Source organism: Dorea longicatena (assembly GCF_024168045.1).
GTDB lineage: Bacteria > Bacillota > Clostridia > Lachnospirales > Lachnospiraceae > Dorea_A.
This window is the reverse complement of sequence record NZ_CP100126.1, coordinates 17,501-75,171: the sequence shown is the minus strand read 5'-3', so window position 1 is coordinate 75,171 and position 57,671 is coordinate 17,501. Positions and strand designations below refer to the sequence as shown.

42 protein-coding genes, 7 tRNA genes, 1 rRNA gene and 1 pseudogene (2 of these 51 running past the window's edge) are annotated in these 57,671 nt (G+C 43.3%); 11 read left to right on the top strand and 40 right to left on the bottom strand.

The genetic code is table 11. The features are described 5' to 3' along the window. Window positions 1-541, top strand: partial view of a ribose-phosphate pyrophosphokinase gene (locus NKF87_RS00340; protein ID WP_028088352.1) — the end only. The gene continues 644 nt to the left of window position 1, outside the view; the window shows 541 of its 1,185 coding nt (coding positions 645-1,185); the start codon falls outside the window, past its left edge; it ends in the stop codon at window positions 539-541. Between the two features lie 69 nt (window positions 542-610). Here NKF87_RS00340 and NKF87_RS00335 read toward each other — a convergent pair whose 3' ends face one another. From NKF87_RS00335 to asnS, 5 genes are all read right to left on the bottom strand, one after another. Then, complete coding sequence (locus NKF87_RS00335) at window positions 611-2,179, bottom strand: ATP-binding protein (protein WP_138376044.1); 1,569 nt, start codon at window positions 2,177-2,179, stop codon at window positions 611-613. Window positions 2,180-2,188: 9 nt separating this feature from the next. Beyond that, window positions 2,189-3,244: a metallophosphoesterase family protein gene (locus NKF87_RS00330; RefSeq protein ID WP_253583772.1), complete on the bottom strand. Its 1,056-nt coding sequence runs from the start codon at window positions 3,242-3,244 to the stop codon at window positions 2,189-2,191. Then, window positions 3,171-4,394, bottom strand: a complete 1,224-nt coding sequence (locus NKF87_RS00325) for a sensor histidine kinase (RefSeq protein ID WP_028088355.1) — start codon at window positions 4,392-4,394, stop codon at window positions 3,171-3,173. The genes NKF87_RS00330 and NKF87_RS00325 overlap by 74 nt, the downstream gene beginning before the upstream one ends. After that, window positions 4,384-5,073 (bottom strand): VanR-ABDEGLN family response regulator transcription factor, encoded by a 690-nt coding sequence (gene vanR / locus NKF87_RS00320; protein ID WP_118225347.1) that lies wholly within the window; start codon window positions 5,071-5,073, stop codon window positions 4,384-4,386. The genes NKF87_RS00325 and vanR overlap by 11 nt, the downstream gene beginning before the upstream one ends. Before the next feature lie 96 nt (window positions 5,074-5,169). Beyond that, entirely contained in the window at window positions 5,170-6,561 is a 1,392-nt protein-coding gene (gene asnS / locus NKF87_RS00315) for an asparagine--tRNA ligase (RefSeq protein ID WP_117598270.1), read from the bottom strand. A gap of 109 nt (window positions 6,562-6,670) precedes the next feature. Between asnS and NKF87_RS00310 the strand changes: the two genes are divergently transcribed. Together NKF87_RS00310 and NKF87_RS00305 are read left to right on the top strand one after the other, a co-directional pair. Then, the gene (locus NKF87_RS00310) at window positions 6,671-7,894 is read left to right on the top strand and encodes a 6-phosphofructokinase (RefSeq protein ID WP_253583771.1); all 1,224 of its coding nucleotides are present in this window, start codon (window positions 6,671-6,673) and stop codon (window positions 7,892-7,894) included. 1,178 nt (window positions 7,895-9,072) lie between these two features. Then, entirely contained in the window at window positions 9,073-9,561 is a 489-nt protein-coding gene (locus tag NKF87_RS00305; RefSeq protein ID WP_055284543.1) for a QueT transporter family protein, read from the top strand. An 88-nt stretch (window positions 9,562-9,649) separates the two neighbouring features. On the opposite strand, the gene NKF87_RS00300 is transcribed toward NKF87_RS00305, so the two are convergent. From NKF87_RS00300 to NKF87_RS00285, 4 genes are all read right to left on the bottom strand, one after another. Then, on the bottom strand, window positions 9,650-12,097 hold the full coding sequence (locus tag NKF87_RS00300; RefSeq protein WP_253583769.1) for a hypothetical protein: 2,448 nt from the start codon (window positions 12,095-12,097) through the stop codon (window positions 9,650-9,652). Window positions 12,098-12,110: 13 nt separating this feature from the next. Then, window positions 12,111-13,292, bottom strand: a complete 1,182-nt coding sequence (locus NKF87_RS00295; protein ID WP_253583767.1) for a class I SAM-dependent methyltransferase — start codon at window positions 13,290-13,292, stop codon at window positions 12,111-12,113. A 120-nt stretch (window positions 13,293-13,412) separates the two neighbouring features. Then, entirely contained in the window at window positions 13,413-16,007 is a 2,595-nt protein-coding gene (locus NKF87_RS00290) for a sensor histidine kinase (RefSeq protein WP_253583765.1), read from the bottom strand. 12 nt (window positions 16,008-16,019) lie between these two features. After that, window positions 16,020-16,715 (bottom strand): response regulator transcription factor, encoded by a 696-nt coding sequence (locus tag NKF87_RS00285; protein ID WP_055284552.1) that lies wholly within the window; start codon window positions 16,713-16,715, stop codon window positions 16,020-16,022. A 287-nt stretch (window positions 16,716-17,002) separates the two neighbouring features. On the opposite strand from NKF87_RS00285, the gene NKF87_RS00280 reads away from it, so the two are divergent. Then, a complete protein-coding gene (locus tag NKF87_RS00280; RefSeq protein ID WP_118224872.1) occupies window positions 17,003-17,362 on the top strand; it encodes a sporulation initiation factor Spo0A C-terminal domain-containing protein in 360 nt (119 codons plus the stop codon). Window positions 17,363-17,751: 389 nt separating this feature from the next. Here NKF87_RS00280 and NKF87_RS00275 read toward each other — a convergent pair whose 3' ends face one another. The 11 genes from NKF87_RS00275 to NKF87_RS00225 all read right to left on the bottom strand — a co-directional run bounded on the left by NKF87_RS00275 (window position 17,752) and on the right by NKF87_RS00225 (window position 30,574). After that, window positions 17,752-18,696 carry an alpha/beta fold hydrolase gene (locus tag NKF87_RS00275; protein ID WP_253583763.1) on the bottom strand — a complete coding sequence of 315 codons (945 nt, stop codon included), beginning with the start codon at window positions 18,694-18,696 and terminating at the stop codon, window positions 17,752-17,754. Further along, entirely contained in the window at window positions 18,693-20,072 is a 1,380-nt protein-coding gene (locus NKF87_RS00270) for a citrate/2-methylcitrate synthase (RefSeq protein ID WP_006427523.1), read from the bottom strand. The genes NKF87_RS00275 and NKF87_RS00270 overlap by 4 nt, the downstream gene beginning before the upstream one ends. Further along, window positions 20,069-20,947 carry a 16S rRNA (adenine(1518)-N(6)/adenine(1519)-N(6))-dimethyltransferase RsmA gene (rsmA, locus tag NKF87_RS00265; RefSeq protein WP_118224870.1) on the bottom strand — a complete coding sequence of 293 codons (879 nt, stop codon included), beginning with the start codon at window positions 20,945-20,947 and terminating at the stop codon, window positions 20,069-20,071. The genes NKF87_RS00270 and rsmA overlap by 4 nt, the downstream gene beginning before the upstream one ends. A gap of 124 nt (window positions 20,948-21,071) precedes the next feature. After that, a complete protein-coding gene (locus NKF87_RS00260; RefSeq protein WP_118224869.1) occupies window positions 21,072-21,524 on the bottom strand; it encodes an MFS transporter in 453 nt (150 codons plus the stop codon). A gap of 78 nt (window positions 21,525-21,602) precedes the next feature. Beyond that, entirely contained in the window at window positions 21,603-22,508 is a 906-nt protein-coding gene (locus NKF87_RS00255) for an Rpn family recombination-promoting nuclease/putative transposase (protein ID WP_118224868.1), read from the bottom strand. 392 nt (window positions 22,509-22,900) lie between these two features. Further along, window positions 22,901-23,662, bottom strand: a complete 762-nt coding sequence (locus NKF87_RS00250; protein WP_118378370.1) for a TatD family hydrolase — start codon at window positions 23,660-23,662, stop codon at window positions 22,901-22,903. Between the two features lie 341 nt (window positions 23,663-24,003). Next, window positions 24,004-25,944: a methionine--tRNA ligase gene (metG, locus tag NKF87_RS00245; protein WP_118224866.1), complete on the bottom strand. Its 1,941-nt coding sequence runs from the start codon at window positions 25,942-25,944 to the stop codon at window positions 24,004-24,006. 595 nt (window positions 25,945-26,539) lie between these two features. After that, the gene (locus NKF87_RS00240; protein WP_253583761.1) at window positions 26,540-27,856 is read right to left on the bottom strand and encodes an amidohydrolase; all 1,317 of its coding nucleotides are present in this window, start codon (window positions 27,854-27,856) and stop codon (window positions 26,540-26,542) included. Between the two features lie 39 nt (window positions 27,857-27,895). Further along, complete coding sequence (locus NKF87_RS00235; protein WP_182420220.1) at window positions 27,896-28,750, bottom strand: MetQ/NlpA family ABC transporter substrate-binding protein; 855 nt, start codon at window positions 28,748-28,750, stop codon at window positions 27,896-27,898. Window positions 28,751-28,880: 130 nt separating this feature from the next. After that, window positions 28,881-29,549, bottom strand: a complete 669-nt coding sequence (locus NKF87_RS00230; protein ID WP_028088377.1) for a methionine ABC transporter permease — start codon at window positions 29,547-29,549, stop codon at window positions 28,881-28,883. Continuing rightward, on the bottom strand, window positions 29,549-30,574 hold the full coding sequence (locus NKF87_RS00225; RefSeq protein WP_028088378.1) for a methionine ABC transporter ATP-binding protein: 1,026 nt from the start codon (window positions 30,572-30,574) through the stop codon (window positions 29,549-29,551). Before NKF87_RS00225 ends, NKF87_RS00230 begins: the two co-directional genes overlap by 1 nt. Before the next feature lie 291 nt (window positions 30,575-30,865). On the opposite strand from NKF87_RS00225, the gene NKF87_RS00220 reads away from it, so the two are divergent. The 3 genes from NKF87_RS00220 (at window position 30,866) to NKF87_RS00210 (ending at window position 33,828) form a co-directional block, all read left to right on the top strand. Then, entirely contained in the window at window positions 30,866-31,633 is a 768-nt protein-coding gene (locus tag NKF87_RS00220) for an AzlC family ABC transporter permease (RefSeq protein WP_022415264.1), read from the top strand. Further along, window positions 31,623-31,934 carry an AzlD domain-containing protein gene (locus NKF87_RS00215; protein WP_006427531.1) on the top strand — a complete coding sequence of 104 codons (312 nt, stop codon included), beginning with the start codon at window positions 31,623-31,625 and terminating at the stop codon, window positions 31,932-31,934. The genes NKF87_RS00220 and NKF87_RS00215 overlap by 11 nt, the downstream gene beginning before the upstream one ends. Before the next feature lie 112 nt (window positions 31,935-32,046). After that, complete coding sequence (locus NKF87_RS00210) at window positions 32,047-33,828, top strand: DUF885 domain-containing protein (protein ID WP_253583759.1); 1,782 nt, start codon at window positions 32,047-32,049, stop codon at window positions 33,826-33,828. 54 nt (window positions 33,829-33,882) lie between these two features. On the opposite strand, the gene NKF87_RS00205 is transcribed toward NKF87_RS00210, so the two are convergent. From NKF87_RS00205 to NKF87_RS00190, 4 genes and pseudogenes are all read right to left on the bottom strand, one after another. Next, window positions 33,883-35,778: an extracellular solute-binding protein gene (locus NKF87_RS00205; RefSeq protein ID WP_253583758.1), complete on the bottom strand. Its 1,896-nt coding sequence runs from the start codon at window positions 35,776-35,778 to the stop codon at window positions 33,883-33,885. 5 nt (window positions 35,779-35,783) lie between these two features. After that, entirely contained in the window at window positions 35,784-36,620 is an 837-nt protein-coding gene (locus NKF87_RS00200) for an ABC transporter permease (RefSeq protein WP_055284575.1), read from the bottom strand. Between the two features lie 499 nt (window positions 36,621-37,119). Further along, window positions 37,120-38,199, bottom strand: a pseudogene (locus NKF87_RS14230) (ABC transporter ATP-binding protein); the annotation flags it as partial. 60 nt (window positions 38,200-38,259) lie between these two features. Next, complete coding sequence (locus NKF87_RS00190; RefSeq protein ID WP_028088385.1) at window positions 38,260-38,793, bottom strand: helix-turn-helix domain-containing protein; 534 nt, start codon at window positions 38,791-38,793, stop codon at window positions 38,260-38,262. 297 nt (window positions 38,794-39,090) lie between these two features. Here NKF87_RS00190 and NKF87_RS00185 point away from each other — a divergent pair, with 297 nt between their 5' ends. Further along, window positions 39,091-40,050, top strand: a complete 960-nt coding sequence (locus tag NKF87_RS00185) for a hypothetical protein (protein WP_253583756.1) — start codon at window positions 39,091-39,093, stop codon at window positions 40,048-40,050. 121 nt (window positions 40,051-40,171) lie between these two features. Here the strand turns inward: NKF87_RS00185 and NKF87_RS00180 are convergent, their stop codons facing one another. From NKF87_RS00180 to NKF87_RS00170, 3 genes are all read right to left on the bottom strand, one after another. Then, window positions 40,172-40,972, bottom strand: coding sequence for an MBL fold metallo-hydrolase (locus tag NKF87_RS00180; protein ID WP_006427539.1), 801 nt, complete (start codon window positions 40,970-40,972; stop codon window positions 40,172-40,174). 136 nt (window positions 40,973-41,108) lie between these two features. Further along, window positions 41,109-41,483, bottom strand: a complete 375-nt coding sequence (locus tag NKF87_RS00175; protein WP_253583754.1) for a Uma2 family endonuclease — start codon at window positions 41,481-41,483, stop codon at window positions 41,109-41,111. 169 nt (window positions 41,484-41,652) lie between these two features. Continuing rightward, entirely contained in the window at window positions 41,653-41,850 is a 198-nt protein-coding gene (locus tag NKF87_RS00170) for a hypothetical protein (protein WP_118378359.1), read from the bottom strand. A gap of 153 nt (window positions 41,851-42,003) precedes the next feature. Here NKF87_RS00170 and NKF87_RS00165 point away from each other — a divergent pair, with 153 nt between their 5' ends. Then, window positions 42,004-42,861 (top strand): AraC family transcriptional regulator, encoded by an 858-nt coding sequence (locus tag NKF87_RS00165; RefSeq protein ID WP_253583752.1) that lies wholly within the window; start codon window positions 42,004-42,006, stop codon window positions 42,859-42,861. Window positions 42,862-43,487: 626 nt separating this feature from the next. After that, window positions 43,488-44,762, top strand: coding sequence for an ATP-binding protein (locus tag NKF87_RS00160; RefSeq protein WP_055213109.1), 1,275 nt, complete (start codon window positions 43,488-43,490; stop codon window positions 44,760-44,762). A 222-nt stretch (window positions 44,763-44,984) separates the two neighbouring features. Here NKF87_RS00160 and NKF87_RS00155 read toward each other — a convergent pair whose 3' ends face one another. From NKF87_RS00155 to NKF87_RS00145, 3 genes are read right to left on the bottom strand one after another with little or no spacing between them, the layout of a single operon-like run. Next, on the bottom strand, window positions 44,985-48,329 hold the full coding sequence (locus NKF87_RS00155; protein WP_253583751.1) for an ATP-binding protein: 3,345 nt from the start codon (window positions 48,327-48,329) through the stop codon (window positions 44,985-44,987). Then, window positions 48,280-48,924, bottom strand: a complete 645-nt coding sequence (locus NKF87_RS00150) for a DUF4194 domain-containing protein (protein WP_118224850.1) — start codon at window positions 48,922-48,924, stop codon at window positions 48,280-48,282. The genes NKF87_RS00155 and NKF87_RS00150 overlap by 50 nt, the downstream gene beginning before the upstream one ends. A 25-nt stretch (window positions 48,925-48,949) precedes the next feature. After that, complete coding sequence (locus tag NKF87_RS00145; protein ID WP_253583749.1) at window positions 48,950-50,314, bottom strand: Wadjet anti-phage system protein JetA family protein; 1,365 nt, start codon at window positions 50,312-50,314, stop codon at window positions 48,950-48,952. A gap of 178 nt (window positions 50,315-50,492) precedes the next feature. Here NKF87_RS00145 and NKF87_RS00140 point away from each other — a divergent pair, with 178 nt between their 5' ends. Then, window positions 50,493-51,149, top strand: a complete 657-nt coding sequence (locus tag NKF87_RS00140) for a hypothetical protein (RefSeq protein WP_253583747.1) — start codon at window positions 50,493-50,495, stop codon at window positions 51,147-51,149. Window positions 51,150-51,169: 20 nt separating this feature from the next. Here the strand turns inward: NKF87_RS00140 and NKF87_RS00135 are convergent, their stop codons facing one another. From NKF87_RS00135 to NKF87_RS00090, 10 genes are all read right to left on the bottom strand, one after another. Beyond that, window positions 51,170-52,327 (bottom strand): AI-2E family transporter, encoded by a 1,158-nt coding sequence (locus tag NKF87_RS00135; protein ID WP_253583745.1) that lies wholly within the window; start codon window positions 52,325-52,327, stop codon window positions 51,170-51,172. A gap of 9 nt (window positions 52,328-52,336) precedes the next feature. Then, entirely contained in the window at window positions 52,337-54,889 is a 2,553-nt protein-coding gene (locus NKF87_RS00130) for a cation-translocating P-type ATPase (protein WP_253583743.1), read from the bottom strand. Window positions 54,890-55,197: 308 nt separating this feature from the next. Further along, window positions 55,198-55,270: transfer RNA gene (locus NKF87_RS00125), tRNA-Lys, on the bottom strand. A gap of 22 nt (window positions 55,271-55,292) precedes the next feature. Beyond that, window positions 55,293-55,365: transfer RNA gene (locus NKF87_RS00120), tRNA-Phe, on the bottom strand. 23 nt (window positions 55,366-55,388) lie between these two features. Further along, window positions 55,389-55,462: transfer RNA gene (locus tag NKF87_RS00115), tRNA-Met, on the bottom strand. A gap of 26 nt (window positions 55,463-55,488) precedes the next feature. After that, window positions 55,489-55,561, bottom strand: a tRNA-Thr gene (locus NKF87_RS00110). A 17-nt stretch (window positions 55,562-55,578) separates the two neighbouring features. Beyond that, window positions 55,579-55,660, bottom strand: a tRNA-Tyr gene (locus NKF87_RS00105). A 16-nt stretch (window positions 55,661-55,676) separates the two neighbouring features. Then, a tRNA-Val gene (locus NKF87_RS00100) sits at window positions 55,677-55,749 on the bottom strand. 7 nt (window positions 55,750-55,756) lie between these two features. Next, window positions 55,757-55,830, bottom strand: a tRNA-Asp gene (locus tag NKF87_RS00095). Between the two features lie 74 nt (window positions 55,831-55,904). Further along, a 23S ribosomal RNA gene (locus NKF87_RS00090) occupies window positions 55,905-57,671 on the bottom strand (it continues 1,126 nt past the right edge of the window).

The following is a 57,671-nucleotide window of genomic DNA, read 5'->3' as shown; positions in this document are numbered from 1 at the left end:
ACACATGATGGCGATCAGCCCGGATGAAGGTGCTACAGGACGTGCAATCTATCTTGCCAACGTACTTAATCTTGATATGGGTATGTTCTACAAACGTCGTGACTTCTCGCGTGTGGTAGACGGACGTAACCCAATCGTTGCCCATGAGTTCCTCGGATCGTCCGTAGAAGGAAAAGATGTAATCATTCTGGATGATATGATTTCTTCCGGTGACAGTATGTTAGATGTTGCCCGCCAGTTAAAACAGCGCAAGGCAAAACGTATCTTCTGTGCCGCTACATTCGGTCTGTTCACAAACGGACTGGAGAAATTTGACCAGGCATATGAAGAAGGTATCCTGGATGCTGTTCTGACTACCAACTTAATCTATCAGACACCGGAACTTCTGGAACGTCCATATTATATCAACTGTGACATGAGCAAATATATCGCACTTGTTATTGATACACTGAACCATGACGGTTCTATCAGCAGCATCCTGAATCCGATTGAAAGAATTCAGAATGTTGTTACTAAATATAAAAACGGCGAAGAAGTTTAAGAAACTAAAAATGCTGCCTGGAAATTCCCGGCAGCATTTTTATTTTCTATCTTACTTCAATTCAACACGTTATAGTTCTATTTTATGATAAGCAATTCCCGCTTCCTTCATCACCTGTTCTTCTCTCTTCTGACAGGTAAACAACAATACCTGTTTCTTATGTGCTTTCAGCCACTTAAGTGTCTGCAGCATTCTCTCTTCATCGTAATATGCGAACACATCATCCAGAATCACTGGCATCTCTTCTTCGCACAACAGTTCTCCGACCGCCATACGCAATGCCAGATAGATCTGTTCTACTGTTCCCCGGCTTACCTGTTCAATCTCCACCAGTTTTTCGTCTGTCACAAGCGATACATGAAGTTTTTCATCTGTGACGAGCTTTGTATATTTTCCCCCGGTGATCTCACGGATGATCGCAGAAGCCTTCTCATTCAGATCTCTTTTCAAATATCCGCGCATTGCTCCTGACAGCTGCTCCAGATGCTCTGCTGCCATCTGAACTGCCTGGCGTTTCATTTCGTATTCTCGGGATTGTTCATTGATCTCATCCAATTCTGCCAGCTGCTCTCCAAGATTATCATACTGAATTGTTTTTTCTTTCAGTTCTTCTGTAATATGGGCCTTTTCCCACCGTAACTTCTCGATCGGAACCTTTTCTTCTTCCTGCGTGATCTCTTCCAAAATGATCTCCGGTTCCGTCTTTACCTGTTTCTTTCCGACTTTCATCCGGTTCCATACATACAGGCCAAATGCAAGGAACAGTACAATCGCCACCAGATAATTCCATGGTCTCGAAAGTATGAGCACTGCAGTCACGATAACCAGTGCGAATATCAGTATCTCCATCGGATGGATCCTCCATTTTTCCGGACGTATCTCATCCATGACACCTTTTCCATGTTCTCCTTCCAGCTGCCGTTCCTTCCGTTTTTCTTCCTCTTTTCCGGCTCTGTACTCCAGTTCTTCCTCCACCCGGTCGAGTTCCTCCTCCAGATGATGAACATCACGCCAGATAAACGAGACTTCCTGTTCCAGTTTTTCACGCTTCTGCTGCTTTCTGGACATCTCCATGCGAATCTCATTTTCCAGAACCTTCTTCCTGCCTTTCAGCTGTTCCAACGCCCCATTCAGATCGATCTCTCCATTGCCTGAAGTATAATAATTTGTCGCGTAATTTTTCAATTCCATCGCCATACTTTCGCCCATCTGTGCATTTCTCTGGCTCATGGAAACCGTATTCTCATAACGGTCAACATTCATCTCTCCAAGCAGCATCCGCAGATCCCCGTCCTCTACAGAAAGGACCTCTCCATCCTCTATACAGACAAGCTCTGCCTTTTTGGAATATTTATCAAAATTTCTTTCAATACGGAAATGTTTCCCTCCGCTTGCAAATTTCAGTGTTCCGGAATAATAATTAGGATTGTCCCACGGTTCATAGATGCTGAATGTATCATTCTGCGCCGCTCTGCCTCTTCCCCGTTCGATTCCGAAGAGCATCCCTTTGATAAAGGTATGGATCGTAGATTTTCCCGATTCATTTTCCCCATGGATCAGATTGATCCCTTCTTCCAGATTGATCTGCCGGTCATGAAATTTTCCAAAGTTTTTTAACAATAATTCATTAATCTGCATTTTTCGGTTCTAGCCTCTTCTTGTCTCCATCAACGCCCGTACTCCCTCACAGAGCGCCTGATACTCCAGGCTGTCTGCCGGATACCCCTCCAGGCTTTCAATGTATTGCCCAAGAATATTTCCTTTATTTTCATTTTTTAATTTTGTAAAATCATACGCCGGCTTTGTATGATCCGTAATCTCCACTACATTACCATAAGGATCCATATAATCCAACTCATACCAGATATCCGGATCACGATATCCGGTTAATGTGATCTTATACATATGCTGCATTCCCTGCTCTGCTATCATATCTGTAATTTTCTGCCTCAGTACATGACCGGTTACAAATTTATCCACCTTTACCTCGCAGTTTCTGTATTCCCGCAACGCATGTGGTACAAACCGGATCTGACAGCCTTTTCCGGTAATTCTTCCCTCTATATAGCCATGCCTCCCGATATCTCCTGTATCCGTCGGTTCCAGCGAACCGGCATACGCCATCCTGTTTTCCACCAACAGCTGTGGTTTATGAATATGACCGAATGCCACATAATCATAGCCAAGTGTTATAATCTGATTGCTCTTGATCGGAATGTGTTTCTCATCACCGCCGTGTGCAAGCAATATCTCATATTTCTGCCGTCTTTCCGGGACTGCATGATCATAGACCGGATCATGGATTTCTCTGGAATGATAACTGCATCCATAGACTGCCGTCTGGATCCGGTCAAGTTCCACACAATCGATCTCCTGCGAACAGATCATATGCACATGCGGTGCCCAGGAAAATGTCCTGTAATAAGAATTTTTCTTAATATAGTCATGATTGCCGGCAATCATGACCACCTCCGTATGTTCCAGCATCTCCAGTATGGAATTCATTTCTTTTAATTCTCTTAACAGGGGTTGTCTGTGAAACAGATCTCCGGCAATCAGCAACAGATCTGTCTTCTTCTGGTTACAGATTGTTATGATATCCCGAAAGCTGTCCCAGAGTTCCTGTTCTCTATTTTGACTGTAGGCGTTTCCCGCGTCCGGTTTTGCCCCTAAATGCAAGTCTGCGATGTGTATGAACTTCATCCTTGCTTCCTTCTTTCTGTTCTGTCTTTTCCTTCGATGGCAATGTCACGACAAACTGCGTCTGATTGTCATCACTTTTTGCCAGAATTCTGCCCCCGTGCAGCTCCACAATCTGTTTGGCGATTGCAAGTCCGAGACCTGCGCCGCCGGTTCCCGTTGATCTGGAACCATCCACACGGTAGAATTTTTCGAATATTGTCTGAAGCATATCACCCGGAATCTTATCTCCTGCATTGGTAAATGTGATCTCGATATCCCCGTCCTTTATCTTTGCTTCAATCCGGATCTCCGTATTTGCATAGCAGTAAGCAATTGCGTTTCTTAAGATATTATCAAATACTCTTGCGAGCTTGTCCGGATCTCCATAGATCATCAGATCTTCTTCTACATCCACTTCACAGGTCAGTTTCTTCTCCTGCAGAACTCCGTACAGCTCGTCTGCCAGCTGTTCCAGCATCATCGTGAGATCAATCTCTACCGGTTCCAATTCAATGTTCTGAAGATTATATCTGGTGATGTCAAAGAATTCGTTGATCAGTTCACCCAGCCGGATGGATTTTTCCAGGGCAATATGTGTATATGCTTCTCGTTCTTCTTCCGGCATGTCCGGATGATCTTCCAGCATCGTAAGATATGCCACAATGGAAGTCAGAGGTGTCTTCAGATCATGTGCCAGAAAAAGTACCAGGTCATTTTTCTTCTTTTCACCTTCCGTTGCTTCCAGCTCCTGCCGTTTCAATGTCGCTTTGATCTCATTTAACCGGATCTCGATAGGCTTTAATTCTGTGATCAGGTGGATGGGATCTGTCGATTCCGAGATGATATTTTCAATTCCGTGATCGATCTGATCCAGATATTTAGTCATCTGGGAAAGTGCCACATAAAAGAAAAGCGCAAAAAGAATCAGATAACCAACGATCATATAGAATGTCTTGTTATCTCCGACCAGTTTCCAATAGAGGTGGATCGCCGTCTTTTCATTTACATTCAGAAACACCAGAGCATCTACAAAAAACCTGGCAAAACTGTCATTATAAATTCCATCGATCACAAATTTGAGCAGTACCCCTCCTACCAAAACGGTAAGTGCTGTAACCAGCACTGTCTGCAGGAGGATACTGAATTTCAATTTCCGATAATTATTCTTCAACCTTATAGCCCACTCCCCACACAGTCTTGATAAAATCAGACTTGCCTGTCGGTGCACTCATCTTCTCGCGGAGATGACGGATATGCACCATCACCGTGTTGTTACTGTTCTTATAATATTTCTCATGCCATACTTTCTCAAATAACTCTTCCGAGCTTATGACCTTTCCCCGGTTCTCACATAGAAGCCAAAGGATGTCAAATTCTATCGGAGTCAGTGTCAGCGGCACTTCATTGTATACACATTCATGAGACGTACGGTTCAAAAGTAATCCTCCGAAGTCCAGCACATCGCCTTCTTCCTTGGTTCCTTCGTTGTATTGTGTATATCTGCGAAGCTGCGCTTTCACTCTCGCAACTAATTCCAGTGGATTGAACGGCTTCGGAATGTAATCATCCGCTCCCAGCGTAAGTCCTGTGATCTTGTCCATGTACTCCGTCTTCGCCGTCAGCATGATCACCGGGAATGTATACTTCTGCCTAATCTGCTTCAGTATCTGGAAACCGTCAATATCCGGAAGCATGATATCCAGGATCGCGAGGTCGATCTTCATATTATTGATACAATCCAGTGCATCCTGGCCGTTATAAAATTTGAATACTTTGTACTGATCATTCTGAAGATAAAGCTCTACTACATCAGCGATTTCCTTTTCATCGTCTACTACTAATATATTCATACTGCCCTCGATTCTATACAGGGACGGGAGATTTCCAAAAATCCCCCGTCCCCATATATATTTTTATATAAGTTTTTCAAGTGTCGTTATCCACCATTACAGTTCGCAGTTATTGACAGTTCTTGGGAACGGAATCACGTCACGGATATTACCCATTCCTGTCAGGTACATTACGCATCTCTCAAATCCAAGTCCGAAACCTGCATGTCTTGTAGAACCGTATTTACGAAGATCCATGTAGAACTTGTAGTCTTCTTCCTTCAGTCCCAGTTCGTCCATTCTTGATTTCAGCTTATCGTAGTCATCCTCTCTCTGGCTTCCTCCGATAATCTCACCGATTCCCGGCACCAGACAGTCTACTGCCGCAACCGTCTTGCCGTCATCATTCAGCTTCATATAGAATGCTTTAATCTCCTTCGGATAGTCCGTCACAAACACCGGACGTTTGAAGACTTCTTCTGTCAGATATCTTTCGTGCTCTGTCTGAAGATCTGTTCCCCATGTTACTTTGTACTCAAATTTATCGTTGTGTTTTTCAAGAAGTTCAACGGCCTCTGTATATGTCACTCTTGCGAAATCAGAAGATACTACATTGTGCAGTCTCTCCAGAAGTCCCTTATCCACAAATGAATTGAAGAAATTCATCTCTTCCGGTGCATTCTCCAGTACATAATTGATGACATATTTTAACATTGCTTCTGCAACAAACATATTGTCGTCCAGATCTGCAAATGCCATCTCAGGCTCGATCATCCAGAACTCTGCCGCATGACGTGTTGTATTAGAGTTTTCTGCACGGAATGTCGGTCCGAATGTGTAAATGTTACGGAATGCCTGTGCATAAGTCTCTCCATTCAGCTGTCCGCTTACGGTAAGGCTTGTCTCTTTTCCGAAGAAATCTTTGGAATAATCTACGCTTCCGTCTTCATTCTTCGGTACATTATTCAGATCCATAGTCGTTACCTGGAACATCTCTCCCGCACCCTCACAATCACTTCCTGTGATCAGTGGTGTATGCACATATACGAATCCTCTCTCCTGGAAGAACTTGTGAATCGCATATGCCGTCAGAGAACGTACACGGAATACTGCCTGGAACGTATTCGTTCTAGGTCTTAAATGTGCGATCGTTCTCAGATATTCAAAACTGTGGCGCTTCTTCTGAAGCGGATAATCCGGTGCCGATGCTCCTTCAACTTCTACGGTATCCGCCTGGATCTCAAATGGTTGCTTTGCCTGCGGTGTTGCTACCAGCGTACCTGTAACGATCACTGCTGCCCCGACATTTAACTTGGAAATCTCTGCAAAGTTATCCATCTTGTCATGGTATACAACCTGTAAAGGCTCAAAGAAGGTTCCGTCATTTACCACGATAAATCCGAATGCTTTGGATCCACGGATACTTCTTACCCATCCTCCGATTGTTACTTTCTGATCCATGTATGAATCTCTGTTTTTATACAATTCTCTGATTGTTGTCAATTCCATACCAATGTTTCTCCTTTTTTAAAAACTCACATATATTTCTATTATACCATATCCCCCTGGTTTATGTTATACTATATTTACTGAATTTAAAAAGTTAGGAGATTATCATATGAAGAACTTACTAGTTGCACAGTCCGGCGGACCAACTTCTGCAATCAACGCAACCCTTGCCGGAGTAGTTGAGAACGCACTTTCCAGCCCGTCCGTAGATAGGATTTACGGATCGATCAACGGAATCCAGGGAGTGCTGACTGAGAACCTGATAGATCTGAAAACTAAAATTACAAATGTATCCGAACTGGATCTTCTTTGTCAGACCCCTGCTTCTGCACTCGGCTCCTGCCGTGTGAAATTAAAAGATCCTGCTGTGTGTGCAGATGAATATGAGACCATTATCTCTGTTCTTAGAAAATACAATATTGACTGCTTTATCTATATCGGTGGAAATGATTCCATGGATACAGTGGACAAGCTTTCCAAATATCTGAACACCAAGGGAATCACAGATATTACGGTTGTCGGTGCTCCTAAGACCATCGACAATGATCTCTGCGGAACGGATCACTGTCCTGGTTTTGGTTCTGCCGCAAAATATATCGGAACTACATTTGCCGAGCTGGAACGCGACTGCTACGTATACGCAACTAAAGCAGTAACTATCGTAGAAGTCATGGGCCGTGACGCCGGATGGCTGACTGCCGCTTCCTGCCTTGCCCGTGCAAATGGTGCGAAAGGACCTGACTTCATCTATCTCTGCGAAGTACCATTCAGCATTGATACATTCTTAAAAGATGTAAAAGCAAAACTGGAAGAACAAGATGCCGTGATCATCGCTGTCAGCGAAGGCGTGAAGAACAAAGACGGCCGTTACATTTCCGAAGAAGTGCAGAGCTCTGCTGTAGATTCCTTTGGTCACAGCTATATCGCCGGTGCCGCAAAGGTTCTGGAAGATGCTGTCAGAAATGAGATCGGATGCAAGGTACGTTCGATCGAACTGAACCTGATGCAGCGCTGCGCCGCACATCTTGCAAGTGCTACCGACATTCAGGAATCCAGAATGCTCGGAAAGACCGCCTGCCAGTATGCGCTCGGGGGGGCAACCGGTATGATGGCTGCTGTGATCCGTACTTCTGATAAGCCTTATGCTACAGAATTCAAGGCACTTCCAGTATGCGATATTGCCAATGCGATCAAGAGTGTGCCTGCGGATTATATTAATGATGCGGGAAATGATGTGACGGAAAAGATGGTGGATTATCTGACGCCGTTGATTCAGGGGGAAATGAATACGGTGTATGAGAACGGGATTCCGAAGTATCTTTATTTGTATTAAATTGGGATTTAATTCAGGAAGGCTGTGGATACCCGAACCGGAATAAAGCTTGGAAAGGCGTTCCTGCTCAGGTTCCATCGGCGGGTCAATTCTAAAGGGGTAAAATTCTGCTAAAAGCAGGCTTTCAAAATTTGAAACTCGGCATACGCCTCAAACAGTCAAATTTTGAAAACCTAACGCAGAATTTTACCCCTTAAGAATTACCAACGCCTCTTTCACATTCACTGGAACGCCTTTTCAAGCTTTATTCCGTGTGTATCAAATGCCTTACGAATTAATGGCAATTGCGTAACGGTTGTGGCCTCCACCGGGTTACACTTCCGGGCATTTCATTTATTAACATTTGCTGCCAGTCACGACTTGAAGGAAACAATAGATAAGGATTATTGTGAATGTGGAATGCCGTTAGAAACAATTAGAGAGTCAGAAGCACCGTTAAAGGAACGAAGCGAACGTGTTTGAGGCGAACGCCGAGTTTGAGCGTAGTTCCTTTGCTTTTAGGTGATTCTGACTCTCTTAGTGTTTCTTATGGTATGGAACCTGAACAAGAAGCCTTATCTATTGTTTCCTTCAAGGACTGAGAGGCCGCTTCCCCAGTTAATAAATTAAACCCCAATTTATTTCAACGTATATATAAATTCAAAACACCGTATGGTATACTGACAATGTTACCGCCTCCATACTGGCAACAGGAAGGAGGTGTTCATTATGGATTTGGCATTATCTTTTATTGTCGCTGTTGCGGCTGGTGTAGTTTGCCACTACATCATCAAATGGTTAGATGGCGACAAATAGCCGGTAACTAACCTGTGGAGTTAAGCCTTTCCACACCAAAATCAGGAATAGAAAAACCCTCGGATGGCACTCCGAGGGTTTTTCGTTGCTGTTCACTATGGAATAGCATTATCTTTTGCCTACTGGCATTATAGCATATGCAATTTAACAATACAATATGTAAATTTAATAGAAAGTGGGTATGTTCTTGCTTTTCTTGTCTTTTCATGCTATACTATCACCCGTTACAAAACCCGAAAAACCAAGGTCTTACAAGGGTTGCGCCGATTCCCGGCGTAAAGAAGATGATAGAAAAGACATCCACCGGATTTCTTTCCTATCCGCTACGGCGCGTGTGTTCGTGACCTTCCACACGTAAAACAAAACTAAAGGAGAATTGAAAAATGAAAAACAAAAATCTTAGTTTCATGACCCAGGCAGCCATGATCGCTGCAATCTATGTGGTGCTGACTTACATCTTTGCACCATTTTCTTTCGGAGAAGTACAGGTTCGTATCTCCGAAGCACTTACTATTTTACCAATATTTACACCAGCCGCTATTCCGGGACTCTTTGTCGGATGTCTGATCGGTAATATTCTGGGCGGTGCGATCCTTCCGGATATTGTATTCGGCAGTATTGCAACTCTGATCGGTGCATTTTTCACATGGAAACTGCGTGAGCAGAAGCCGGTTGTCGCAACACTTCCACCGATTATTTCGAATATCATCATCGTTCCGTTCGTACTGCGTTACGGTTATGGTGTGACACTTCCGATTCCGTTTATGATGCTGACGGTTGGAATTGGTGAGGTGATCTCCTGCACTGTTCTTGGTCTGATCGTGTACGGAGCATTGAAGAAATATAAAGGAACACTTTTCCGCACAGCTTAATCTATATCTGAATGGTATTAAAAAGAGCGGACATATAACTCATTTCATAACAGTTATATGTCCGCTCTTTTTTATTTTCTATACACAACTATCCAATATACGCATTTCCGCTTCCGGATGTCATCTGATCCATCTCTTCATACTTCACGCTGTGTCTTGTACTGTCATTCAAGTCTTCATACACAACATTCGTATCACTATATCCCACCAGAATAACCGCATTCTGCGAATCCAGCATTGCAATGACCGGTCTGCCCTGATTGATAATGTACAGGATCTCTTCTGTCGTACATCCGGTCAGGTCATAGGCAGCACCATCATTTATATCCTTCAAAATATCAATTGGCTTCTCCTGGTTTTTAAGACGGTCCTTGATTGTATTTAATACGTCATCTTTCTCTGTGATCGAATACTGCAGGTTACGGTTACCACGCTCCCATACATAGTCCTGTGAGGAATCGACTACCACTCCGTTGTAATCATTTGCTTTCTTGATCGCATCCCCTGCCTTTGTATACACGCCCTGGATCTCACCATGTCCATAGACATAATATTTCTCCGGTGCGTCTTTGTCTGAAAATGTGATCGTCTGCGGTGTCTCGAACAGGATCTGTTTTGGTTTCAGTACTTTTGGTTCCTTATCCGATATCCCATCATTGTATGTCAGTCGTACCTGTGTCTGCTTCAGATCTGTCGCATATGTCTCCAGTGTAATATTGCTTTTCGTCTTCTGTTCATTGTTCGTAATATAATCCGGAGCTGTTGCAGTATAAGTGTCCCCATCCTTTGATGCACGCTCCAGCGTGATCATATCTTCATCAAATGCTGCATTTAAAATGTAAATGCCATCTGTCTGATAGGTTTTGATCACTTTTCCTTTTTGATTCCGGATCTCCAATTTGTACATTGGGACGGTTGCTTCTCCGGACACGGTATTTCCTATGTCTTCCGTCTTCGCAATTCCATATACAAAATCACTTCTGATGAAGCCCAGTGGACGGATGCATTCTCCTTCGCTGCAGGTTATTTTCTGCTTCTTTCCTGTCCCTACATTCAGGATCGATACTTTCGTTGCAGTTCCTAGTTCTCCGTCTGCCTGATATGCAATCAGACTTCCATCTTCCGATACGACATACTGCTGTGCGTCCAGACCTTTGACCAGTACTGTTTTCTCATCATCCTCTATACTATACTGATATAGTGTACCGTCCACCATGGTGTAGAGCATGTCTGTCTTCGCATCATAATAAGACATTTCTCCCAGTTCACTGACTGCCTGTGCATAAGATTTATTGGTAGAGATAAAGACTTTCTCTTCCACGGAATTTTTCTCTATATCGTAATAATATACGGCCACTCCGACTTCACCTTCATGCTCACCACGATTCATATATCCCGACACAAGGAAGGTCGTGTTGCCCTTTGCGTCTACTTTCAAAATCTTGATCTTGTGATCCGGAACCAGATTTCTCACATCTGTATTTTCCGCATCTGCAAATCCGAATACAAGTGACACCTCATCCGAATCTTTATTATAATTCCAAAGTTCATTTGCCTCGACAAATGATACGATCGTCCCGTCTTTATTCACCTTATAAGACAGATTCGTTGGTGCAATTCCGAGGATAATTCCCTTCTCATTCAGAACCTTCTTCGTCGCATCAAATATCTGATCCATCGTTCTGTCATAATCTAAGAGGTATGTCTTTTGTGCATCTGCGATGTATCTGACACGGAAGAATTCTTTGACCGCATACCGGTCGGATTCATTTTCCTCTCCTTTACAGCTTACCCTGTATTGTAACAATACCGACATGCAGGTACTGTTCAGTTCTTTGATACTCCAGCGTTCTTCCTGTTCTACCTGTGGTTTCAGACTGCCCCATGTAACCTGTTCGTAATTCGAATTGATCGTTACATGCTGAAGCGTCGTATTATCCGCATCATCCGTCGGCTCAAGCGCTGCTCCTACGCCTGCATTCTCTGCCTTTGCAAGTGCATTTTCATGATAATCACTGATATAATTCAGACACTGTGCAACATTGGCATCTTCATCACTGACAATTCTGGTGTAGAAATATACCGGATCCGCACCATTTCTGTTCAGCCGAACCTCCAGAATTCTTTCTTCATCCAGTACCTTATCTCCACTCAGATCCAGACTGAAGTTCTTTCCTGCCTTTTTGATTTTCTTAGATTCCAGTTCACTTGTCCCGTCCAGTGTGTAGACTTTATAGCTGGCTCCTGTAAATTTATTGCCATATGCTTCTATATTTACATCCAGACTCTGATCGGCTACCGGAGTGATGGTATTATGCATAGAAGACACATCCATCCTCTTTGCATAGCCTGTAAGTGTATTGATCTTATAATCTCCATATGAAAATGAGATCTGTGGAAATGTTGCGGCTCCCATATCAGCCGTCATGTTGTCATTCCCCTTATTCGTCACGTAGCTGAATATAATGACAGCCACGATAAATACTGCAGACAAAACGCCCACATTTATCAAACGTTTCTTTAAAGTTAATGTCATTTATACTCCCTCTTTATTCCGTTTTTCCCTGGTTATCTAACAGGCGCCCCAGTGTCGGTGACACCCTGAGTTCTGCTTCACATTTCCGAATAGATGCTTCGATTTGCTGCCGCCTTACAGATTCTTTCTGATCTGCTTTCTGATTCCTTTTTACTGCCCGGATCAGGATATTCTTCGGTGTGTGTTCCATATCGATGAATTCCAGTATCTGTGCTTCATCCCCCTCGCGCTCCAGATACTGTGCCCGGAGTCCGTCCGTGATCAGCGCCGCCATACGTTCCTTCAACAGTCCATATCTTAATACCGGTTCTAATACCTCATTCCGGATCTGTCGGTTCAATTCATGCTGGCAGCATGGTACAGACAGGATCACTTTTGCATCCCAGCCGACCGCTTTCGCCAGTGCATAATCCGTTGCCGTATCACAGGCATGTAGAGTTACTACCATATCTACTTTGTTGACTCCGGTATAATCTGCAATATCCCCTTCCAGAAATCTCAGCTTTTCATAGCCGTATTTCTCACTCAGTTCATTACAGTGACAGATCACCTCTTTCTTCAGATCCAGTCCTATGATTCTTATGTCATATTCTTTCAATTCATGCAGGTAATAATACATGGCAAATGTAAGATAAGACTTTCCACAGCCAAAATCCAGAATTGTAAGTTCTCTTCCCTTATCCAGCTCCGGAAGGATATCTTCGATAAACTCCAGAAAACGGTTGATCTGGCGGAACTTATCGGATTTTGCACGCACAATCTTTCCATCCTGCGTCATAACTCCAAGATCCTGAAGAAACGGTACCGGGACTCCCTCTTCCAACACATACTTTTTCTTACGGTCATGGCTCATATCAATCTTCTTTTTCCCGCCCTTTTTTATCTTACTTTTTATGGTCACTTTTCCTTTTTTACTTACAAGAACCGTATAATCCGCTCTCTGTGTCTCCATCTGCATCTGGCGCATATTTCCCATATATTCGAGAAGTATTTCACAAGCTTTTTTCTCCTCCACATTCTCGTGAAATGCCTGATTGTTCCGGAACGATTCAAACTGGAAGTAAAGTACCTCTTTTTTCAGTACAGGTCTTATCTTTACCTTCTGCACATCATCTTTCTTCTTCGGATTACTCAGCGTTGCTGATATAAATTCTATATTTAAATTTTCCTGTAATAATTTACTTAATTCATTCATAATATTATATTTTACTGTTTTTTAGACAAGAGCGCAAGTATCATGGATAGCAATTTTACCGGACAGAACCGAGAAAATGCAGTTAAGGACGGAGGATTGCATGCAATCCTCCGTCCCCAACTATGAAACCGGGAATTTTATTGTCACTTTAAACAAATCTCCATCCAGATATAATTCAAATGTTCCGCCCTGCATTTCCGTCAGCGACTGTGCAATCGACAATCCCAGACCACTGCCTTCTGTGCTTCTTGATACATCCCCGCGGATGAATCGTTCCGTCAGCTCGGAAGCCGGGATGTTCAGCGGCCGTGCCGATATATTCTTCAGGCTGAAGCATGCCATGCCATCTTTCTTCTCGAGATCAGCATAAACTCTTGTTCCCTGCATCGCATATTTTGCCGCATTGTTATATATATTAGACAGCACTCTCCAAAGCCGTCTTCCATCTGCGCGGATCACAATCTCCTCATTCGGAAGGTTCATGACCTCTTCCAGATCTCCTGCCTTGAATTTTTCCTCGAATTCTCCACTCGTCTGCTGGATCATTTCCACCAGGTTCAGGTTCATGAATTCCAACGTAATATTCCCTGAACTTACCTTGGAAGCCTCTACGACGTCTTCTGTCAATGTCTTCAGGCGCTGTGATTTCTGTTCCAGAACTTCAATGTAACGCCGGATCTTCGGATCCTTAAAGTCCTCCTGCTTTAACAATTCTACATAATTAATGATAGATGTAAGCGGCGTCTTGATATCATGCGAGACATTCGTAATGAGGTCTGTCTTCAGCCGTTCGCTTTTCATACTCTTTGCAAGTGCTGTTTCCAGTCCTTCTCCAATAGAATTTACTTTCTCTGCAATCTCTTTCTGTTCTGCCAGTAATCCATTTACCGGAATCTGATACTCCACTTCGCCACCGGCAATCTTCTCGATCCCTATCATGATCTTTCCGGTTCCTTTTGCCTTTTGAACCATCCAGACGAATGCTGCGGCATCTGTTACCAGCAAGATGAATGCCCACGCCCAGGTAGTACTCCCATCTGCAGCAAATATATAGGTCAGCCAGTGGAACAATAAAAATGCTGCTAATCCGATCATCATTTTCCACAGATACCGGATGTTTTGAAGCATATCTTTCAAAAAGAGTAACAGCCATCTGAATACACTGTTCTTCCATACAGTCTTCGCCTTGATTCTTCTCACCAGGCTCAGATACCCCAGAAGGAACATCGCACAGCTATACAGCGCACCCAGACATCCCACCACCATTCCTTGCAGATATATCTGTTTATTTTCTGTATAGATAGTCTCTCCATTTACGCTTTGCCATGTAAATATCCCGGCTTTTGTTACTACCAGCATAACTACTGCCCAGAGCAATATTACACCAACCGCTGCCGGTTCTGTCTTTATGTGATCAAACTTCACCAGATGCACTTCTTCATCTTCCGCACTTCTTCCGGCTCCGATCGTCAATAACACCAGAATCGCCAGATAGGCTGCGACTGCCAGAACTGCCCCTATACCGGCCGCTTTTGCCCCGGCCGCATATTGTGTAAAGATCTGTTTCTGCTCGTAAAAATCATCTTTCACAGGATACGCTGTATCCACAACCGATGCATATACATAATCTGACGCATTTACATAACCGGCTACTGTCTTCTGCCATTCCTGTGCCATTGAATCTCCTTTGCCGGCTTTTTCAATATTACTTTCATAGTTTGCAAGCTTCGGTCTTACGATCACATATTTCCCTGATTTTTTTAGTTGTTCCAGGCTCTCCTCGTAATGATCATAGTCCTGATATTTCTTTTTATTCGTAATGACCGTTCCGTTATCCCGGTTCACATACAGGTATGTGATATTCGAATTTCCTTCCTGATACTGCTTCTGGTTTAGCACATAATTGTCAACATCCGAATAGATGATCTCGGCCGCATCATTTATCATTCTGTAGGCATCACTCAGCCTGCCGTTCCATGTCTTGGAATTATTCACAAGCTGAAGTACCGTTTCTCCGTTTACCGTCTTATAGTCTCCGGGAATCTTTGTCCCGTCATAATTCCAGCAATTGATGTAAGCAATCTTTCCATCGATATCCTGAAGTCCCCTGAATCTGGATTTCCCGCTGCTGCTTTCCTGATATTCCCCCTGTTTCAGCTCATCCAGAATATCATCTGCAGAACTGTTTCCTGTAATGACAAATGACAGATCCCCTCTGTCGATCATCTGTTTAAATTCTTTATAACGGAAATAGTGGTAGTTTCCATCTGACCGCTGACACACAATGATATCGTCCTGTTCGTCCCGGGTATCTGAGACGGAACCATCATCTGTCATCGTTTCTGCGATTAATTTGCCCCAGGAATACATGTCCCCCAGCCGGAAGGACAGTCCGGTCTCGTCTTTACCCGTTATCCCGCCTGTATCTTCATATTTTGCCACATCTACGATCTTATCCGGGTCATATTTTCCATCTGTATCATATAAGGTCTGATATTGGATCTCGTCCAGGATGTGATAATTGGCATTGGCCACAGCATTGGCAAATGCATTGCTTTCCTCATACGTCTTCGCAGCATCAGCAGAACACAGCTCCTGTATCAGCACCGGATAACGCGTAGCCCACAGGATGCATAACACCCCTGCAGCTGCAAGTATATGTGCCACTGCCAGCAAAAAGAATTTTACTCTTGGCATTCGGTACCATTTCTTCATATATGCTCCTTCCTAAAGCTTCTCTATCTTATACCCGACACCCCAGACTACCTTCAGGTATCTCGGCTCCTTCGGATTGATCTCGATCTTCTCTCTGATATGGCGGATATGTACTGCCACTGTATTATCCACTCCGATAGCATCCTCATTCCAGATACTTTCATATATCTGATCGATAGAAAATACTTTTCCCTGATTTTTCACCAGTAATAATAAAATATTATATTCGATCGGTGTCAGTCTGACCGGTTCCCCGTCAACCGTAACCTCCTTCTGTTCATCATCGATAGATAATCCACCGACCGCATAAACAGCCTGATTACTTTTATCGATCGTGCTTCCAAGCTGTGTATATCTGCGAAGCTGGGACTTTACCCGCGCTGTCAGCTCCAGCGGATTGAATGGCTTCGTCATATAATCATCCGCTCCTACATTCAGTCCCAGGATCTTATCGGCATCCTCAGATTTTGCCGACAGGATTATGATCGGCATATTCTTCTTCTCGCGGATCTTTAACGTTGCCCGGATCCCATCCAGCTTCGGCATCATCACATCAATGATCAGAAGATCCACCTTCTCCCTGTCCAGCACTTTTAACGCTTCCTCACCGTCATAGGCTTTTAACACTTTATATCCTTCCTGCGACAGGTATATCTCTATTGCTTCTACAATCTCTCTATCATCATCACATACAAGTACGTTGTACATTTCTCATCACCTCCCTTATACTATACAAGAATATCAACTAATTTTTAAGTCCTGGTCTTGTAAATTCTTAAGATATTATGAAAATATGCTCTTTATCCGTTCTGTCGTCTAAAATAGAAACTGCTAATATTATGTCTAAAAACAATAAACCATATTTTCGTAAAGATATTTTTTCTATATAATAATCCCTGGTGATTTAAGAATCTTTTTTATTTTTTCATACTCCGTGGGATTTTCATCTTGTCGGATTCTTCCAAACAAAATTTTTAGAAAGAAGATGACATATTATGCATGAACCAGAAATAGAATATCTTATTCGCTCTCTTGGTATTGGTGCAACTTACCGTGGCTATGAATATCTCATTTATGGTATACGTCTTTGTCTGTCTGATGAAAACTACCTCCTTTTCGTCAGTAAGTATCTTTATCCAGACATCGCACGTCACTATAATACGACAAGTTATAGTGTTGAACGTGATATCCGCACTGTCATCAAGGTCTGTTGGGAGCACGGAAACAGACCGCTTCTCGAAAAAATTGCATTACGCCCTTTAACTCTGAAACCAACCTCCGGTGAATTCTTTGATATCGTAACTGCTCATTTACGCAAATACTCTGAATGCTGTCCTTTACTTTCCGCTCTTTAGAATCTGTTTTTGTCTTCTTCATTTTTAGTTAAGATTTTTTCGAATTCTTTTATGTTTTTAACATACTTTAGACATATTTTTTGCCTATACTATATATCAGATAGTTGATAAGCAACAACTATCACCCCCCTCATAAAGTAAAACACCGGAATCACTCTCCGGTGTACACTTTACTCTCATTCCTTTAGTAATTATAACAACAACAAAAAGCTCTCCGGAAAGGAGAGTTTTTTGTTGCGTTTTTTATAAAATGAACATACTTTTTTCACATTTCTTGATTATAATACTTTCAGATAGTTGGATAACAACTATCGCCCCCCTCATAAAGTAAAGGCCGCCAGAAGATTACTTCTGGCGGTCCACTTTACCGGTAATTTCTGCGGATGTCTTTACGACTCCGCTTTTGTTTTATTTCTTTCTCCGATCCACGTAAGGATATCCCGATACACATTCTGCCGGTCCACCTCATTCAAGATCTCATGCCGGTCGCCTTCATACAGATGGATCGACACATCTTTGATCCCGGCATCTTTATATTTCTCATAGACTCTGGTCACATTCTTTCCGAATGCCCCTACCGGGTCATCGGATCCTGCCGTAAAGAGCACCGGAAGCGTCTTCGGAATCCGTTTCATACTTCCCTTCCGTACCAGAACCTTCATACCGGTAAACATCTGATAATAGGCTCCCAGTGTAAATGTATAGGAACACAGCGGATCCCGCACATATTCATCTCGTTTTTTCTTATCGGATGTGATCCATTCCTTCGATGTCTCACCAGGTTCAAATTTCTTATTGAAACCTCCAAAACTCAGACTATCCACAAATGCGCTTCTGTATTTCCATCCTTTGAACGCTGCAATGACCCTGCAGATCATCCTTCCCGCACAAAGCGTCAGCATTCCCTGATGACCGGTTCCCATAATGATAACTCCCGCAAGGCCCCCCGCATACATCGTCAGATACTGTCTCAACAGGAATGACCCCATACTGTGCCCCAGCATAAAATACGGCACATCCGGATATTTTTTCCGTGTCATCTCCTGCAGCTGATAAATATCTCCGATCACATACTGATTACCTTTCCGTTCATCAAAATATCCCAGATCAGCTTCTGTCTGTATGGATTTCCCATGTCCCAGATGATCATGTCCGACTACATAATATCCGTACTCCGACATAAATTCGGCAAATTCATCATAACGATCAATATACTCCACCATTCCATGACATATCTGTAAGACACCTTTTATCTCTCTATCCGGAAGCCATTCGATCGCATGGATCTTTGTCACAGAATCTCTGGATGTATAATAAAATTCATGCTTCATCATCTATCATCCATTCTGACATACTCTTTGTATTCGGCCAGCGGTTTGTACGCCGGACGAATGATCTTATCTACATTCTTAAGCTCTTCCAGACGGTGTGCACTCCATCCGACGATACGCGCTGCCGCAAAGATCGGTGTATAAAGTGACGGTGGAAGATCCAGCATACTATATACAAGTCCGCTGTAGAAATCGACATTCGCATTTACACCTTTGTATATCTTACGCTTTTCTGCGATGACCTCCGGTGCCATATGCTCTACCTTTTCATACAGTGCATATTCCTTCTCACAGCCCTTTTCTCTTGCAAGCTGCTTAACGAACTTCTTAAAAATATCGGCTCTCGGGTCAGATACGGAATAGATTGCATGCCCCATTCCGTAGATCAGTCCTTTCCGGTCAAATGCCTTCTTATCCAACAAATCGGTCAGATACCGGCGTACCTCATCATCATCTTCCCAGTCACTGACTTTTTCCATCATATCGTCAAACATCTGGGTTACTTTGACATTTGCTCCCCCGTGCTTTGGTCCTTTTAAGGATGCCATAGCAGCCACGATCGTCGAATAAGTATCCGTTCCGGATGATGTTACCACATGCGTTGTAAATGTAGAATTGTTACCGCCGCCGTGATCCATATGAAGGACAAGTGCCATATCCAGGATCTTTGCCTCTAATTTCGTATATTCCTTATTCTCACGCAGCATCATCAGTATATTCTCTGCTGTTGATAATTCCGGTGACGGTGCATAGATGAAGAGATCTTCTCCCATACGGTAATTATATGCATGATAGCCATAGATCATCAGCATCGGGAACTGACTGATCAGATTCAGGCACTGACGCAGTACATTTGGAATCGACGTATCGTCTGCATGAGGATCATACGTGTACAGGCTTAAGATTGATCTCGACAGGCTGTTCATCATGTCACGGCTTGGCGCTTTCATGATCACATCACGGACAAATGTCGGCGGCAATGTCCGTCTTTCCACCAGTGTCTCATGAAATGTCTGCAGCTGCGTCTTATCCGGAAGTTCACCGAATAACAGCAGATAGGCGATTTCCTCAAATCCATAGTGCTTATCTTTCAGAAAACCCTGCACCAGATCTTTGATATTATAGCCGCGATAGTAAAGATTTCCTGCACATGGCACTTCCTCTCCGTTCACGATCTTCTTCGCACATACATCGGAAATGTTCGTAAGTCCCGCAAGGACACCTTTTCCGTTCAGGTCACGGAGTCCCCGTTTGACTTCGTACTTCGTATACAGCTCTTTGTCTATCGCATTGTTCTTCTCGCAAAGTTCTGCAAAATGGCTGATTTCCGGTGTTACCTCAAATAGTGTCTGCCCTTCTTTTCTGTCCATCGTCATCATCCTTTCTTATATGGAGATAATAAATCACTCAATCTTGCAAATTCTTCCAGTGTCAGTGTCTCACCTCTCACACTTGCACCCTTTCCAAGTGCATCAATCGCTGCTTCCACTTCTTCTTTTGTAAAATCTAATGTCGCCGCATTCTTCAGACCGTTCGCCAGTGTCTTCCTTCTCTGGTTGAAAGATGCACGGATAATGTTGAACATCAGCTTCTCATCCTGCACCTGTACCGGTTTCTCCTGATGACAGGTCAGACGTATAACCGCTGATCCCACCTTCGGTCTCGGCATGAAACAGTTCGGCGGAACATTTGCCACAATATACGGGTCGGCATAATACTGTACTGCTAATGACAGTGCGCCATAGTCCTTATTACCCGGTCCGGTCTGCATACGATCCGCAACTTCTTTCTGCACCATGACAGTGATACTCTCTACCGGAACCTCATTTTCAAAAAGTCCCATGATGATCGGCGTCGTAATATAATATGGCAGGTTCGCCACCACTTTGACCGGCTTTCCGTTGTTCTCTTCGTCTGCAATCTTCTTAAGATCCAACTTCAATACATCTTCATTGATGACACGTACATTGTCATATCCGCTTAATGTATCCTCCAGGATCGGGATCAGATTCTTATCGATCTCAACTGCGATCACCTTTCCTGCCGCCTGTGCCAGATATTGCGTCATCGTACCGATTCCTGGTCCGATCTCCAGTACCATATCATCCTCCGTGATATTCGCCGACTGTATGATCTTATCTAATACATGTGTATCGATCAGGAAATTCTGACCGAATTTTTTCTGAAATGAAAAATTATATTTCTGCAGAACCTCGATGGTATTCTGCGGATTTCCTAACGTTGGTTCCTTCATAGACCCTCCCGTATCTGTTATATGGTTTCTCGATTATTCCTCATTATACAATAATTTGGCCGGGATTGACAGCGATAAAAAATGAAATATGTATAAAGAAAATATAAACGGGGATGGAAGATTCTCATATGCCCGGTAAGCTTGCTATGGCTGCTAATGCGAATCCACAAGCGAAGATTGCTCCATTTCCAAATCCTCTTACGACCATTCCGACGATGGCAAATGTTCCGCTGTGAGGGTTAATTGCTACGATCAGGAATCCGACCAGCATCAGAATCGAACTGAGGATTAGCGTTTTCTGATGTCCTATTTTCTTAACAATCGCAGGTACGAAACAGTTTCCAATAATAACCGGAAGTGTCAGTGCCATGGAAAGTGGTGTCATCATATCCATATCTTTTAAGATATTTCCACAATAATATACGGTCATAGATCCGTTACCTGACGCAATGCTAAGTGCCAAGATAAACAATGCTGCTACAAAGTAAAAATATTTATTCTTCAAGATAGCCGGCGCACTGATTAAAATCCACGGTCTTGCTTTTCCCCATTTTTCGGGCTTTTCTGGCTGTTTCATATGCGGAACAGATTATCGAGAATTTTTATCATGTACGATCTGTATATTTCACTACCTTCCAATAATAGGCGCAGACATTTAAAACAACCGGCTCTTTTCCTCGGAAATCTCTTTATCTGTTGCTCCTGTATATTGTTTAATTTTATAATCGGGAATGTGATCCTGCAGCATTTCACGAATAATATTGCGTTTTTCTTGTTCTCTTCCCTCTGCAATTCCCTTTTCTCTTCCCTCTGCAATTCCAGCCTCGAGTCCAAGTCTTTTTGCTGTCTTCATCATAATGTCATGATCTCTGATTGCTTTCTGCCTTGCTTCGTATTCCAGCCGTTTCTTCTCATCCGCACTCAGTCTGTCTAATACATCATATGCCTCTTCAAAAGTAGAATTATTCTCTGCCATCTTCTTGAAATCCTCCCTGCATTTTCCGCCTAGAAAGCGCATCCATTGTAACAGATCTGTCTCATTTTTCTGCTCAGGCGGAAGCTTGGACAGTTCTAGTATGTGCATCTCTAACAGATCTGTATACTCTTTCCCTGTCTCTGTGTCACACAATGCAATCCGACGATAGCACTTTTCATCATCCTGAAAATAAGTATGATCTAGAATGCTTACCTGAATGCACTTCTGCAGCCTGTCATAACTGTCGCCTTCTCTGATCTGATCCACATACATTTTTCCAAGATAATACGCCGACCGGTTAGCCCAGTAGTCGTAGTAGACAACTTGCATCTCAAAGTCTATCTGTACACCGTTTTTTAACTTCACCCGAACATCCAAAATTCCGTATTTATCATCCTCATACTGTTTTTGTAATATTGTAGGCATGAGGTCTGTTTTTTCTACGTCTTCCGGGTGAAGCTTTAGCAAAGCCGCTACGATTCCTTTCCGGATATTTTCATTTTGCATCAATTCTTTGAAACAAAAATCCACCGTCGGAAGCATAATAAAGTCATCTTCTGTTACATTTTTCTGGTTTCTTCTCATAGAATTCTCCCTTCTTTTGTAAGATAAAGTATCGTTTGAAGTAAAGAATTCTCTGCCTAAGCATATTTTAACACAGGAGTATATCTTAGAAAAGCAGAAGTTTACCAAATGTTCTCAGCAAATACCTCAGATTCTCAGAGCTGCCTGAAACATTTTTTCAAACGATCTTCCTCTTTTTTGCTTTCATCGGATTATCTACTCTGAATATAGAGTGAAAGAAATAATTACCGATTGGTTGATAGATACTTTTGCAGTCTGTCAGATTGACGACTGCGTAAGATTAGGTTAACATAAGTAGTTTTATATGACAATAGGAAATTTATGCATAAGGGTTTTCTTATTAATAAACAAGGAAGATATCGTTGTTTTTCCGATATCTCCCCTGCTTTTTGCTATAACCGGTACATCTCTCTTGCATTTTTCTCCGTCTGTTCGACTACTTCTTCATACGTAATGCCCTTTAATTCCGCAATCTTCTCTGCCACATAACGGATATAAGCAGAATTGTTGCGCTTTCCACGATTCGGTTCCGGTGCCATATACGGGCAGTCCGTCTCGAGTACAATTGATGTCAGCGGAATATTTTCCACTACTTCTTTCAGCTTCTTCGCATTCTTGAACGTTACCACTCCGCCAACGCCGATGTAAAATCCCATCTTGATATATTCCTGTGCCATTTCTTTGGAATAAGAATAACAATGGATCACACCGCTTAGTCCTTTCGCATGCTCTTTCATAATCTCCATGGTATCTGCCGCTGCCTCCCGGCTGTGGATCAGAACCGGAAGATCCAACTCTCTTGCCAGTTCCAGCTGCCGTATGAACCATTTTTTCTGCACTTCTCTCGGCTCATTGTCCCAGTAATAATCCAGACCGATCTCGCCTACCGCAACCACTTTCTCCTCTTTAAACAGCTCTTTCATCTGTGCAAAGTTCTCTTCATTCAGGCAGCCGACCTCATCCGGATGAATCCCGACTGCCGCATATACAAATGGATATTCCTTTGCAAGTGCAATAACCTTCCTGCAGGAATTATATGCTGCACTGACATTTACAATTGTGCCAACGCCCTGCTCTTCCATAGAATTCAGCAATTCTACTCTGTCCTCATTAAACTGCTCATCGTCATAATGTGCATGTGTATCAAATATCATATATCCCTCCGGGGACGGAGGATTTTCAAAAATAATGTCTTAAATCCTCCGTCCCAAATCAAAAATGTCCTGTCCCCAGTATCCCAATATTTATCCCATCTTTTCCACACGTTATCCCAAGGAATTTCATGGTTATCCCACCCTTATCCCAAGGTTTTCCACATACTTATCCACATCATGTGGATAACTTGTGTGACAGATACTGTATATAGATGTCGGATATTGGAGATATATATCAAACAAGGACGGTGATTCCAAAAATCCTCCGTCCTCATTTTCATTCTTTCATATACAAAGCCAACTATTATCAACCAGTTTCTTTGTATCTTTCTATACTTGCATTAGCAGATCTCTGCACCGGCCGGCATATTCTTCTCCGGTGTCATAAGTGCCAGATTACCTTCTGCGTCTTCTGCGCACAGTAACATACCCTCAGATAATACTCCGGCAAGTTTTGCAGGTTTTAAGTTCACAAGAACCATAACCTTCTTGCCTACCATCTCTTCTGCAGAGTAATGTTTCTTAATTCCGGATACGATCTGTTTTACTTCGCTTCCGATCTTAACCTGTGAACAGAGAAGTTTCTTGGATTTTTTCACTTCTTCGCAGGCAATAATCTCACCAACCTGGAACTGCATCTTTCCGAAGTCATCGAATGTGATCTCCGGCTTTGCTTCGATATCGATCACTTCTTCGTCAGCTTCTTCTTTTGCCTCTTCCTTCTCTTCTACATGTGGGTGAAGTTCTTCTACTTTTTTCATTACTTCATTGACATCCAGTCTTGCGAAAAGGATCTCCGGTTTTTCTGTTACTTTTCCGTCTCCAAGCTGAGCAAGGATCTTCTCTGAAGTCTCCGGCATGAAGGATTCCAGAAGTTTTGCTCCTGCTTTGATGCTCTCGATCAGGTTGTAGAGAACGGTCTCCAGACGGTCTTTCTTTGCCTCATCTTTTGCAAGTGCCCACGGCATTGTCTCGTCGATGTATTTGTTGCAGCGTTTGAACAGTACGAAGATCTCTGTGATTGCATCTGCGACACGCAGTTCATCCATCTTCGCATCGACTCTCTTCGGAGTATCTTCTGTGACAGCCTTAAGATCTGCATCGACAGCCTTTTCTTCTTCTGTCTCGGCAACACCCTTATCTGTTACAACACCGCCGAAGTATTTATTTGTCATGGAAATAGTTCTGTTTACCAGGTTTCCAAGTGTATTTGCAAGGTCAGAGTTCATACGCTCTACCATCAGCTCCCATGAGATCACGCCATCATTTTCAAATGGCATCTCATGAAGTACGAAGTAACGTACGGCATCTACTCCGAAGAAATCAACCAGCTCATCTGCGTAAAGTACATTTCCTTTGGACTTACTCATCTTACCGTCGCCCTGCAGAAGCCATGGATGTCCGAATACCTGCTTTGGAAGCGGCAGATCCAGTGCCATCAGGAAGATTGGCCAGTAAATGGTATGGAAACGGATAATATCTTTTCCGATCAGGTGGAGGTCTGCAGGCCAGTTCTTATTAAACAGTTCTGTGCTGTTACCGTCGCAGTCATATCCGATTCCTGTGATATAGTTGGTCAGCGCATCGAGCCATACGTATACGACATGTTTTGGATCGAAGTCTACCGGGATTCCCCATTTGAAGGATGTTCTAGATACACACAGATCCTGAAGTCCCGGAAGCAGGAAGTTGTTCATCATTTCATTCTTACGTGAAACCGGCTGAATGAATTCCGGATGCTCATTGATGTGGTTGATCAGTCTGTCTGCGTATTTGCTCATCTTGAAGAAATATGCTTCTTCTTTCGCAGGCTTACACTCACGTCCGCAGTCCGGACATTTACCGTCTACTAACTGAGACTCTGTCCAGAAAGACTCGCATGGAGTACAGTACATTCCTTCATAAGATCCTTTGTAAATGTCTCCCTGATCGTACAGTTTTTTGAAAATCTTCTTAACCTGTGCTTCGTGATCTTCGTCTGTTGTACGGATGAATTTGTCATAAGAAGTATTCATCAGATCCCAGATCCTCTTGATCTCGCCTGCTGCATTGTCAACGAATTCCTTTGGTGTAACACCTGCTTCGTCTGCCTTCAGCTCGATCTTCTGTCCATGTTCATCTGTTCCTGTCTGGAAGAATACATCGTATCCCTGACTTCTTTTATATCTTGCGATGGCATCTGCCAGCACGATCTCATACGTGTTACCGATGTGCGGTTTGCCTGATGCATAAGCGATTGCTGTTGTAATATAATATTTTCCTTTATTACATTTTTCACACATGTTTTTTCTCTCTCCTTCTATGTTTACCGGATATATGAAATATAGAATGTGCCCTGGCACATTCTCGCGCTGAGCGCGGTCGCTTGCGACATCCTACTTCTTCGCGCGAATGCGCATCCTGCCGGAGGCTTTTTATATAACAGGAAACTCAGTTTCCTGTTATATAAAAAATCTCCCCTGCATTCACTCCTCATAACTTCTGTTACAATTCGTAAATCCCAGGGAAGACGAAAATCCGTGTTACCACTTCCATTCACTATCAGTCTCGCAACCGACAGTCTCTGCGGGTGAAGTCACCACTCCACCTCTCCGCTGTAAAGGGCGGAACCCTTCGTGAACTTACATTTTCCATGCTCATCCACACCGCTCAGTAAGCCATCTTCTGTAACGTTCCACCTGTCCCTCTCAGCATCACACTGCAGTATTCTCACCTACAGTTCACGGGATTCTCTGTAAGATTTCCTGTTACATACTCTCTTCATCAATGCGTTTGTCATATATCCATTCGTAATGTAAATCGTAGCATATAAGCGGGCGGGATGTCAAGGTCTACAGGCTGTACGTATCAATCTTCTGCAATTAAATTCCTTAACTATCAATCAAGTACTTCCTTAGAATCAAACTGCTCCATAAATTTTGTATATTCTGCAGAATCTTTGAATACTGGTTTGTAATTTTTAACCAGTTCTTTACTTCTTGCAGCTTTCTCTTTCAGCAATCCATATGCTGCCAATGCAAACATTTTCGCTGTATCAATATAAGCCTCTTCTTCATTCGTCACTTCAAAGTTAATCTGATGAAGTCCGCCTTTTACACCGCCTGTATTGAATGTATAAACAGGCATCAGATGCTGCACATCACCTACATCTGTAGAACCGCCGGAATGTCCCGCGGCCTCTCTTACAGGTACTTCCGGTGCTGCAAGTTCTGCAGCTCTCTTCAACTCCGGCAAAGCCTGTTCTGCAAGTGTCGGAAGGTATCCCGGCAGTGTAGTAATCTCTACTTTTGCTCCCATCGCCACTGCACCTGCCTGAAAAGAACGATCTGTTTTCTTTGCCGCATCCGTAAATGCTTCAATTGTTTTCGCTCTTACCAGTGTCTCGATCACAATTTCATCCGGAATAACATTAACCAGATTTCCACCTTTCGTAATGATCGGATGAACACGGACGCAGTCTTCGTCACGAAAAGTCTCACGGTTGAGCCCTAATGCCTGAAGGCCAAGAGAAGCTGCGGAAAGTGCATTCACTCCCTTGTCAGGAGCTCCGGCTGCATGAGCTGCTTTTCCTAAATAGCGGATTACTTTTGATACAAATCCATTTCCTGTTCCGCTTCCGACTTGAATTTCATCTCCCGGCTGAATATGATGCGCCAGGCAGAGATCAATATCATCAAACGCTCCTGTACGGATCAATTCGCATTTTCCACCTCCATAGCGAATCTTGCCCTGCTCACGCAGCTGATTCTTAAATTCAATCTCACCATACTCTTCTGCAGGTGTGGCAAAAAATACTACCTGTCCACCCAGTTTTTCTGCAATCTCAGGTACTGTAAGTGCAAGTGCCGCACCAAATATGCCTGCCATCTGTGCATGATGTCCGCAGCAGTGAGCCGCATCTGTTTCAGGATTTACATAGGCATGTTCCGGGATTCTCAGAGCATCCAACTCTCCTAAAAGTGCAAGACATGCATTCTCCTTCTTCTCTTCATTCAGGTATGCTTTTACACCTGTGATGGCAAATCCTGTTTCTGTGTGAAGTCCTAATTCTTTCATCTTATTTACAAATTTCTGTGAGGTACGAAATTCTTTATATCCAAGTTCCGCATGTGTATAAATATCTCTTGCAAACTCAATAACTTCATCTCTATGTTGATCAATTATATCTATAATTAACTTTTCCGTCTGATCCATGGCTTCTACCTCGCTTTCTTTAACTCCGCTCAGAACCACTTACTGAAGTTCTTCTGGGATCCACCATAATCCATCATTATTTTTTTTCATATATTCTTTGAATTCATCAGAATGATATGCATCTACGATTGCCTGTGCCCATGCTGCATCTTTGTTCTCTTTTTTTACTACAACCTGAAGTACAAGGTAATCTTGGATATCTTCGTTCGCAAGTGCTGTAGAAGCATCGATTCCTGCATTGTATACAACACTTCCTGTAATTGCTACATAATCAAAATCAGCCATTGTAGCCGGGATTGTCATACTGTTCATCTCTGTAAACTTAATGTTATGTGGGTTCTCAGTGATATCATCCTGTGTTATTGCGGATGGATCTGCATTCTCATCCAGTTTGATCCAGCCGATCTTCTGAAGCATCAGATAACACCGTGCTGTGTTAGATGCATCGTTTGGAACTGCCACTTTTGCACCGTTCGGAATATCATCGATCGAATCATATTTCTTAGAATATACACCTGCCGGCACTGTCGGGATCAGGCTGATTGCTACCAGATCTCCGTTATAACTCTTGTTGAAATTTTCCATGTAAGCTGTATGCTGCTCAACGTTAACATCAACATCTCCGTCATTTAATGCAACGTCTGCTGTCTGAAGATCAGAAAGATCAACGCCCTTTACTGTGTATCCCTCTTTTTCAAGAATCGGAACAATGGCATCTTCAAAAAGCTCTGTATATGGTCCCTGAGATTTTCCATAGACGATTTCCTTCTTATCTGTGTTTTTTGCTGATGAATCACTCTTTGCAGAATCGCCTGATCCTGAGTTTCCGCATGCCACAAGACCAAATGCTGTTGCCGCTACTAATACACTTGCAATAAATTTTTTCATTTTCATAATCTAAATCTCCCTATTCTTTTTATCTATCTCATGTCCGGCTGTCGTTACACAGTGACTGTAAACACTCACAACTATTATTACCAGGCTTGTTGTCCTGTCTTTTTTGTTTCTTACAGAACTCTGATATTTATTTATGCTGTCTTAATTTTCTTGAAATTGTATTTCCTGCAAACTGAAGGATCTGTACAAAGATAACCAGTACTACAACTGTGAAAATCATCAGTGGTGTATTCATTCTCTGGTATCCATAAGTCAGTGCCAAATCTCCGACACCGCCTCCTCCTACATATCCTGCCATCGCAGATGCTCCGAGAAGTCCGATTGTACCAGTTGTCAGTGCCAGAACAATAGATCCCAGTGTCTCAGGAAGAAGGAAGTAACGAATAGTCTGCCATGTTGTAGCTCCCATCGCTTCTGCTGCTTCCAGAATACCCGGATTAATTTCCAACAAACTGTTCTCCATCAATCGTGCCAGATATGGACTGATATAAATAACAAGTGGTACCAACGATGCCGTACTTCCAATCGTAGTTCCAACAATTGTTCTTGTCAGTGGCATGATTGCTACAAGAAGGATTACAAATGGAATGCTTCTTACAATGTTAATGTAGATACTTACGATATTGTAGAGAATCCGATTCTCTGCAAGTCCGCCCTTGCGACAAAGCACAAGGATCAATGCCAGAATGATTCCTATGATGGTTCCGATGATCAATGACCATGCCACCATATATAAAGTCTGTCCTCCACTGGTCAGTAATTTCTCCAGTGAAACTCCAAAATACTGCTGATCCATTAAATCACCTCTACCCTTTCTCTGATTACTCCGTTTTCGTCAATCTGTTTCTCTGCTTTCAGAATCTTCTCTTCAGATCCTAGCAACTGTAAAATGAACACACACATTATGTTGTCCTGGAGTTCTTGAACGGTTGCTCCTAAGATATTTACTACAATTCCTTCTACATGACAAATATCTGAGATAACCGGGCGTTTTACGCTGCTTCCGATAAATTTCAGTCGTTCTACACGGAAATGTTCTTTCTGCTCTTTTACAAGACTTATGATGCTTTCAGGGATCTGATCATTCACAACAGTCTGAACAAATCTCTTTGTAACTGGTGCCTGCGGTTTTCCGAATACATCCAGTACACTTCCCGCCTCGACTACCTGACCTTTCTCCATGACTGCTACTTTATTACAGATCATCTGAACCACCTGCATCTGATGTGTGATCAGAAGGATTGTAACTCCCATCTCACGATTAATCTTCTTAAGCAGTTTCAGAATTGCCTCTGTTGTCTGTGGATCCAAGGCACTGGTTGCCTCATCACAAAGCAGGATATCCGGTGTTGTTGTCAATGCTCTTGCAATTCCGACTCTCTGTTTCTGTCCACCGGAAAGCTGGCTGACATACACGTCTTTCTTGTCTTCCAGTTCTACAAACCGAAGAACTTCTTTAACTTTCTTGTCAATCTCAGCCTTCGGTACTTTCTCAAGAATCAGCGGCAATGCTATATTATGATAAACTGTTTTGGATTCCAGAAGGTTGAACTGCTGGAATACCATTCCAATTTTTCTTCTTAATTTACGAAGCTGCGGTTTCTTCAGACTTCCAAGTTCTTCTCCATGAACCGTTACAGTTCCGCTATCCAGTGTTTCAAGTCCATTTACAAGACGAATCAATGTGGATTTACCGGCTCCGGAGAATCCGATGATTCCGTAAATGTCTCCCTTTTCTACATGGATGCTTACATCCTGCAAGGCATGTACCTTACCGTATTTTCCGGAAAAGGTTTTGTTTGCGTGTTCTACTTTTATCATACTCATCACTCCATCTATGTGTATTTTTCGTATCTCAGATTCGATATGCGTATGATACTGCTTTTACCCTACCTTGTCAATAGGTTTTGTATGTTTTATATGTTTTCCACTAATTCGGCAGCTATTTTGAATTATTTCTATTCATTTTTTTATTCGTTTACATAGTATACTGTTATCTTTGTTCTCAATCTCTCCCATCTTCCACTTTTCACATCATTGACGCAACCAATCAGAGCGCTTATAATATTCTCGTTATTTACAGAAACTACACATAAGATTGGGGAATTTATTATGACCAGAAGACAATATTTCACCGCCGGTTTCAAGGACGGAATACCGATCTGTCTTGGATACATAGCGGTTTCATTTACATTTGGGATCATGGCAAAAAAAGTCGGAATTTCGATCTTTGATGCGGTTCTGATCTCTCTGACAAATGTGACCAGCGCCGGACAGTTTGCAGGGCTGTCGCTGATCGCATCGACTGCTTCTTATATAGAGATGGCCATCACACAGCTTATCATCAACTTAAGATACTGTCTGATGTCCTGCGCACTTTCGCAGAAGATTGATCCGGAAGCGCCGCTGTTCCACCGTTTTCTCATTGCTTACGGTGTGACCGATGAGATCTTCGGCGTCACAGTTTGCAAGGGTGGAAAACTGAGTCCGTTTTATTCTTACGGGGTTATATTTATCTCTGTATTCGGATGGGTATTCGGTACATTTCTTGGAATCCTGTCCGGTAATATATTACCGGCTCGTGTTGTCAGTGCATTAAGTGTCGCACTTTATGGTATGTTTCTGGCGATCATCATTCCGCCGGCTCGTAACAACCGTGTACTCGCAGGTGTTGTTGTCATTTCCATGGCAGCCAGCTTTTTATTTGACAAAACACCCGGGCTTAGGAATATTTCATCCGGATTCCGTATTATCATCATTACTCTGATCATTGCAGGAATTGCGGCTTATTTCTTCCCGGTGAAAGAGGACGAGTACGATGAACTGGAAGAAGCTGGCGAATTGAGTGACAGTACAAAGGAGGCACACCATGAATCATAATATTTACATTTACATATTTGTGATGGCGGCAGTTACTTACCTGATCCGTATGCTTCCGCTGACGCTGATCCGCAAAGAGATTAAAAGCACGTATATCAAATCATTTTTATACTATGTCCCTTATGTGACGCTTGCTGCTATGACATTCCCGGCAATCCTCAGTGCCACTGCGAATATCTGGTCTGCACTTGCCGGATTTATCATCGCCGTATTTCTGGCCTACCGTGGCAAGAGCCTGCTGAAGGTATCCTTGTTCGCATGTCTCGGCGTCTTTATTGTTGAGCTGATTACCGGATTATAAGTCATATAAGTTACCGGAAGTTTATGATATTGGCTTCCGGTTATAAACAATGAATACATATTTGCGGGAAATCCCCATATAAATGATACAAATGATTTATATGGGGATTTTTATGCAAAAATTTCTCGAAAAATTTAAACGGAAGCCATTACTCTTTTTGCTTCCGTCTGCATCCGTACTTCTACTCCTTTTTCTTCTGTTCTTTCATTCTCAACAGGATGCGGATCAGGCATTTTCGAAATATACTTCTGAACTTTTCCGACAGGAAATCAGTGGAAATACAATTACTCTCCACTACACCTTAAAAAATCCCGAAAAATATGGCATAAAAAATGCGCCCATTTCTTATGGACAATGTACCACCGATCCCGAACTGGTCCGGTCTAGTGTCGATGCGGAACGGACCAGACTTCGCTCCTATAACAGAACATCTCTTTCCAAAGACAACCGTCTTACTTATGATGTGCTGAATGACTATCTGAATTCTGCCTATGATCTGTCCCCTTATACACTCTACGACGAACCACTTGCACCTCTCACAGGAACTCAGTCACAGCTTCCGGTCATCTTATCAGAATACCGTTTTTATGAGATCTCCGATATTGAAAACTATCTGCAGCTTCTTACTAAAACACCGGAATACTTCCGCTCTATCCTGAATTTTGAACACACAAAATCCGAATCCGGTCTTTTTATGGCCTCCTACACTGCTGACTCCATCATCAAAGAATGCCGGGATTTTGTTAATTTAAAAGAAAGCAATTATCTCTATTCTTCTTTCGTGGAACGACTGGAAGAACTTGCTTCTGCCAGAGACGGTGTCCTTACCGAAAAGCAGCGGGAAGCCTATACCCGGCAGAACAACGTTTACATAAAAAAATATATTTTTCCGGCCTATGAACAGCTTATTTCCGGCTTGTCCGAACTCCGCAGTTCCGGCAAAAACAATAACGGGCTGTGCTATCTTCCGAATGGCCGGACTTATTACGAATATCTGGTAAGAAGTGAGACCGGTTCCTCCCGCAGTATTGCAGAGCTGCAAAATCTTGCAAATGCACAGATACTTTCGGATCTTACAGTTATGCAACGGGTGCTGACTGGTGATTCCTCTTCCGCCTCATCCTCCATAACTTCTGATATTTTCAGCCCCCAGGGTACACTACTCACCGAATCTGACCCGGAAAAGATCTTATCCACATTGTCCGGCAAGATTACGAAAGATTTTCCACCATATCCACAGATTCATACACAGATCAAATACGTCCAGAAATCCATGGAAGACTACTTAAGCCCGGCTTTCTACATGATCCCGGCCATCGACAACACTTCTGAAAATGTAATCTACATCAACAACGGGCACCTCACCGACAACCTCTCTCTCTTCACCACCCTCGCCCACGAAGGCTACCCCGGACATTTATATCAGAATGTCTATTATGCAAGCCTTCATCCCGATCCAATCCGCTGTGTACTGAACTATGGCGGCTACACCGAGGGCTGGGCCACTTACAGCGAGATGATGAGCTACTACTTTTCCACACTGACGAAAGAGCAGGCTACATTATTTCAACGCAACTCATCTGTCATTCTGGGACTATATGCACTTGCCGATATGGGAATCCATTACGATGGCTGGAAGCTTGCCGATGCGGCGGCTTTTTTCCACACTTATGGGATAACGGATGATGCGACCATTGAGGATATCTATGATCTGATCATTGCCGATCCGGCTAATTATCTGAAATACTATATTGGGTATCTGGAATTTCTGGAACTTAAGAAAAATGCGGTGAATAAATGGGGTGATAACTTTACGCAGATGCGGTTTCATAAGGCGGTTCTGGATGTGGGGCCGGCGTCGTTTGATGTGATCCAGAAGTATGTGTTTAAATAGAAACAGGGACGGGGAAAATTCCATTTTCCCCGTCCCCATTGGCCCATTGGCCCCTTAATTCGTATTACTAGCCGCAATCTTCACCTTACTCCAAAGATTACTGATCTCTTTCTTCGTCTCCTCATTATATTCAAAGACTTCATCATTCTTATTATCTGTTCTTGGTATATATGCATCAATTCCTTCGAACTCTCCGCCCTTGCCATACAGATCTTCCATAACCTTCTTATTCGCTGATGTATAACCTACATAACTTGAATTGTCATAAGCTCCGTCATAATCGCTCGCATAATTGATAAATGCATGTGCGAGTTTCGGATTCTTCGCATTCTTCGGAATGACCATGGCATCGGACCACTGGTTTGTTCCGCCTTCCGGCAGGTAGTATCCCATGTTCTCATTCTCATTGATTACATATGTCGCATCTCCGGAATAGATCAGGCCAAGTGCCTTTCTTCCCTGCGCCATGTTATCAATGATCTCATCGGTAACGATCTCCGGCTTCATGGTCTGTACACACTGTACCAGCCAGTTATAAGCTTCCTGGATCTGGCTTTCGTCGGACGTATTCATCGAATATCCCAATGCCTTCAATGCCATCATAAAGGAATCTCTCTCTGAGTCATACAGGTAGATGTCCCCTTTATATTTCTGATCCAGGAAAATGTTATAGCCTTCTTTTTCCAGGTCTTTGATATCGACTTTTGTCTTATCGTACACGATTCCGGCTGTTCCCCAGAAATACGGAACAGAATATTCATTCCCCGGATCATACGGAAGTCCTTTGATCGCATCATCTAATTTATCCATACAGTTCAGTTTCGACTTATCCAATTTCTGTAAATATCCCTCAGAAATAAGTCTCTGGATCATATAATCACTTGGTACGAGAATATCATAAGCTTCTCCATTTGCGACCTTAATATACATCTGTTCATTCGAATCAAAATTTTCAAGAAGTACCGTTGCTCCTGTTTCTTTCTGAAAATCCTGAATAATATGTTCACCTACATACTCGCCCCAGTTATAGATACGAAGCGTCTGCCCCTCAAATGGCAATGGCTCTTTCTTGTTATTATATGTCACAACTCCGGCTACGATCGCCAGTACACACACAACCGCAACTGCCGGTACCAGTACATTTCGTCTGCCGATGCTGTTTCTCTTCGCACGTTTTGCAAAAAGTGCCGGTGCAGCATTGATGATCACAAGTACGATCGTGATGATCACAACCACCAGTGTCGAGATTGCATTGATACTCGGGTTGACACGTTTACTCATCGTATACACCATGATACTTAAGTTCTTCACACCACGTCCGGTTACGAAGTAAGAGATAATAAAATCATCCACTGACATGGTAAATGCGATCAATGCACCGGCTACGATTCCCGGCGTGATCTGTGGCACAACAACTTTCGTCAGTGCCTGCCACGGTGTTGCCCCAAGATCCATTGCCGCATCGGCAAGGTTCGGATCCAGCGATTTGATCTTTGGCATGACCGATAACATAACATATGGAATACAGAATGCAATATGTGCCAGAAGCATCGTTACATAACCTTTTTCCACATGAAATGTAATAAATAATAACATAAATCCGATTGCTGTTACAATCTCCGGATTCATGATCGGAAGGTTGTTGATCTGCTCCATCAGGTCACGCACAATCTTCTTTGATTTACTGATACCGATTGCTGCAATTGTTCCTGTTACCGTTGAAATAAAGGTCGCAAGCAATGCAATACTGAATGTTGTCGACAGTGCATCCATCATATCTGATGAATCCAGCATATGTTTGTACCAGCGGAGTGAAAATCCTGTAAAACTCGTCAGTGATTTTCCATCGTTAAATGAGAATATGATCATGTACAGGATCGGAAGATAGAAGAACACAACCGCCAGTATCATAAGGATCTTCCCTATCGGACGTTTTCCCTTATTATTCATAACGATTATACCCCCTTTCCACCCTGGTTACGAATCTCGATCTTACGGACAACCATCATAAGTACCATCATGATGACCGCCATGATCATGGAAATGGCACTTCCGAAGTTCCACTCTCCAACCGTAATGAACTGGTTCTCGATCATATTTCCGATGAGGAAATACTGACCGCCGCCGAGCAGCTTCGGTATGAAGAAAGAACTGACTGCCGGAAGAAATACCAGCGTAATCCCGTTGATGATTCCCGGCACGGAAAGCGGCAGTGTCACACGCTTAAATGTCTGCGCCGGGCTTGCCCCAAGGTCTGCACTCGCTTCCAGCAAGGAATTGTCCATCTTACTAAGTGACGTCTGGATCTGCAGGATCATAAATGGCAGAAAGTTATATACCATTCCCAAAAGCACTGCCTCTTCTGTATAAAGAAGAGACCCCTTTCCCAATCCCACCAGTTGTAAGATTCTCTGGATCAGGCCGCCGTCACTTAAGAGTCCGATCCATGCATATGTTCTTACCAGCATGTTGATCCACATCGGGATCGTGATCACAAGAATCAGCGCATTCTGCTTTTTCTGCTCACTGCGCGCAATATAATATGCAATCGGATAGCCCAGCAACAGGCAGATTACGGTTGTCTTTACCGCAATCACAATGGAACGCCAAAGGATTAATAAGAAATCCGGGTCGGTAAAAAATTTGGCATAATGTTCCAGTGTAAATGTGAACGACAGAATGGTATTTCCCTGGTCTGTCACTGAATAAAGTGCGATCAGAACCATCGGGAACACCAGCATCAGTACCGCCCACACAATATACGGAAATGCTAACTGTGAAAATTTCTTCATCTTAGAATACCACCTTCGGCATAACATGGATATCTTCCGGGAAGAATGTCAGGCCGACCTCCTGTCCTTCCTCCGAATAATCCGTTGTATGGATCTTGAACTCTCGTCCCGTAGTGGAAAATGTAATCTCATACACGCCTTCTGTTACTTCTTCCGGATCAAAATCATAGTCTACACTGATGTCCACGCTCTGGTCTTCATCCGTCAGTTTCCAACCCTGTGCATTTGCCCATGTCTTAAGATCCGTATCCAATGCCTGGGATTCTGTAATCTCATCTACCGTCTTGAAGAAGTTGAATGCCATAACACCTTCATTTGCCTTCTCATTCTTAACGAACGGCTGGTTAACTACAAAGATGGTTCTCTCGATGCTGGTTCCGTTTGCTGTGCTGAATGTTACCGGATACTGGCCTTCTTTTGCTTCCAGTTCATATTCAATATTTGCAATGGAAATGTACTCATCACTTTCCGTCTCCCATGCCTGTGCATTCGACAGTGCGACAATTTCCTTATCATCCAGATTCTCCACATCTTCCAGATCTACATAGAAGTTGTTGGCACTGATCTTCTCGCTTCCGTCTTCGCTGGTCACATCGTGATTACGGATGACACGCATGTTGACCGTAACACTCGTTCCGGGAACCGTCTCCACCATGATCTCATAGTGCACACCCTTGAACAGAACACTTAATACCTCACCTGTCATCTTGCCGTCTTTTACATCTACGATATCGATGTCTTCCGGACGGATCACGACATCCACCGGCTCATTTTCCTTAAAGCCCTGATCCACACAGTCGAACGTGATATCATCAAAACGGACTTTGTAATCCTCAATCATTCTTCCGGAAATGATATTGCTCTCTCCGATGAAGTTTGCAACGAAACGGTTTGTCGGCTCATTGTAAATCTCCTGCGGGGTTCCGATCTGAAGGATCTCACCTTTCTGCATAACGACGATCTTATCCGACATCGTAAGTGCCTCTTCCTGATCGTGTGTTACGAAGATAAATGTGATGCCGACCTCCTGTTGGATGCGCTTCAGTTCATACTGCATTTCCTTCCGAAGCTTTAAGTCCAGCGCTGCCAGAGGCTCATCCAGAAGCAGTACCTTCGGCTCATTGACCAGTGCTCTCGCGATTGCCACACGCTGCTGCTGACCACCGGAAAGTAAGGTCGTATTCTTATCCTCATAGCCTTCCAGACCGATCAGTTTCAGCATCTTCATAACCTTCTGTTCAATAATATCTTTACTCATTTTTTTAAGCTTTAATCCAAATGCGATATTTTCATATACGCTCAGATGTGGGAATAATGCATATTTCTGGAATACGGTATTCAGTTCTCTTTCATACGGTGGTTTTCCGGTGATATCTTCATTGTCAAAGATCACCTTTCCTTCATCCGCATCCAGAAATCCTCCAAGGATTCGGAGCAGTGTAGTCTTACCACATCCACTTGGTCCAAGCAGGGTTACGAATTCATTTTCATATATGTCCAGGTTGATCCCTTTTAACACAACCTGCGAATCAAAGCTTTTCACAATATTGCGAAATTCGATTAGTTTTTTCTCTTCCATGGTTCTCCTTTCCATGGGGACGGGTTTTCCGGCTTTTTTACTGTCCCCTCTGGTTTATTTTTAAAAGATTGGCGGTGTCGTGATCCACAATATCTTTGCCGGGCTATTCCCGTGATTATAAAGATAATGACTCTTCGCACCATCCATATAAAACGTCTCATGCGCCTTCACTTTATATTTTTTACCGCCGCGCATAATCGTAATATTTCCCTTCAGTACATAGCCAAATTCCTCGCCCGTATACGACGTCTGGATATGACTCTTTTTATGCGGATAGAGTGTCATAAGAATCGGCTCCATCTGGTTCTTCTGCGCATTCGGAATGATCCATTCCACCTGGTAATCTTCTTTCTCATCAACGAAGAAATCATCTGTTCCGAACACGATCTGCTTTTCTTCCTCTTCGTGAAAGAATTCCGACAGATTACTTCCAAGTGCTTCCAGAATGTCCTCCAATGTCGCAATACTCGGTGCCGTCAGGTTACGCTCCACCTGTGACAGAAATCCTTTCGTAAGCTCACTGCGCGAAGCCAGATCTTCCAATGTCAGATCGTTCTGCTTTCTAAGCTCTCTCAGCTTCTTTCCGATATCCACATTTTCACCTCCATATTTTCAAAAGTTTTCTATTACTATACTTTTTTTTCAAAAATACCGAACAAACTTTATTATACACATGTATGTGGATAATGCAAGTGAAATGCATGTAAAACCTTGACATAAATTAAAAATATGCTATAAGGACATTGCCTGCCCGGAAGTCTGTGGTCCGCAATGCCGCTTACGGAACTTGTGATCGCAGTATATGTGGCGTATCATATGCGGAAATATACGTGTTCACTGCCGGGATAATGTGTTATCATTAACCATAGAAAATTTTCCAGAGGTAACCACATGAATACAGCAACTACAGCAAATATTCAAAATAATAATCCTACTGCCTTTTACCACCTCCCAGGCCTGTTTGAATTTTACGAATTGTACCGCATATTCCTTCCATTATTCCGGAAACACAGGGAATATTTTTACGACTGGTGTGAGATTGGCTCGATCTATGGCGCTCCTTCGGATTGTATCTGGGGCGGCGGGCGTACTTCATTTGGATATTCTAATCCGGAAGACGTGCTTGATCTGGTGCGGGAATACGGCATCTCGGCCCGACTGACGTTCAGTAATTCGTTGCTACGGGAAGAACATCTTACAGATAAGAAATGTAACGAACTTTGTAAAATGTTCGAACACGCCTCTGATGCCGATAATTCACCACATACACACCAACTCCAGAATGGCGTGATCGTGCACTCCGAGCTTTTATTAAACTATTTACAAAAAAATTATCCTGATCTCTACCTTATCTCTTCAACCACAAAAGTTCTGACAGATTTTCAGGATTTTTTAACTGAAATAAACCGAGAAGATTTCCGTTATATTGTACCGGACTTCCGGTTAAACAAAGTATTCGATAAATTAGATCTGATGTCGCAGCACCAGAAAGATAAAGTAGAATTCTTATGCAATGAATGCTGCTGGTTCGGCTGTAAGGACAGAAAGACTTGTTATGAATCCGTCAGCCGGAAGAATCTCGGAAATCCTGCCCCGGAGTTTCACTGTTCTTCGCCGGATGGTGGTAACGGTTACCGCTTTTCCAAGGCAATGGAAAATCCCGGATTCATCAGTGTAGATGATATACAGAATATTTACATGCCAATGGGATTTTCTAATTTTAAGATTGAAGGACGTGGGCTTGGAAGTGCGCTGATTCTTGAATTTCTGCTTTATTATATGACGAAGCCGGAATATCAACTGCATGTCAGGGAAGAGATTTATCTGGATAATATGCTCGATCTTTTTTAGCCATGGGGACAGGGTTTTTGACTTTTTTATTGTCCCTTCCGGATCAAAAATGAACGCAAGAAAACCTGCCCGTCGGCAGGTTTTCTTACATTCTAATCTATTTTTATTTTCTTTTGCTTTTCTATATCTCAAACGTCTCCAGATCATCCGGCACATACAGATTGCCATGATAATACTGCTGTCCTTCCTCCGTATACAACTTCTTTCTCTCCGCCAGATGTGTCTCTTCTGTATGATACAACAACAGATTCGGCACACCGAGTTCTTCCGCAAGCTGGCATGCTTCTTTTACTGTACTATGATGCTTCTCATAAGGCTTGAATTTATCCGCCTCACCGAACAGGCAGAATGCCTCATGAAGCAGCCAGTCACTGCCCTTCACATATTTATAATCCACCTCATTGTACGGCTCGTCACCAACACAGGTGAATTTCTTACCGCTCTTAAGCTGCATGGTGAATCCGAACTGTTTCGCCTTTGTCGAACCAATGTCGAAGAATGTCACTGGACATCCGAGAATCGTTCTGCTGTCTCCGTCTTTCACGACATCAAACTGGATTCGCTCTCCCATATGCTTACAGACCTTCTGCTGGATCGTCATATTTGCGATTGCCTGAATCTTCTCTGCCAGCTCCTCATGGCAGTAAATGCGAAGATCACCTTCATATTTTCCCTGGTTCATTCTCTGTCCGATCATACGCACCAGCCAGATAATTCCAAGCACGTGGTCTACATGCTCGTGTGTAACGAAGATATCGTGGATATCATTCATGTCGATTCCTGTGTCTTTTAATACTTTCAGAATACGGTTGCCACCGCCTGCATCTACAAGGAAATGTTTCCCTTCATCGCTGATTGCATAGCAAGTATTATAACATTCACTTACCGTTGCATTTCCGGTTCCTAATATTGTTAATTTCATATGCTTTTCTCCATTTCTGGTTTTTGTACCGCTTTTTTCGTAGTACTTCTATCAGCAGTATAGCATATTTTTTTCAACTGGTTATGTACTGGATTTTGAAATAATATTCATTTTTTCTTTTTATAATATAAATGTGCTAAATATTTACAACACTGTTGACAATTTCCTCAAAATCTATCCTACACTCCCCATCATAAATTCCAACCGGCACTTCCCCATCCATTCCATATATCATCAGATCCATATTTTCTCCAAAATCATCTCCCAGATCATACACAATTACCTTCTGATTTTTCACATCCGCAATCTCCTGATGTGTAACGGCAGGTGCTGCCATGTCATATAAAACGCCATCGATCAATTCATATCTCTGGTCATCGGGCAGGGCATAGTAATCCTCTAATGTATATTCCCCCTGCTTCTTTACCTGATATGCTCCCAGCGCTTCTGTTGCTTTGTTCTTATCTGCTGTCAGCAGTTTTGGCAATCTAATTTCACGATAAAGAATCATAGTAAAAAGCGAATGCTTTTTTGAAGTAATTGCATTGTAGCACATTTGTTTTGTATATTCAAGAGTTAATATATTTAATTTTATTTTAACCATATAACAATAACAAAAAAAGCCATTGGGGACGGAGGAAAATCCGTTTTCCCCGTCCCCAATGGCCCACAAATTCTTCCTATCTGTTAGATGCTGCAACACGTCTTGCATCTCTCATGATCTGTCCTGCTGCATAACCATTTCCAGACATCACTGCTGAAGCTACTGCAAAATACTCTGCGTTATCCAGAAGATATTTTTTGAAACGCTCCACTAAACCAGCCTTTTTCTCTGTGTTATTCATTACCATTGTATTCTTAATTGCTACTGTGCTCATATTGACCTCTCCTTTTTATTATCTATATATGATTTACATTTGTTTTCCGTTTACATCTTGTATTTTAGCCTTGTTTCTATTTTTAAACCAGTGCTATAATTATCTTGTTTTACAACGATATTGATATTTACCATTTATAAAAAGGAGATTATTATGGCAAAAGCATATCACGAAGCCCTGCACCCACTCGGCAATCTAGGCATCCAGGTATCAATGGCAGCTCTTGAAAATACACACATTCCGGCACACTGGCACGAAGCCATGGAGATCTTATTCTGCCTGAACGGATCCGTCCGTATTCATGTCGAACACGAACATCTTACTCTTCAGCACAATCAACTGATTGTTTTTGATTCCAAAGAAGTACATTCCATACATTCGGATTCCAACCTCTATATGTTCCTTTGTATCCACGTCGACAAGAAGCGGCTCTCTGTCTACTGCCCGGATCTGGAACTGTATCATATAAAGTGCCGCCCGGTTCCTCTGGATGATCCAAAATCCACCCAGTACATCCATATCTGCCAGCTTGCCCATGATCTGACACGTCTAAATGTAGAAAACGAAAGCACCAGCGCCATGCGTTCGGACGGCACGGCATTGCTGATGCTTGCTGATTTGATTCGTTATTTTTCTGTATATTCCCTGCCGGGAACGACTGCGGGCACTAGTCAGTCTAATGATACTTTGCGAGAGATTATTACTTATGTAAATGAACATTACACCGAAAAACTCTCGCTGAAAGAAGTAGCTAATCAGATAGGATTCAGCAGGGAATATTTCTGCCGTTTTTTCAAACAGCATATGGGCATTACGTTTCTTCGTTATCTGAATGAAGTACGTATTTCTCATGCAGGGCGTCTCCTTATGAATACGGATATGTCAATCTCTGAGGTGATGAGCGAAAGTGGCTTCACCAATCAGACGATTTTTAACCGCCTCTTCAAAGAGATCTATGGGATGACACCCCGGCAGTCACGGAACACTTCTGTGGAAGAGAAATATTTATAATACCATCTTCACAGCTCCATACATTCCTGCATCATTACCTAACGTTGCAAGAACGAATTCAGCGTTTGTTGAAGCATTTGCTTCCATATCTTTCTCCTTTTTTGAATAAATTCGTGTAGATTCCCTTCGCAGTTTCCGATTCCCACTGTTGCATCTGCATATTTCCACCTGCGCAAAATATGCAACAGATAGAAACTGCCTGTTGCGTGATCCACGGGGACAGGCATTCCCACTTCAGCTCATCTTTGTTGGTTCGCTTGCACGACTGATTTTCAGAACAATATTTATTAAGCCTGAGAAAGCCAAACGCACAACCAAGATTCAGAATCAGGATGAGAAGATTTTGGAAGAAATGATTTCCCGTATCATTTCAAGTCACAAAGATTGGAAACGGCTGTTGATTTTTTTCATATTTTTTTCTTACCTCTCATATATTATCCTTAGTTTCATATTCTAAAGTATGTCTTAAAAATGCCTTCTGCAAAGCATACCACAAAGTATGACATGTAGATTGCAGGAATGATTTTTCATATTTGTTCTAATTACAAAACGATTACATTCTATTTTTGTCTTGTTTATAAGACAAAAATAGGATATAATTGTTCTATATATTTTGGAGGTATGTTATGAATAGAGATAGTTTAAAACAAATCATGATTGACCAAAAAGAAATCTACCTTAATAATCCACTTATTCCCAGACATTACTATCTGGAAGAAAATGTCAATTACTGTTTTGTTGGCATTCGTAGAACCGGAAAATCCTATATGATGTATCAACAGATAAAACAATTGGAAGAAAATGGAATTCCATTATCACAAATCGTTTATGTTAACTTTGAAGATGAACGTCTTTTGGAAATGACCGCCGCTGACTTAAATCTTATTTTAGAAATCGGGTTAGAGATATCCAGAACTGACGTTAAACCATATTTATTCTTAGATGAAATCCAAAATATCACTGGATGGGAAAAATTTGTCCGTAGAATTGCTGATATGAAATACCGGATCAATATAACAGGCAGTAACAGTAAAATGTTAAGTAGTGAAATTGCCTCTACTCTTGGCGGTCGCTTTGTGATTATGAATATTTATCCATATTCTTTCTCAGAATACCTGATTGCCAATCATATGAAAAAGAATTATCTGGATGTAATCAGCACCAAAGATAAAGCTGATGTGCAAAACCAATATAACCAATATGTAACATATGGAGCTTTCCCTGAATTAACGGAAATAAATAACAAAAGGGCTTTTTTGAATAGCATCTACCAGACCGTATATCTTGGTGATATCATAACAAGAAATAAAATTACCAATGACTTTGCTGTGAGATTGATTTTAAAAAAGATTGCCGAATCTATTACGAAACCTTTATCTTTCAGTAGACTGACTAATATATTAAAAAGTACAGGAACATCTATTGGCAAACAAACTGTAATCAATTATGTTGGCTACATGACAGACTCCTATTTACTTTTTACTCTGCAAAACTATGCTGCAAAACTGGTAGAAAAAGAGACTTCTCCCAAATATTATTTCATGGATACAGGACTTCTTGGACTTATGTTACTAGACTGTAAATCTGCCCAACTGGAAAATCTTGTCGCCATCGAATTAATCCGGCGTTACGGAGTAGAAAATGTTTACTTCTTTGAAAATAATGTGGAAATCGACTTCTATGTTCCGTCAGAAAATCTGGCTATCCAGGTCAGTATGCAGGTATTAGATAATATAGATACACGAGAACGTGAAACCCGTGCTTTCGTCAAATTAAATAATTTCATACCGGACTCCAAATGTATTCTGATTACAAATAGTGAAGAGGCTGTTCTTGACTGTGAAGGAATTCGTGTTGAAGTGATTCCAATCTGGAAATGGCTATTGATGAATGATTTGTAGAAGCCACGAGAAACGCTAATTCCTTGCTTTTTTATTGTTCCCGTTGACTCTACCAGGAATTTTCACTTGACTCCAATTTTATTTTTCTGCTAAGTTATAGAAATTACAAATAAAAACTATATATAAAAGCACTTACAGTACTTACCAACTATAGTTTCCTGTAAGTGCTTTCCCGCAGGTGGCAGCTTCTTCCGTATCTTTTACTTTCTCTTGTATCTTTTATTATTCCTCCGCCAACTCCCCAAACTCCGTCTTCTCAAATTCCTGAATGGAAATATGTCTCTTATTCGGGTTCGCATACACGAAGGTCTTATCTACATTCTCCAGATAGTTCTGGATCTTATCGTTCGTCGCGCTGATGATCGCCTGGAAGCCAAGTCCGCGGATCAGCGAGATACAGCTTGCCACCTTCTCGGCATCCATCTTGGAGAACGCCTCATCCAGCACAACCAGACGCAGTGTCGGTGACCGGTGCATCTTCGGCGACAGATTGATCTTATAAAGCTGCGCAAAGCTTGCCAGAAGTGCCACGTACAGCGGGTTCTGCCCCTCCCCGCCGGAGTTCTTCTTGATCATCTTACTCAGTCCGATCGTCATCTCCTTATCGCCATGTACGATCTGCTGCATATCGAATGACAGATAGGTCCGGTAATCCGCATACTTATCCATGTTGCGTTTCGCCTCATCCATCTCATCTTTTGTCGCATTCTCCGGCGGGATGAAGATGTTGATCAGCTCGTTCATCATCTCCCCATACTGGTTCTCATGCTCCATCGTGAACATATCAAGCTGGTTGTCCATCGTATCATCTAAGTCAGACGGACGGATCTGCAGGGAATCATCCATGAACATCTTATAATATTTTCCATCTGCACCCTTGTTCTTCGTGATCACGAACTGATACTTATCCTTACCGAAGTCCAGTTTGCTGATGATCCGGTTCAGCTCATCCCTTCTCTGATAAGCCTCCAAGATCGCACTTCGGATCTTGAAGATGAAGTCATCTTTGAAATGCTCCACAGCCGCTTTCGCCTGTGTCTTCGCCGACTCCCTGTAAGTCTCCAGATGATCGCAGGACAGCGAATTCAAAAGCTTCTCATACGGCGCGTTGTCCCGGATAGAAGTTGAGAATGTACGGTTCGGATATTCTCTGATATAACTGCTTCTCTCTTCCACCAGCTTCCGGTAAGCGTCTTCCTCTTCTTCCCTGAGCGTATATACCCGCGAAACCATCTGACGTCTCAGATACTCATAATTCTCGGATTTTCTACTCGCCAGATATTCCTGGAGCTCCTTCTCGTAACGCTTATCTGCTACTTTTCTCTTCACGTCCTTCATCTGTTCTTCCGATTCGAGAACTTCTGCATTCAGACGTTCGATTTCTTTCTTGTTCTCCCAGATTGCTTCCTGCACCTTGGATACGGATTCTTTCTTCGCATCCTGTGCCGCCTGCACTTCTTTCTTCTTGCCTTCCCATGCAGCAACGGATTCATCCTTTAACTTCTTCATCTGTTCCAGAAGCTGAGCCTTTTTCTTTTCTTTGGAAATGATTGCCTTGCTGTCAGCCAGCCATCCGAGATAATCCTCTGCCGGCTGCTTCAACATCTCCATCTGCATTGCCTGGCGGATCTCTTCTAACAGCTCCTGTACCGGCATTCTCTCGCCATTTAACTTCTCACATTTTTCTTCCAACTTGCGGATTCTCTGGCGCATACTCGTCTCACCGATGTAGGCTCTTCTGGTGTAATTCTCCGGATTCATGTGCTGCAGTTTGTAGCTCTGGTACAGCATACAATCCGGTGTCACACCGATCCTGCACTCACGCAGTTCATCCAGTGATTCGCATTTCTTTACATTTCCAAGGAAGAAATTAATGTATTCCTGCACATACGCTTCTTTCGCTTTTACTACTTCTGCCAGCGCCCCCGGCTGTACCTGATGCTTGTCCTTCGTAAGCTTCTCCGTATCCAGGACTGCTGCCCGGAAGAAACGTTTTGTATCCATCTCCTGGTAAATGTCCATCGCAGCCCTGGCATACTTTGGTTCCACGATCAGCTGCAATTTATTATTTCCAAGATAACCCTCCACTGCATTGTGCCATCTCTCGTCCTTCACATCCAGAAGATCCGCAAGAATATGCACATTCACGAACTTGCCGCAGCGCTCGTGCAGGCGGTTACGCAGTTCGAATCTCGCCTCTTCCAGCTCTCTCGGATAAGCCTTCTTTCCCTGCTTCAGTTCTTTTAACTCTGCTCTTGCCTCTTTCTCTTCTTTCTTGATCCGGCGAAGGTCTGCATCCGCTTCCTGTCTCTGGTCTTCCAGTTCCTCCTGCAGATCTTTTAAACCTTCCTGCAGGCGCACAAGCTCTTCTTCGGAAATGTTTCCGTCTGCGAATTTTTCGATATCCCAGATCACCTGATTTGGCGTAATGTCTTTCTCCGTCCATGCCTTCAGATGCTCTGCAGTCTGCTCCCAGCGGACTTTTCCGTTATTCAGACGCTCCAGCGTCTCATTTAATGTATCCAGATCTGATTCCAGCCTTGCATACCCACTGTCTGCGATCCGCAGAATGATCTCTTCATACTCTTTCTGCAGGTCCTTTTCTTCCTGCTCCAGCACCTGTTGCTGCTTTTTCAGATCTTCGATGGCTTCCTGCCTTACCTTGATCCGGTCTCTGGCTTCCTGACTCTTCACCTCATGGTTCATAATCTCCAGACGGTCGATCTGATAAGAGCACACCTTCTCCTCATCGGATTTTTCTGCATACTGCTCATATTTTCCGCAGATCAGCTTCAGTCTTCTGATCTCCTCCATCGTCTCTTCGATCTTACTGCGCATACGTCCATACTGCATGACACTTTCCTGCAGATCCTCAATATGGATATCCTGCTCCATACAGATATATTCCTTTACGAAATCTTCCAGTTTGATATTCATACGGAACGAGATCGCACGTTTGAATAGCTTTGGAAATTTTTCCATGTCCAGACCGCCAAGATAGATATCGTATAGCTGTCTCCGGAATCTTTCATTGCTCGGACCGCAGTAGAACTGTTCCGGCGTAAAGGAACGCTGCAGATACTCACGCATTTCCGCAGTGGTAAGGCACCGGCCTTCCGAACGGTAATGATTCGGAAGTAATTCTCCCGTATGCCAGAAGAACAGGCGGCTTACGTCATTATTCGACGTATCCACGTCAAACACAACACCGACACACTGTTTATCCCTGGTATTCGTCTGTGTCAGCTCCAGCACGATCGTACTGGAAAAATTACGATTTCTTAAATACTGTGATTCATTATTTTCACTGATATTCACCATACCTCTTAAGTACTCGATCAGTGTACGGTCCGAATCATCTGCTGCCGCCTTGTTGAAGAATCCACGGCCGTCCGTATTGGCATACAGCACGATCTGGATCGCATCCAGAACCGTCGATTTACCACTTCCGGAATGTCCGGTGAAGAAGTTGATTCCTTCATTAAGCGTCAGTATCTTTTTATCTATGTAATGCCAGTTATTCAGGCATATCTTCGAGAGTGCTTTGAATGGCTGCTTCGTCTCCAATTTGATCCTCCTCACTGAATGTTGCTAATAATTCCCTGATGTCATCTCCTAAAAGTACCGTATGGATACAAGGGTAGATGACCAAGCGGGTCGACTCGTTTAATTCTTCCAGAACATCAAGCGGCTCGATGATCTGATACTTCTTCAGAAGTGCGATCGTCCGTCTCATTTCCGTAATTGACGGAAGACTCTTCAATACATGAAATTCTCCCGCTTTTCCGTTTACTGCACCAAGTGTTGTCACCACATGGCTGCTCGACGATGCAGTCTGCATCTGCTCGTCATAGATAAGCTTCAGCACCAGTAAATAGATCGTCGCCAGACGCGGCAGCTTCTCACCCCATAACTGCTCTCCCTGGATATAGATCACACCCATATGTACATTTTCCCGCAGTGTGATCCCCGCCACCTCAAAATATGCTTTAAAAAATTCCAGATGCTTCGTACAGGTACGGTATTCTTTTGTATACTGCATCCTTCCCGCACGTTTATCAAATTTTCTTTCCAGTAGAAATGTCTGACGGTACAGTGTCTGGATGACCTCTGTGACCTCTTCTTTTTCTTCCTGGGTTAACTGTTCGTAGTAATCTATCATTTATTTTCAGAACTCCTTTTATCTATTACACTCGCCGTTTCACAAACCTGAGTGCCGGATACCGGTATCCGTCCTTTTCCACCATCTCCGGTTCTTCTTCCAGCACCATATATCTGCTGTTCTTACGCGTACTGTAATCATAAGCAAGAATCAGTTTTTCAAATTCTTCCTCGTCAGCAATATTGATCTTCGACGCATCCATCACTTCATCTTCCATATTATTTTCGATGAATTCTTCAATCTGCTTCTTGCTGAACCGCATCTGTATCCGGTTCAGTCTTAAGATATCGTCCTTATCCAGATCACCCGTCGTCTCATCCGGAAGCAGCTGACTGATGAAGTCTTTTCTGGATTTTCTTCTCTTATATAAAGACTTCTCTGACAGGATCTCCAGAAGTGACAGATTCATGCGCTTTCCAGTCTCTGTGATGATCTCTTCCATCTGCTCCGTTTCTTCCGACATCTTATTCAGAAGCTGTACCACCAGGCCCTTCGTATCTGTCTCACCGCTTAACAGATAATTCATTCTGGTTACCGTTGCCCGGACATATTTCGTATGTTCTTTGTCCATATTGGCAATGCGGTGCTCGATATCGTCAAATCCACGCTCGATCAGATCCAACAGATCCAACACATCATCCTGGTTATCTCCCAGCATCTTCGACCGTGCCTGTACCTTCATGATAAATGCTTCATCATCCCGGATCTCTCTCAGACATTTCTTAATATCCATCTTATAGATATAAAAGTTGTCCGATGTTTTCAGAATATGATACTTCTTCCATACGATCTCTTCCACATAACTGTCTAGATGTTCCCGCAGAATCCCACTGTAAGAATCCTGCTGCAAGAGCTTCGCAAAGAATTTATTCATATTATGAAGCATATCCTGCATTGCCTTATTCAGCCGCCTCGTATTCACCAGAGCCGTCCTTAAGAGCCCGACACTTGCCCGCGGATCATTGCGGAACGCATACAGCGTTGCATACACATTCTGAATATAAATGTCCGTCTCCGATGCATCTTCCGAATTCAGCTTTTCAAATGCATCGATCATCACCGCCGCATAATCCGGAATGACAATATTTGTCACCAGTGTATTATAATCCTCGATACGCTTCAGCCATCCTGCCCGCAGCAGCCAGTTTAAGATCCTCGAAGAAGGCGTCTCCAACATATCAAAGTCTGTATCATTTTCCTCCCGCTGTAGCTCAAAGCGCTTCTTCGCATTCATATCACTTAAGATCTGGATGCACACCTCTTTCGTCAGGAAATAATTATTATATTCGTATTCTTCATTAATACATAAAAGTGCTTCAATATAAATATCCCGGTTGACCGAACGGAACAGACTCCAGAACGTATCCGGGATTTCATTCATTAACTGCATCTTGTTTTCCTCCAAATGATTCCTTACAATTCTACCATTTTTAGGGGAGTTTTTCTACTGCAAGTTATTTTCCAGAATTTTATGTACTCTTTATTTGTTTTTTGCCTTCATAGCTGATATGATAAAATAATAAAGATAAAATAAAAGACAATATAGAAATGAAGACGGAGGTAAAATTATGTCCGAAAATATAGAAAAAGCAGTACAGACCGAAGAATCGTCTGAGACTAAAGGAACTGACAACGTTGTGCTTTATCCTGTTTCTGATGAGGAGAAAACTGTATCTGCTGCGCAGGAAACTTCAGATACTGAAAGCAAAGCTACCGACGGTAAAACTGCCGATAACACTAACAAATTCAGTGACACCCAAAATACAAAAGAATCTTCACCAAAAGATGCGGAAGAAGAAGAAGACGACGATGACCTGGAAGAAGATTTCTACGAACAACAGGAAAAATCCCGCTCCAAAGACGAACATCTGTTCCGCGAATTTTTCTCCAATTTCCGTTCCAAACGCAAGATCGAGATGAACCGTGATGAACAGATCCTCTCCCGCATCAGCGATGAAGATCTGATGGAGTATCTCCGCATGGAACAGAAACGTATGGAACTTCTCCAGCAGGCAAAAGAAGTACGTGAGAAAAGATTCTGGACTACATTCCAGCTCTCCGTCTGTCTGTTATCCGTTATCCTTGTTATTTATTTTCTGAAGGATAATCCGGTAATACTCGTGACGATCCTGTATACATTCGGGATCCTCGCCGCCCTCCGTATCTGGAGCAAAGGCCAGAATGGAAAGGACAGCAAAGGCAGCAAAGATAAAACCGATGCTTAATCCCCAAAAGTTATCCACAATCACCCAATATCCTGTGGATAAATCTTTTTCTGCCGCAGTTTAATGTAGACAACTTCCCGGAACAAAGCATAGAACACTGACATCAGCGGAATAAAGATCAACATTCCAACGATCCCCATCAGGCTTCCGCCTATACTTACCGCAGCCAGCACCCAGATAGACGGAAGGCCGACCGAATTACCCACCACATGCGGATAGATCAGATTGCCCTCTATCTGCTGGAGTACCAGGAACAGTACGATAAATATCAATGCCTGGACCGGACTCACCATAAATATCAGAAACGCACCGACCGCACAGCCGATGAATGCTCCAAAGATCGGGATCAATGCGGTAAATGCGATCACAATTCCCGTAAGAAGTGCATACGGAAGCCTAAGCAGCGTCATCGCAATCACGAACATGGATCCCAGGATCAGAGCCTCTACACACTGTCCCGTCAGAAAACTGGAGAATGTCTTATATGTCAATGCAAGAACCTCCAACGCAGCCTCTGCTCTTCCCTTTCTGACAAATGCAAATAACACTTTTTTCGCCTGTCTTCCCAGCTTTTCTTTCTGCAGCAAAATATACATTGCAAATACAAAAGTGATAAAGAATGTTCCCACGGCACCAATGATATTTTTCGCTGTATTGATCGTGGATTCCAGCATACTTCCGGCTCCGTTCTTCAGGAACTCCATCGCAGCCTCCATCACCTTGTTCCAGTCAAATTCCAGATTGTTGACTACATTCATGATCTCCTTATTATTATGAAACCAATGATCTGCCCACTCCTGCAGCTGCGGGATAAAATCCTGGATACTCTTGCCGAGACTGGCAAATGTCCCGGCAAGCTGCGGAATCAGCCCGAACATGATAATTGCAAGAAGCCCGATCACACCGGAAAGAACGATCAGAAGACTGATCCCTCTGGCATATTTTCTTTTATATTTTTCAGGAAACTTTCTCTCCGTGAATAATTTTCTTTCCACAAAATTCATCGGAACGCTTAAGACGAATGCAATCGCACCGCCAAGCAGAAATGGATATAAAATATTCAATACGAATCTAAACGCATCCATCACAACATCATATTTCCACAGACAGACGATCAATAATGCCGTAAATACGATCAGCCCCCTGATCTGTTTTACCGTTTCTTTTCTCAATTCCATTCTCTGTTTCTATCTCTCTTTCAAATATTTCATTCCCTGGATCACAGGAAGATTCAACAATGCAAGCCCGTATACTGTCATCAGCTGCTTCAGGCTCAACGTAACTACTTTGAACATTCCGTGCAGTCCCGGAATCATAAGAACACTTGTGATCAGGATCATACCCAGGACAAATGCTCCGATCAGATACTTATTATTAAAGAATCTCTTTGTAAATATTACCGGCTTATCATCTTTACAGTTAAATCCATGCACCAGACGGCTCATGCATAAGGTTCCGAATGCCATCGTACTTGCAAGAGCTGCATTCTGGCTTGTGTATCCGATCAGGAATGCAGCCATCGTCATTACACCGATGCTTACTCCTTCCGTTGCGATACTCAGCAGATATGGCTTTGTAAGGATTGACTCGCTCATTGGTCGTGGTCTCTGCTCCATAACCGCTTTGGAATGTGGTTCTACTCCCAGTGCAATTGCCGGCAGACTGTCTGTCAGCAGATTAATGAACAGCAGATGCACCGGTGCAAATGGAACCGGCAGTCCGGCAACGGATGCACATAATACAACCAGAATTGCCCCGAAGTTACCGGACAACAGGAATTGAATCGCATTTTTAATATGCTGATACAGATTTCTTCCATTTTCCACAGCTTTTACAATGGTTGCGAAATTATCATCCGTCAGGACCATCGCTGCCGCATCCTTGGCAACCTCACTTCCGGTCACTCCCATCGCAACACCGATATCGGCCTGTTTCAACGCCGGTGCATCATTCACACCGTCACCTGTCATTGCTACGATATTCCCTTTTTCCTGCCATGCACGGACAATTCGGATCTTATGTTCCGGCGAAACCCTCGCATACACAGAGATTCCTTCTACGAAATCCTTCAGCTCTTCGTCCGACATATCTTCAATTACGGCTCCCTCGCAGGCCTCCGATTCTTCTTTTAAGATGCCGATTCTCTTTGCAATAGCCGCTGCAGTAATCTTATGGTCACCGGTGATCATGATCGGACGGATTCCCGCACGTCTGCACTCCTCCACCGCAAGTCTCGATTCTTCTCTCGGCGGATCCATCATTGCGATCAGACCGATAAATATCAGCTGGTCCTCATCCTCCGTACCGATCTCTTTCTCTTCCTCCATCTGCTTATATGCAAATGCAAGAACCCTTAAGCCTTCTTTGGAAAATTGCATGTTCTGGACGGCAATGTCCTCCCGGTCGGAATCTTTCATCTTCCTTACAGTATTCCCAACCCGTATTCTGTCCATACGCTCCAACAGGACATCTACCGCACCTTTTACGATCATCATATGTCCTTCCTGAAGGAGTGCATCATTCATATTGTGAGCAGTCGACATCAGCTTCCGGTCACTATCAAACGGCACTTCCGACAATCTCGGGTATCTCTCCCTTACCTGCATCGCATCAATACCAAGATTCGTTCCAAGATTGATGAGCGCCGTCTCTGTCGGATCACCGATCTCCTGTCCGTCCGTATTCGTAGAATCATTACAAAGAATACTGAATCTTAAAAGTAATTTTTCATTTTCATTCTTCAGATCAATCTTTCCTGCCGGAATCCTCTTTCCATTTACATAATAATCCTCGACCGTCATCTTATTCTGCGTAAGCGTTCCCGTCTTATCCGAACAGACAATCGATACACTTCCCAGACCTTCCACTGCCTGCAGCTTACGTATGATTGCATGTTCCTTTGCCATCTTCTGCGTACCGAAGGATAACACGATCGTAACGATCGAGCTTAAAGCCTCCGGTATTGCCGCAACTGCAAGTGCAACAGCGAACATAAATGCCGAACCCCACGATTCACCCTGAAATACATTCACTCCGAATATCACTACAGAAAATGCCAGGATCAGCACCGATAATTTCTTTCCGAAATCATCCAGATTCACCTGCAGCGGTGTCCTCTTTTCCGAAGTATTCTTCATAAGATCTGCAATCTTTCCGACTTCTGTCTTCATACCGATCGCAGTTACTTCATATCTTCCTCTTCCATATGTGACGAAGCTTCCGGAAAATACTCGGTTCGTCTGATCTCCCAGTGCCGCAGCTTCTTCCACTTCATCCAGATTCTTCTCTATAGAAATGCTTTCTCCCGTCAGAGCACTTTCATCTACTTTCAGACTTGCACATTCGATCAGCTTTCCGTCTGCCGGGATACAGTCTCCTGCTTCGAGGATCACTTCATCACCGATCGTGACTTCCCTGGACGGGATCTGGATCACGCTGCCATCACGCACAACCTTGGCTTCCGGTGCCGATAACTGCTTTAAACTGTCCAGTGACTGCTCCGCCTTTACCGTCTGTATCGTTCCAAGAACCGCGTTCATCGTGATCACGACGAAGATAACAATTGCACTCTCCGCATCTCCGAGAATTCCTGATATGACCGCCGACACGATCAATATAATAACCAGAAAATCTTTGAATTGTTCCAGAAATATCCGGAGTACACTTTTCTTTTTTCCTTCCGTCAATTCATTGAATCCATATTTTTCCTGATTCTTCTTTGCCTGTTCACTTGTTAACATCTTATTCTCCTTTCTGTTGCGCAAAGTTATACAAAACCGTTGTGCAAAATAAAGCGTAAATCTTAATAATAAAAAAAGAGCCCTTTATTGCACAAAAACTATGCAATAAAAGTCTCACCATTTCATTACGATACGGATGACCTGTCTGTCATCGTACTGACGTCATCGTAAACATCTATCCTTAAAAATAAATAGATGCCGATTACTCCCTTTTATTAAAATATAATATAAACATTTTTCTGACTTCTGTCAATCATTTTTAGCAAAAAAAAGAAGCAGTACTTATATACTACTTCACTCTCATTCCATGAGCGTGCGGGGATTCGAACCCCGGACAACTTGATTAAAAGTCAAGTGCTCTACCACCTGAGCTACACGCCCTCATTTCCTTTTGCAAGGAAAATGCCCAGAACCGGAATCGAACCAGTGACACGAGGATTTTCAATCCTCTGCTCTACCGACTGAGCTATCTGGGCATACACATAATATTATGTGTGAGTTGCGGGGGCAGGATTTGAACCTACGACCTTCGGGTTATGAGCCCGACGAGCTTCCAGACTGCTCCACCCCGCGATATTAAGTTAAGTCTTGTGACTTAAAGCCGATGATCGGACTCGAACCGATAACCTGCTGATTACAAATCAGCTGCTCTGCCAATTGAGCCACATCGGCGAGTGCCTTACGGCTAATGGATGGAGGTGGATTCGAACCACCGAAGCAATTTGCAGCAGATTTACAGTCTGTCCCCTTTGGCCACTCGGGAATCCATCCATATTATTTAATTTGATGGGACCAATAGGGCTCGAACCTATGACCCTCTGCTTGTAAGGCAGATGCTCTCCCAGCTGAGCTATGATCCCATACAAACGACCCAGAAGAGACTCGAACTCTCGACCTCCGCCGTGACAGGGCGGCGCTCTAACCAACTGAGCCACTGGGCCATCTTCAATTGAAGCTATGTACCTTCAAAACTGCATACAAGAAATATTTCCTTTCATCCTACCTATCACCTTGCTTGGTCATGCCCTCGACCGATTAGTATCAGTCAGCTCCATGCATTACTGCACTTCCACCTCTGACCTATCTACCTCGTCGTCTTCAAGGGGTCTTACTACTTACGTAGGGATATCTCATCTTGAGGGGGGCTTCACGCTTAGATGCCTTCAGCGTTTATCCCGTCCCGGCTTGGCTACTCTGCCATGCACTTGGTATGCAACAGATACACCAGCGGCCAGTCCATCCCGGTCCTCTCGTACTAAGGACAGCTCCTCTCAAATATCCTACGCCCACGCCGGATAGGGACCGAACTGTCTCACGACGTTCTGAACCCAGCTCGCGTACCGCTTTAATGGGCGAACAGCCCAACCCTTGGGACCTACTTCAGCCCCAGGATGCGATGAGCCGACATCGAGGTGCCAAACCACTCCGTCGATGTGAACTCTTGGGAGTGATAAGCCTGTTATCCCCAGGGTAGCTTTTATCCGTTGAGCGATGGCAATCCCACTTTATACCACCGGATCACTAAGTCCTACTTTCGTACCTGCTCCACCCGTCGGTGTCGCAGTCAAGCTCCCTTCTGCCTTTGCACTCTTCGAATGGTTTCCGTCCATTCTGAGGGAACCTTTGAGCGCCTCCGATACCCTTTCGGAGGCGACCGCCCCAGTCAAACTCCCCACCTGACATTGTCCCCCGACCAGTTCATGGTCGCTGGTTAGAAATCCAATACTGCAAGGGTGGTATCCCAACAGCGGCTCCGTGACAACTGGCGTCATCACTTCCTAGCCTCCCACCTATCCTGTACATGCAATACCGAATCCCAGTATCAAGCTGGAGTAAAGCTCCATGGGGTCTTTCCGTCCTGGCGCAGGTAACCAGCATCTTCACTGGTATTTCAATTTCACCGGGTGCATTGTTGAGACAGTGCCCAAATCATTACGCCTTTCGTGCGGGTCGGAACTTACCCGACAAGGAATTTCGCTACCTTAGGACCGTTATAGTTACGGCCGCCGTTTACTGGGGCTTAAATTCAAAGCTTCGCGTTACCGCTAACCTCTCCTCTTAACCTTCCAGCACCGGGCAGGCGTCAGCCCATATACTTCACCTTACGGTTTTGCATAGACCTGTGTTTTTGCTAAACAGTTGCTTGGGCCAATTCTCTGCGGCCAGCTCTCGCTGGCACTCCTTCTCCCGAAGTTACGGAGTCATTTTGCCGAGTTCCTTAACAATGCTTCTCCCGTCGGCCTTAGGATTCTCTCCTCATCCACCTGTGTCGGTTTACGGTACGGGCTTAAGTAAAACAATAGCGGCTTTTCTTGACGCATGGCTCACACACTTCCCTACTCTTAATTCGGTCCGCATCACGTCTTCGGATTGATGAACGGATTTGCCTATTCATCTCCTACCCCGCTTGCACCGGCTTTTCCATTTCCGGCTTGTGCTCTCCACACGTGTCCCCACAGTTCTGTTTACTTAAGGTACAGGAATTTCAACCTGTTGTCCATCGGTTACGTCTTTCGACCTGGCCTTAGGCCCCGACTTACCCAGAGCAGATCAGCTTTACTCTGGAAACCTTAGATATTCGGCCGGAAGGATTCTCACCTTCCTCTCGCTACTCATTCCGGCATTCTCTCTTCTATACAGTCCACAGCTCCTTATCGGTACTGCTTCGTCCCGTATACAATGCTCCTCTACCAATGTACTAGGTACATTCCTGAGCTTCGGCAGTGTGTTTCAGCCCCGGACATTTTCGGCGCAGGACCTCTCGACTAGTGAGCTATTACGC

Bases quoted from the DNA above. Each gene is read 5' to 3' on its own strand.
- NKF87_RS00335 (WP_138376044.1), bottom strand. From the start codon at position 2,179: ATGCAGATTAATGAATTATTGTTAAAAAACTTTGGAAAATTTCATGAC.
- NKF87_RS00330 (WP_253583772.1), bottom strand. From the start codon at position 3,244: ATGAAGTTCATACACATCGCAGACTTGCATTTAGGGGCAAAACCGGAC.
- vanR (WP_118225347.1), bottom strand. From the start codon at position 5,073: ATGAATATATTAGTAGTAGACGATGAAAAGGAAATCGCTGATGTAGTA.
- asnS (WP_117598270.1), bottom strand. From the start codon at position 6,561: ATGGAATTGACAACAATCAGAGAATTGTATAAAAACAGAGATTCATAC.
- NKF87_RS00310 (WP_253583771.1), top strand. From the start codon at position 6,671: ATGAAGAACTTACTAGTTGCACAGTCCGGCGGACCAACTTCTGCAATC.
- NKF87_RS00305 (WP_055284543.1), top strand. From the start codon at position 9,073: ATGAAAAACAAAAATCTTAGTTTCATGACCCAGGCAGCCATGATCGCT.
- NKF87_RS00300 (WP_253583769.1), bottom strand. From the start codon at position 12,097: ATGACATTAACTTTAAAGAAACGTTTGATAAATGTGGGCGTTTTGTCT.
- NKF87_RS00295 (WP_253583767.1), bottom strand. From the start codon at position 13,292: ATGAATGAATTAAGTAAATTATTACAGGAAAATTTAAATATAGAATTT.
- NKF87_RS00290 (WP_253583765.1), bottom strand. From the start codon at position 16,007: ATGAAGAAATGGTACCGAATGCCAAGAGTAAAATTCTTTTTGCTGGCA.
- NKF87_RS00285 (WP_055284552.1), bottom strand. From the start codon at position 16,715: ATGTACAACGTACTTGTATGTGATGATGATAGAGAGATTGTAGAAGCA.
- NKF87_RS00280 (WP_118224872.1), top strand. From the start codon at position 17,003: ATGCATGAACCAGAAATAGAATATCTTATTCGCTCTCTTGGTATTGGT.
- NKF87_RS00275 (WP_253583763.1), bottom strand. From the start codon at position 18,696: ATGATGAAGCATGAATTTTATTATACATCCAGAGATTCTGTGACAAAG.
- NKF87_RS00270 (WP_006427523.1), bottom strand. From the start codon at position 20,072: ATGATGACGATGGACAGAAAAGAAGGGCAGACACTATTTGAGGTAACA.
- rsmA (WP_118224870.1), bottom strand. From the start codon at position 20,947: ATGAAGGAACCAACGTTAGGAAATCCGCAGAATACCATCGAGGTTCTG.
- NKF87_RS00260 (WP_118224869.1), bottom strand. From the start codon at position 21,524: ATGAAACAGCCAGAAAAGCCCGAAAAATGGGGAAAAGCAAGACCGTGG.
- NKF87_RS00255 (WP_118224868.1), bottom strand. From the start codon at position 22,508: ATGAGAAGAAACCAGAAAAATGTAACAGAAGATGACTTTATTATGCTT.
- NKF87_RS00250 (WP_118378370.1), bottom strand. From the start codon at position 23,662: ATGATATTTGATACACATGCACATTATGACGATGAGCAGTTTAATGAG.
- metG (WP_118224866.1), bottom strand. From the start codon at position 25,944: ATGTGTGAAAAATGTAATAAAGGAAAATATTATATTACAACAGCAATC.
- NKF87_RS00240 (WP_253583761.1), bottom strand. From the start codon at position 27,856: ATGGATCAGACGGAAAAGTTAATTATAGATATAATTGATCAACATAGA.
- NKF87_RS00235 (WP_182420220.1), bottom strand. From the start codon at position 28,750: ATGAAAATGAAAAAATTTATTGCAAGTGTATTAGTAGCGGCAACAGCA.
- NKF87_RS00230 (WP_028088377.1), bottom strand. From the start codon at position 29,549: ATGGATCAGCAGTATTTTGGAGTTTCACTGGAGAAATTACTGACCAGT.
- NKF87_RS00225 (WP_028088378.1), bottom strand. From the start codon at position 30,574: ATGATAAAAGTAGAACACGCAAACAAAACCTTTTCCGGAAAATACGGT.
- NKF87_RS00220 (WP_022415264.1), top strand. From the start codon at position 30,866: ATGACCAGAAGACAATATTTCACCGCCGGTTTCAAGGACGGAATACCG.
- NKF87_RS00215 (WP_006427531.1), top strand. From the start codon at position 31,623: ATGAATCATAATATTTACATTTACATATTTGTGATGGCGGCAGTTACT.
- NKF87_RS00210 (WP_253583759.1), top strand. From the start codon at position 32,047: ATGCAAAAATTTCTCGAAAAATTTAAACGGAAGCCATTACTCTTTTTG.
- NKF87_RS00205 (WP_253583758.1), bottom strand. From the start codon at position 35,778: ATGAATAATAAGGGAAAACGTCCGATAGGGAAGATCCTTATGATACTG.
- NKF87_RS00200 (WP_055284575.1), bottom strand. From the start codon at position 36,620: ATGAAGAAATTTTCACAGTTAGCATTTCCGTATATTGTGTGGGCGGTA.
- NKF87_RS00185 (WP_253583756.1), top strand. From the start codon at position 39,091: ATGAATACAGCAACTACAGCAAATATTCAAAATAATAATCCTACTGCC.
- NKF87_RS00180 (WP_006427539.1), bottom strand. From the start codon at position 40,972: ATGAAATTAACAATATTAGGAACCGGAAATGCAACGGTAAGTGAATGT.
- NKF87_RS00175 (WP_253583754.1), bottom strand. From the start codon at position 41,483: ATGATTCTTTATCGTGAAATTAGATTGCCAAAACTGCTGACAGCAGAT.
- NKF87_RS00170 (WP_118378359.1), bottom strand. From the start codon at position 41,850: ATGAGCACAGTAGCAATTAAGAATACAATGGTAATGAATAACACAGAG.
- NKF87_RS00165 (WP_253583752.1), top strand. From the start codon at position 42,004: ATGGCAAAAGCATATCACGAAGCCCTGCACCCACTCGGCAATCTAGGC.
- NKF87_RS00160 (WP_055213109.1), top strand. From the start codon at position 43,488: ATGAATAGAGATAGTTTAAAACAAATCATGATTGACCAAAAAGAAATC.
- NKF87_RS00150 (WP_118224850.1), bottom strand. From the start codon at position 48,924: ATGATAGATTACTACGAACAGTTAACCCAGGAAGAAAAAGAAGAGGTC.
- NKF87_RS00145 (WP_253583749.1), bottom strand. From the start codon at position 50,314: ATGCAGTTAATGAATGAAATCCCGGATACGTTCTGGAGTCTGTTCCGT.
- NKF87_RS00140 (WP_253583747.1), top strand. From the start codon at position 50,493: ATGTCCGAAAATATAGAAAAAGCAGTACAGACCGAAGAATCGTCTGAG.
- NKF87_RS00135 (WP_253583745.1), bottom strand. From the start codon at position 52,327: ATGGAATTGAGAAAAGAAACGGTAAAACAGATCAGGGGGCTGATCGTA.
- NKF87_RS00130 (WP_253583743.1), bottom strand. From the start codon at position 54,889: ATGTTAACAAGTGAACAGGCAAAGAAGAATCAGGAAAAATATGGATTC.